At 69.9% G+C, this 56571-nt stretch carries 49 protein-coding genes (1 of these 49 running past the window's edge); 21 read left to right on the top strand and 28 right to left on the bottom strand.

Features of this window, described 5'->3' with window-relative positions:
* Positions 1-267: 267 nt before the first annotated feature.
* Entirely contained in the window at positions 268-2055 is a 1788-nt protein-coding gene (locus tag FB600_RS02900; protein ID WP_261383321.1) for a PAS domain-containing methyl-accepting chemotaxis protein, read from the top strand.
* A gap of 35 nt (positions 2056-2090) precedes the next feature.
* Here the strand turns inward: FB600_RS02900 and FB600_RS02895 are convergent, their stop codons facing one another.
* Both FB600_RS02895 and FB600_RS02890 read right to left on the bottom strand, forming a co-directional pair.
* A complete protein-coding gene (locus tag FB600_RS02895) occupies positions 2091-3467 on the bottom strand; it encodes a phospholipase D-like domain-containing protein (RefSeq protein ID WP_096751437.1) in 1377 nt (458 codons plus the stop codon).
* Positions 3468-3580: 113 nt separating this feature from the next.
* Positions 3581-5389, bottom strand: coding sequence for a sensor domain-containing diguanylate cyclase (locus FB600_RS02890; RefSeq protein WP_098152821.1), 1809 nt, complete (start codon positions 5387-5389; stop codon positions 3581-3583).
* A 282-nt stretch (positions 5390-5671) separates the two neighbouring features.
* On the opposite strand from FB600_RS02890, the gene FB600_RS02885 reads away from it, so the two are divergent.
* Entirely contained in the window at positions 5672-6076 is a 405-nt protein-coding gene (locus tag FB600_RS02885) for a cupin domain-containing protein (protein ID WP_098152819.1), read from the top strand.
* A gap of 103 nt (positions 6077-6179) precedes the next feature.
* Here FB600_RS02885 and FB600_RS02880 read toward each other — a convergent pair whose 3' ends face one another.
* The gene (locus FB600_RS02880) at positions 6180-7091 is read right to left on the bottom strand and encodes an alpha/beta fold hydrolase (protein WP_096751434.1); all 912 of its coding nucleotides are present in this window, start codon (positions 7089-7091) and stop codon (positions 6180-6182) included.
* A gap of 15 nt (positions 7092-7106) precedes the next feature.
* Entirely contained in the window at positions 7107-8033 is a 927-nt protein-coding gene (locus FB600_RS02875; protein ID WP_145756213.1) for an alpha/beta fold hydrolase, read from the bottom strand.
* Positions 8034-8120: 87 nt separating this feature from the next.
* Here FB600_RS02875 and FB600_RS02870 point away from each other — a divergent pair, with 87 nt between their 5' ends.
* Positions 8121-8507, top strand: a complete 387-nt coding sequence (locus tag FB600_RS02870; protein WP_096751432.1) for a MerR family transcriptional regulator — start codon at positions 8121-8123, stop codon at positions 8505-8507.
* 188 nt (positions 8508-8695) lie between these two features.
* Positions 8696-14587, top strand: coding sequence for an excinuclease ABC subunit UvrA (gene uvrA / locus FB600_RS02865; protein WP_145756212.1), 5892 nt, complete (start codon positions 8696-8698; stop codon positions 14585-14587).
* 87 nt (positions 14588-14674) lie between these two features.
* Here uvrA and FB600_RS02860 read toward each other — a convergent pair whose 3' ends face one another.
* The gene (locus FB600_RS02860) at positions 14675-15328 is read right to left on the bottom strand and encodes an energy transducer TonB (RefSeq protein WP_080959769.1); all 654 of its coding nucleotides are present in this window, start codon (positions 15326-15328) and stop codon (positions 14675-14677) included.
* 183 nt (positions 15329-15511) lie between these two features.
* Entirely contained in the window at positions 15512-16399 is an 888-nt protein-coding gene (locus FB600_RS02855) for a LysR family transcriptional regulator (RefSeq protein WP_046582186.1), read from the bottom strand.
* 166 nt (positions 16400-16565) lie between these two features.
* On the opposite strand from FB600_RS02855, the gene FB600_RS02850 reads away from it, so the two are divergent.
* The 4 genes from FB600_RS02850 to FB600_RS02835 all read left to right on the top strand — a co-directional run bounded on the left by FB600_RS02850 (position 16566) and on the right by FB600_RS02835 (position 19595).
* The gene (locus FB600_RS02850) at positions 16566-17180 is read left to right on the top strand and encodes a nitroreductase family protein (protein ID WP_145756210.1); all 615 of its coding nucleotides are present in this window, start codon (positions 16566-16568) and stop codon (positions 17178-17180) included.
* Positions 17181-17247: 67 nt separating this feature from the next.
* Positions 17248-18234: a zinc-binding dehydrogenase gene (locus FB600_RS02845; protein ID WP_145756209.1), complete on the top strand. Its 987-nt coding sequence runs from the start codon at positions 17248-17250 to the stop codon at positions 18232-18234.
* Between the two features lie 95 nt (positions 18235-18329).
* Entirely contained in the window at positions 18330-18590 is a 261-nt protein-coding gene (locus FB600_RS02840) for a hypothetical protein (RefSeq protein ID WP_145756208.1), read from the top strand.
* A gap of 234 nt (positions 18591-18824) precedes the next feature.
* A complete protein-coding gene (locus tag FB600_RS02835) occupies positions 18825-19595 on the top strand; it encodes an SDR family oxidoreductase (protein ID WP_013690694.1) in 771 nt (256 codons plus the stop codon).
* A 29-nt stretch (positions 19596-19624) separates the two neighbouring features.
* On the opposite strand, the gene FB600_RS02830 is transcribed toward FB600_RS02835, so the two are convergent.
* The 4 genes from FB600_RS02830 to FB600_RS02815 form a co-directional block, all read right to left on the bottom strand.
* Positions 19625-20434 carry an ABC transporter ATP-binding protein gene (locus FB600_RS02830; RefSeq protein WP_145756207.1) on the bottom strand — a complete coding sequence of 270 codons (810 nt, stop codon included), beginning with the start codon at positions 20432-20434 and terminating at the stop codon, positions 19625-19627.
* Complete coding sequence (locus FB600_RS02825) at positions 20431-21333, bottom strand: ABC transporter permease (protein ID WP_098152802.1); 903 nt, start codon at positions 21331-21333, stop codon at positions 20431-20433. Before FB600_RS02825 ends, FB600_RS02830 begins: the two co-directional genes overlap by 4 nt.
* Before the next feature lie 2 nt (positions 21334-21335).
* On the bottom strand, positions 21336-22343 hold the full coding sequence (locus FB600_RS02820) for an aliphatic sulfonate ABC transporter substrate-binding protein (protein WP_145756206.1): 1008 nt from the start codon (positions 22341-22343) through the stop codon (positions 21336-21338).
* Between the two features lie 154 nt (positions 22344-22497).
* Positions 22498-23442, bottom strand: a complete 945-nt coding sequence (locus FB600_RS02815; protein WP_098183133.1) for a LysR family transcriptional regulator — start codon at positions 23440-23442, stop codon at positions 22498-22500.
* Between the two features lie 135 nt (positions 23443-23577).
* On the opposite strand from FB600_RS02815, the gene FB600_RS02810 reads away from it, so the two are divergent.
* From FB600_RS02810 to FB600_RS02800, 3 genes are all read left to right on the top strand, one after another.
* Positions 23578-24441: an amidohydrolase family protein gene (locus FB600_RS02810; RefSeq protein ID WP_096751424.1), complete on the top strand. Its 864-nt coding sequence runs from the start codon at positions 23578-23580 to the stop codon at positions 24439-24441.
* Between the two features lie 210 nt (positions 24442-24651).
* Positions 24652-25953 carry a dicarboxylate/amino acid:cation symporter gene (locus tag FB600_RS02805; protein ID WP_098152795.1) on the top strand — a complete coding sequence of 434 codons (1302 nt, stop codon included), beginning with the start codon at positions 24652-24654 and terminating at the stop codon, positions 25951-25953.
* A gap of 140 nt (positions 25954-26093) precedes the next feature.
* On the top strand, positions 26094-27185 hold the full coding sequence (locus FB600_RS02800) for a porin (RefSeq protein ID WP_096751422.1): 1092 nt from the start codon (positions 26094-26096) through the stop codon (positions 27183-27185).
* 48 nt (positions 27186-27233) lie between these two features.
* Here FB600_RS02800 and FB600_RS02795 read toward each other — a convergent pair whose 3' ends face one another.
* Positions 27234-28544: an LLM class flavin-dependent oxidoreductase gene (locus FB600_RS02795; RefSeq protein WP_145756205.1), complete on the bottom strand. Its 1311-nt coding sequence runs from the start codon at positions 28542-28544 to the stop codon at positions 27234-27236.
* A 10-nt stretch (positions 28545-28554) separates the two neighbouring features.
* Positions 28555-28899 carry a DUF3088 domain-containing protein gene (locus FB600_RS02790; protein WP_013690686.1) on the bottom strand — a complete coding sequence of 115 codons (345 nt, stop codon included), beginning with the start codon at positions 28897-28899 and terminating at the stop codon, positions 28555-28557.
* A gap of 472 nt (positions 28900-29371) precedes the next feature.
* Between FB600_RS02790 and FB600_RS02785 the strand changes: the two genes are divergently transcribed.
* From FB600_RS02785 to FB600_RS02755, 7 genes are all read left to right on the top strand, one after another.
* Positions 29372-30532, top strand: a complete 1161-nt coding sequence (locus FB600_RS02785; protein WP_098183128.1) for a serine/threonine protein kinase — start codon at positions 29372-29374, stop codon at positions 30530-30532.
* A gap of 20 nt (positions 30533-30552) precedes the next feature.
* Complete coding sequence (locus tag FB600_RS02780) at positions 30553-31038, top strand: hypothetical protein (RefSeq protein WP_098183127.1); 486 nt, start codon at positions 30553-30555, stop codon at positions 31036-31038.
* Positions 31031-32209, top strand: a complete 1179-nt coding sequence (locus FB600_RS02775; protein WP_145756204.1) for an alpha-hydroxy acid oxidase — start codon at positions 31031-31033, stop codon at positions 32207-32209. Before FB600_RS02780 ends, FB600_RS02775 begins: the two co-directional genes overlap by 8 nt.
* A 101-nt stretch (positions 32210-32310) precedes the next feature.
* Positions 32311-33405, top strand: a complete 1095-nt coding sequence (locus FB600_RS02770) for a PLP-dependent aminotransferase family protein (protein ID WP_227744051.1) — start codon at positions 32311-32313, stop codon at positions 33403-33405.
* Between the two features lie 9 nt (positions 33406-33414).
* Positions 33415-35430, top strand: a complete 2016-nt coding sequence (locus FB600_RS02765; protein ID WP_098183124.1) for a glycosyltransferase family A protein — start codon at positions 33415-33417, stop codon at positions 35428-35430.
* Positions 35427-36257: an alpha/beta hydrolase gene (locus tag FB600_RS02760; RefSeq protein ID WP_227744050.1), complete on the top strand. Its 831-nt coding sequence runs from the start codon at positions 35427-35429 to the stop codon at positions 36255-36257. Before FB600_RS02765 ends, FB600_RS02760 begins: the two co-directional genes overlap by 4 nt.
* A 16-nt stretch (positions 36258-36273) precedes the next feature.
* Complete coding sequence (locus tag FB600_RS02755; RefSeq protein ID WP_145756203.1) at positions 36274-37587, top strand: nucleotide sugar dehydrogenase; 1314 nt, start codon at positions 36274-36276, stop codon at positions 37585-37587.
* A 93-nt stretch (positions 37588-37680) separates the two neighbouring features.
* Here the strand turns inward: FB600_RS02755 and FB600_RS02750 are convergent, their stop codons facing one another.
* The 16 genes from FB600_RS02750 to FB600_RS02675 all read right to left on the bottom strand — a co-directional run bounded on the left by FB600_RS02750 (position 37681) and on the right by FB600_RS02675 (position 54543).
* Positions 37681-38292 (bottom strand): LysE family translocator, encoded by a 612-nt coding sequence (locus tag FB600_RS02750; protein WP_098183122.1) that lies wholly within the window; start codon positions 38290-38292, stop codon positions 37681-37683.
* A 196-nt stretch (positions 38293-38488) separates the two neighbouring features.
* A complete protein-coding gene (locus tag FB600_RS02745; protein ID WP_098183121.1) occupies positions 38489-39517 on the bottom strand; it encodes a histone deacetylase family protein in 1029 nt (342 codons plus the stop codon).
* Complete coding sequence (locus FB600_RS02740) at positions 39514-41124, bottom strand: dipeptide ABC transporter ATP-binding protein (RefSeq protein WP_098183120.1); 1611 nt, start codon at positions 41122-41124, stop codon at positions 39514-39516. The genes FB600_RS02745 and FB600_RS02740 overlap by 4 nt, the downstream gene beginning before the upstream one ends.
* Positions 41121-41972, bottom strand: a complete 852-nt coding sequence (locus FB600_RS02735) for an ABC transporter permease (RefSeq protein ID WP_098183119.1) — start codon at positions 41970-41972, stop codon at positions 41121-41123. The genes FB600_RS02740 and FB600_RS02735 overlap by 4 nt, the downstream gene beginning before the upstream one ends.
* Before the next feature lie 10 nt (positions 41973-41982).
* Positions 41983-42957, bottom strand: a complete 975-nt coding sequence (locus FB600_RS02730) for an ABC transporter permease (protein WP_145756202.1) — start codon at positions 42955-42957, stop codon at positions 41983-41985.
* A 13-nt stretch (positions 42958-42970) separates the two neighbouring features.
* Positions 42971-44524, bottom strand: a complete 1554-nt coding sequence (locus tag FB600_RS02725) for an ABC transporter substrate-binding protein (protein WP_098183117.1) — start codon at positions 44522-44524, stop codon at positions 42971-42973.
* Positions 44525-44584: 60 nt separating this feature from the next.
* Positions 44585-45493 carry a DMT family transporter gene (locus FB600_RS02720; protein WP_227744049.1) on the bottom strand — a complete coding sequence of 303 codons (909 nt, stop codon included), beginning with the start codon at positions 45491-45493 and terminating at the stop codon, positions 44585-44587.
* 5 nt (positions 45494-45498) lie between these two features.
* Positions 45499-46254: a class II aldolase/adducin family protein gene (locus FB600_RS02715; protein WP_098183115.1), complete on the bottom strand. Its 756-nt coding sequence runs from the start codon at positions 46252-46254 to the stop codon at positions 45499-45501.
* Positions 46254-47198: an NAD(P)-dependent oxidoreductase gene (locus FB600_RS02710; protein ID WP_098183114.1), complete on the bottom strand. Its 945-nt coding sequence runs from the start codon at positions 47196-47198 to the stop codon at positions 46254-46256. The genes FB600_RS02715 and FB600_RS02710 overlap by 1 nt, the downstream gene beginning before the upstream one ends.
* Positions 47195-47737 (bottom strand): DinB family protein, encoded by a 543-nt coding sequence (locus tag FB600_RS02705; RefSeq protein WP_098183113.1) that lies wholly within the window; start codon positions 47735-47737, stop codon positions 47195-47197. The genes FB600_RS02710 and FB600_RS02705 overlap by 4 nt, the downstream gene beginning before the upstream one ends.
* Before the next feature lie 13 nt (positions 47738-47750).
* Positions 47751-48878, bottom strand: a complete 1128-nt coding sequence (locus FB600_RS02700) for a pyridoxal phosphate-dependent aminotransferase (protein ID WP_145756201.1) — start codon at positions 48876-48878, stop codon at positions 47751-47753.
* 15 nt (positions 48879-48893) lie between these two features.
* The gene (locus tag FB600_RS02695) at positions 48894-49436 is read right to left on the bottom strand and encodes a hypothetical protein (protein ID WP_098183111.1); all 543 of its coding nucleotides are present in this window, start codon (positions 49434-49436) and stop codon (positions 48894-48896) included.
* 47 nt (positions 49437-49483) lie between these two features.
* Entirely contained in the window at positions 49484-50461 is a 978-nt protein-coding gene (locus FB600_RS02690) for an iron-containing redox enzyme family protein (RefSeq protein WP_261383326.1), read from the bottom strand.
* 390 nt (positions 50462-50851) lie between these two features.
* Positions 50852-52096 (bottom strand): metal-dependent hydrolase family protein, encoded by a 1245-nt coding sequence (locus FB600_RS02685; protein ID WP_098183109.1) that lies wholly within the window; start codon positions 52094-52096, stop codon positions 50852-50854.
* Positions 52087-53430 (bottom strand): MFS transporter, encoded by a 1344-nt coding sequence (locus tag FB600_RS02680; protein WP_145756200.1) that lies wholly within the window; start codon positions 53428-53430, stop codon positions 52087-52089. The genes FB600_RS02685 and FB600_RS02680 overlap by 10 nt, the downstream gene beginning before the upstream one ends.
* Before the next feature lie 195 nt (positions 53431-53625).
* Positions 53626-54543: a LysR substrate-binding domain-containing protein gene (locus FB600_RS02675; protein ID WP_098183107.1), complete on the bottom strand. Its 918-nt coding sequence runs from the start codon at positions 54541-54543 to the stop codon at positions 53626-53628.
* A gap of 97 nt (positions 54544-54640) precedes the next feature.
* On the opposite strand from FB600_RS02675, the gene FB600_RS37065 reads away from it, so the two are divergent.
* The 3 genes in view from FB600_RS37065 to FB600_RS02665 are tightly spaced (each overlapping or abutting the next) and all read left to right on the top strand, a layout consistent with a single transcriptional unit that may run on beyond the window.
* Positions 54641-55291 carry a hypothetical protein gene (locus FB600_RS37065; RefSeq protein WP_127837770.1) on the top strand — a complete coding sequence of 217 codons (651 nt, stop codon included), beginning with the start codon at positions 54641-54643 and terminating at the stop codon, positions 55289-55291.
* Positions 55257-55799 carry a hypothetical protein gene (locus FB600_RS37060; RefSeq protein ID WP_186467840.1) on the top strand — a complete coding sequence of 181 codons (543 nt, stop codon included), beginning with the start codon at positions 55257-55259 and terminating at the stop codon, positions 55797-55799. The genes FB600_RS37065 and FB600_RS37060 overlap by 35 nt, the downstream gene beginning before the upstream one ends.
* On the top strand, positions 55796-56571 hold the 5' portion of the coding sequence (locus FB600_RS02665) for a succinylglutamate desuccinylase/aspartoacylase family protein (RefSeq protein ID WP_145756198.1). It continues 226 nt past the right edge of the window; only the first 776 of its 1002 coding nucleotides appear in the window; it begins with the start codon at positions 55796-55798; its stop codon lies off the right edge, out of view. The genes FB600_RS37060 and FB600_RS02665 overlap by 4 nt, the downstream gene beginning before the upstream one ends.

Raw genomic sequence — 56571 nt, 5'->3', positions numbered from 1 at the left:
ATAAATGAAAATTATTTTCATTTCGAGCGGCGATGAATAAATTCAAGTCATTGTTTTTATTGCATTTTTATATGTATGATTATTGCCTTGATGGATTGATATGGATATTGAGTTGGTATTTTCATGGATATATCGACTTCACGGTCGGGATGGTGGTTTTGAATGGGGAAAATGTAAAGCATCGTGGCATTTCGCTTCAGCAACGGCGAATCGAACCGTTATCGAGTTCATTCGGCCGTAGTCGTGCCGGATTGAAACAATCACACGATGGAGGTGATCGATGCAACGGGATATCGCAATGGGCGGCATGCGGGGCTTGGAGGGCCGCGCGAACGGCCGGTTCCGCGACGGACTTCGCGAACAAGGAGGCCGCCGCACGCAGCGGTTCTCCGGCGACGCCATCGCGCGCGGCGGGTATTCGGGCGAGGCCTGCCCGCCGCCCGCGTGTGCGATGGTCCGCACGGGAGCCCGATGATGCGTACGAACCTGCCCGTGACGGAGCTGGAATACCCGTTCCCGGAGGATGCGATGCTGGTGTCCGCCACCGACCTGTCGAGCATCATCCGCTACTGCAACCCCGCCTTCATCGACGTGTCGGGATTCGATCGCGAGGAATTGATCGGTCAGCCCCACAACATCATTCGACATCCGGACATGCCGGCCGAAGCGTTCGCCGATCTGTGGGCAACCCTGCGCGGCGGCCGCGCCTGGACGGCGCTGGTGAAGAACCGGCGCAAGGACGGCAGTTACTACTGGGTGCGGGCCAACGTCACGCCGATCGTCGAGAACGGCGCTGCGGTGGGGTATCTCAGCGTGCGAACCCGGCCGACCCGCGCCGAGATCGCCGAGGCGGAGGTCTTGTATGCGGGCATGCGGGCCGGCGGCACCGCTTCGTGGCGATTGGTCGGAGGGCGTGTGCTGAGGCGGGGCCCGCGCGGGCTGTTCGCCAGGCTGGGCCGGGTTCGCGCGGCGACACGCACCCTGCTGGCCGGCGGCGCCGGTGCACTCGCGGTGCTGGCGTGGCTACATGGCGCATCGGCGTCCTCGCAGCCGCTCTGGAGCGTCGCTCTCGCCGCGACGGTCACGGCCTTCGTGCTCTGGTTGCTCTGGGGCATCAGCCATCGCCTGGAAGCGGGCATCCACGAAATCGACGCGATGGCGACGCGGCTGGCAGCCGGTGATCTGACGGTGTCGATTCCACCGCGTTCGGACGTCGCGTTTTCCGGCGTGCAGGGCAGCCTCAGACAACTGAAGCTGAATCTGACGGCGATCGTCTCGGACGTGCGCAAGCAAACCGTGCAGTTGCAGTTCGCGACTCGGGAGATCGCCGCGGCGAACCTGGATCTGTCGAATCGGACCGAGATGCAGGCGGCCGCGCTTCAGGAGACGGCCGCCGCGCTCGAGCAGATGACCGCAACCGTCAAGAGCAATTCGCAGGCCGCGCGGCACGCCAACGAGATCGTCGAGCAGGCGCGCGCCACGACCCGGACCGGCTGCGATGCGGTGCAGGCCACCGAGCGGACCATGGAGGCGATTTCGCAATCCTCCAAGCAGATCGTGGCGATTGTCGCGACGATCGACACCATTGCCTTCCAGACCAACATCCTGGCCTTGAACGCGGCCGTGGAGGCCGCGCGCGCCGGCGAATCGGGCCGGGGCTTCGCGGTGGTGGCCGGCGAGGTCCGGGCCCTGGCACAGCGTTGCGCCGGCGCTTCCCGCGAAATTCGCTCGATCGTGGAATCGAACGTCGGTGTCGCGCTTGAGGGCGCGTCGAGCGTGTCGCACGCTGCCGCGCGCATGGCCGAGATCGATCAGGTGATGACGCGCGTGGGCTCGATCATGGCCGAAGTCGTCGGCGCGAGCCAGGAGCAGTCGCAGGGTATCGACAGCATCAACGATTCGGTGCTGCACCTGGACGACACCACGCAGCGCAATGCCGCCCTGGTCGAACAGAGCGCCGCGACCGCGCACAGCCTGTCGCGGCAGGCCGAGATACTCGACGACGCGGTGCGCCTGTTCACCCTGCAGGCCGTCGATTCGCGCGGCGCGGCTTGAAGCGTTCGCGGCCGGGCGCGATGCGCGATCCGCGCTCAGAGGTAAGCGCGGATCAGCCCCGTCACCCAGCCCCAGGCGCCGCCGCAGCCCGCTGCCCGGCAGCGCGCGTCGGGATCCTCCAGCAGTCGGCCGTCGGCGCCGGCCACCGGGCTCGAGTGGCTCAGGTAGAACGCCACGCTGTCGCGCAGCGGATCGGCGCCGTCCTCGGGGATATCCATCCACAGGCCGTTTTCCGTGTTGGCGTGCGCCGACAGCGGATCGAAGTTGTAGCTGCCGAGGTAGTAGCGATGGCCGTCGATGCGCACCAGCTTGGCGTGCATCATGCGGTTCTCGCGGTCGTGATACTCGCGCACCTCGATCCCGGCGTTCACCAGGCCCGGCAACTGGTCGGCATAAGCGCGGCCGACCGCCGGGAACTCCTGCGCGGTGCTGGCCAGCGAGGCGCTCACCAGGCTCACGCGCACGCCTTCGCGTTGCTTGCGTTCGAGTACCTCGCGCAGCGCCGGCACCAGGATCAGGTAGGGGTTGATGACGAGGATGTCGTGTTGCGCGCGGTCGAATTCGTGCAGCATGTCCTGCAGCGTGCCGGGCGAGCGCTTGTCGGGCTGGTCGTGCACGTAGCGCAGGCGCTCGCAGGCGATCGGGGTCCAGTTCGGGTCGAAGGCGGCACCGGCGGCACCGTTCGCGTCGGTTGCGCCCGCATCGATATCGAGCGGCGCCAGCAGGCGCTCGCGCCAGTAGCGGATGCGCGTCGGATCGAGCGTGGCGTAACCCTGCGAGGTGCGATAGGGCGAGTCGATGCCGAGGAATTTTTCCGGCTCGGGGCTGACCGCCGCCTCGCTGCCCCAGAACAGGTCGAAATGCTGGTGCATGGCATGCAGGGTCGAGGCATCCTGGCCGGCGTCGCCGGCCACCATCAGGTCGCGCTCGCTGAGCCAGTTGCGGAAGCTCGAATCCCAGATCGAGGTGCTGCCGATCACGGCGGTGTCGCCGACCAGGAACAGCTTGTCGTGCATGCGATGCGAGAGCTCGGCCAGTTGCGCGCGCGGGTGGAAGATGCGCAGCGCCAGCCCGGGCGCCACCTGGTGCAGGACGACGATCAGCTCGTCCTCGATCGGGTAGTGCGGCTCGGGGCCGATGCCGTCGATCAGCAGCTTGACCGGCACGCCGCGGCGCGCGGCCTGCACCAGGTGGCGCAGCACCAGGCTGCCGGTCTGGTCGAGCTCGAAGATGTAGGCGAGGATGCGGATCTGCTCGGCGGGCGCGGCGCGGTCGATCAGCGCGATGCGCGAGGGCAGCAGTTGGCTGTCGTCGAGCGGCGCGATCAGGTCGACGCATTGGGCATGGGCTTGCAGCGACCCGGCCAGCAGGCCGGCGGCGATGAGCGTCAGGCTTCTTCTTGTTGTCGTCATGATGCGGCGAGCGGGGGCGATTTGTTTTGCGGATCGGGATGGACGATGCGTCTCGTCAAGCGACTACCGCCGGATTGTAGCCGCCCGGTCCGGCGTGCATCAGGTCCCAGGTTTCAATCCGTATACAACTCGATCCGATTCCGCCCGCGCGCCTTGGCGACATACAGCGCCTTGTCGCAGCGCGTGAGCACCTGGTCGACACCGAGATCGGCGGCGCTCATGCGGTCGATGCCGATGCTCACGGTCAGCGCCACCAGCCGCTCGCCGACCGCCAGCGGCGCCTTGGTCATGCGCTGCTGCAGGCGCAGGCCGTAGTCGATCGCGGCGTCGATGCTCAGGCCCGGCAGCACCACCGCGAATTCCTCGCCGCCGATGCGCCCGATGATATCGGTGCTGCGTGCCTCCTGCCGCAGCAACTGGGCGAAGTGGCGCAGCGCGCGATCGCCGAGCGCATGGCCCCAGCGATCGTTGAGCGACTTGAAGTGGTCGAGATCGAGCATCAGCACCGCCGCCTCGCCGTTGCCGGTGTGGCGCAGCCGCATGAACACGGCCTCGCTGCGGGCCAGGAAATCGCGCCGGTTGGCCAGCTCGGTCAGGTGGTCGATGGTGGCGAGCTCGTGCAGCTCCGCCTCGATGCGCTTGCGCTCGGTGGTGTCGGTGATGAAGCCGTGCCACAGCGTGCCGCCGTCCGCCAGGCGCTGCGGCCGTGCCTCGCCGTGCCGCCAGCGCAGGCCCTGGCGCGGCAGCTGCACGCGGAATTCGAGCCGCCACGGCGTCAGCCGCGCGGCCGACTCGCGCAACGAGTGCCGGTAGGCGGCGAGGTCGCGCGGATCGATGCAGGCCTCGACCGGTGCCGCGCTGGCCGCCACCTGCGAGGGCTCGAGTTCGTAGATCTGCTGGATGCCGCGGCTCACGTAGCTGAAGAAACGATCGCCCGCCGCCGTCTCGCGATACTGGAACACCAGGCCGTCCACCTCGTCGGTCAGGTTGGTGATCAGGTCGATGGTCTGCTGCAGGCGCGCGGCGGCCTCGCGCAGCGCGGTGATGTCGGTGGTCGCGCCCACCATGCGCAGCGCCCGGCCGTCGCCATCGCGGGCGATCACCTTGCCGCGGCTGCAGATCCACTTGTAGCTGCCGTCCTTGCAGAGGATCCGGTGCTCGACCTCGTAGCGATCGGTCCTGCCCTCGAAGTGCGCGTGCATCTCCGCCTGGACATACGCGCGGTCGTCGGGGTGCAGGCGGTCCACCGCGTCCTCGATGCGGCTGCTCAGCTCGTGCGGCGCATAACCGAGGATCGCCTTCCATTCCGGCGAGTAGCGGATCTCGCCGCTGGCCACGTCGCGATCCCAGATGCCGGTGCCGCTGCCGTTCAGCGCCAGCGCGATCAATTCCTGGTCGATCGTGTCGGTGGTTTCGGCGGGTGGGTTCGCGGCCGCGAGCGCCGGGGCCGGGGCAGGCGAGGCCAGCGCGCGCGCCAGCGCCGGGCCGGCCAGCGCGGCGAGATCGAGCAGGAAGGCGTGTTCCGAGCCGTCGAGAGGGCGGCGCGCGGGGGCGAGCAGGAACAGGGTGCCGAGCCGGGTGCCGTGGCCGTCACGCAGCGCGCAGGCGGCGAACAGGCGCGGCCGGTGCGCATCGGCCGCGCCGACCAGCCGGCAGGCCGGCCCCGCCTCGGGCATCAGCACCATCGCTTCGGGTTCCGAATCCTGTTCCGGGCCGGACGCGAACGGATCGAGCGGCAGGGTCGCCGGCCAGGCGCCCTCGGCCGCCAGCGCCGCCGGGCCGTCGATGCCGGGGCCGACGACCAGCGCCGCGTCGACCCCGAAATGCGCGCAGGCGAGCCGCAGCAGGGCGCCGCATTCGGCCTGCGCCGGCAGGCCTTCCGCTGGCGCGGCCGGTGTCGCGCCGGTGTCGGTTATGAGCATACGAAACGAAAGGGAGTCCTCGGCGGCCGGGGTGGGCAGCGCCTCGCTCGCCCGTTGCGAGCCGGTTCTGGCGAGCAATGATAAATCGGTTTGGTGACGCCGAGGAATCGGCGGGCAGGCTCGGTTCGAGCCGTCTTGTATGTAAAACGTAAGCCGGGAGCCCGACCCGATCGATGTGTACGCAACGGCAATCCGGCGGCAGCGGAAATCGCGAGCGCGGCGCGGCCCGGCGCAATGCCATGTGCGGCTGCCCGAGCGGGCCTACCCACACGCGGGCCCCACATGAAAACATCGATACGCATCGCCCTGGCAGCATCGCTTTTCCTGGCCTCGGCTGCCTCGTTCGCGCAGGCGCCCGGCATCAGCCGCACCGAGGTCCTGACGCAGGACGTCTCGGTGCCGGGGCGCCACGCGGTGGTCTCGCGCGTGACGGTCGCGCCGCGCGGCGTGCTCGGCTGGCATACCCACGACGGCGACGAGATCAGCTACGTCGAGTCGGGCGACCTGACGCTGCTGGTGGCCGGCAAGCCGCAACAGGTGGTGCATGCCGGCGGCGCCTTCGTGGTGCCGGCGGGCGTGGCGCACAGCGTGCGCAACGACGGCGAGGCGGCGGTCGCGCTGATCACGGTGCACGTGGTCGCCAAGGACAAGCCGCTCGCCACGCCGGCGGCCGCGCCGGCGCAGTAAGTCGCGCGCGGGCCGACGAGGGCGGCCCGCCGTAGCGATGCGCCGCCGTATCCCGGCTGCCGCGCGCCGGAGCCGTTCGGCCGGCACGACACCCACCTCGTGCTCAGGCGCTTTCGCCCAGCAAGGCCGCCAAGGCCGCGAGCACCGGCTGCGGCGCATCCTCGGGCAGCAGATGCCCGGCCGGCAGCCCATGGCCGCTCACCGTCGCGGCCCAGCGCGACCAAATCTCGACGGGCGAGGGCGCGCCGGTCTTGCGCTCCTTCTCCCCCCACAGCACCAGCACCGGGCAGTCGAGCCGTCGCCCGGCCGCCCGGTCGGCCGCGTCGTGCTCCAGGTCCTCCTCCACCGCCGCGCGATAGTCCTCGCAGATCGCGTGACGCACCTCGGGATCGCGGAACGCGGCGCGATAGGCCGCGAGCGCGCGCGGCTCGATCCGCTCCAGGCCGCCGGCCATCCTGGCCAGCGCGGCATCGATGAAGGCATCGGGGTCGGCCGCCAGCATCCGCTCCGGCAGCCCGGCCGGCTGCGCCAGGAAGAACCAGTGCCAGGCGTGCAACGCGAAGGTCCGGTCGACGCCGGCGAAGGCATCGAGCGTGGGCACCACGCTCAGCGAGGCATAGGCGCTCACGCGCCGCGGGTGGTCGAGCGCGAGCCGGTAGCCGGCGCGCGCGCCGCGATCGTGGCCGACCACCGCGAAGCGCGGATGGCCGAGCGCGTCCATCAGCGCGAGCAGCGCCCCGGCCACGCGCCGCTTGCTCCAGCGCGGCGACGGCTGGCGGATGCGGCTGGCGCCGTAGCCGGGCAGGTCCGGCACGATCACCGTGTGCGAGCGCGCCAGCGTCGGCGCGATCCGGCGCCAGGCCAGATGCGTCTGCGGATAACCGTGCAGCAGCAGGACCGGCGGCCCGCCGCCGCCGATCCGGCCGCGAAACGCCACCTCGCCGGCCTCGATCTCGAGCGGCGCGAAGCCGGGGAAAAAATCGTCGTCGCCGGGCGGCGGCGTGTCGATGCTCATGCTTGCCTCGTTGGTTCAGGGTTGTGCGGCGGGCAGCGATTCGACGAAATCGGCCAGATCGCGGTTGAAGCGCTCGGGTTCCTCGATGAAGGGCGCGTGGCCCGATTCCTCGTACAGCTTGCTCGCGATGCGCGGGTTCAGCGCGCGGGCGCGGGCCAGGGCGGCCGGCGTATCGACCAGCGCGTCGCGGCCGCCTTGGATGAACAGCAGCGGCACGCGTGCGCGGCTCAGGCCCGCGGCGGCCGACACGGTCATGCCCGGCACCGCGCGCTGCATGTCCCACGAGGCCATCGCGGCATTGGCGAGCAGCCGCTCGAACAGCGCGGCATCGGGCTGGCGGTGGAAGCACAGCGCCAGGAAGCGGCGCTCGCCGTCGAGATGCGTCCGCAGCTCGGGCGATGTCATGTCCCGGTAAACCTCGGGATGGCTCACCAACTGCTCCGGCTTCAGCTCGACCACGCCATCCACGTACACGGCGCCGCCGATATTGCCATCGCCATAGGCGGCCAGGTAGTTGGAGATCACCACGCCGCCCAGCGACCAGCCCACCAGCACCGGCCGTTTGGCATGCGCGCCGCGGATCACCGCGTCGAGGTCGTCGGCCCAGCGGCGCCCGTCATGATACGGCTCGGCGCCGGCGGGTTTGTCGGACAAGCCGTGGCCGCGCAGGTCATAGCTGATCAGCCGGAACCGGCGCAAGTCCGGGCTTTGCAGTTGGGCATCCCAGTCCAGGCGGCTGCCGAGCAGGCCATGGATCAGGATCACGGCGGGGCCGTCGGGATTGCCGCTTTCCTCGACGGCGATTTTCACGCCGTCCTTCGAGGTGACGGAGTCGTGGTCGGGGGCGGCCTGCGCGGCGGGCGCGACGGCGAACAGCGTGGCCGACGACAGCACGGCCAGCAGCAGGCGGGACAGGGAGGGAAACAACGAACGAGCGGACACGAGGGGATTCCTCTGAAGTGAAGGTCCACCCAGTCTCGACCCTCACACCAGTGTGAGGGTCAAGCGAAACATGCTAGCCTGCCGCCCATGAACGCCTCGACCTCCCCGGAATGGCTGACGATCGGCGCGCTGGCCGAGCGCACCGGCGCCAGCGTGCGCTCGATCCGCCACTACGACGGGCATGGCCTGCTGGCCTCGTCGCGCGCCGGCAACGGCTATCGCCGCTTCCCGGCGCAGGCGGTCGCGCAGGTCAGGCAGATCCAGCGCATGATCGCGACCGGCTTCACGCTCGACGAGATCCGCGGTTTCCCCGACTGCATGCTGCTGATCGAGGGCGCGCGCTCCTGCGACCAGATCAGCGAGGTGCAGCGCCAGCGCCTGGCGGCCATCGAGCGCCAGATCGCCGAGCTCGAGCGGCGCCGCGCGCGCCTGCTCAAGACCCTCTCGGAAGGCGCGGTGCCGCCGCTCGACTGAAGCGGGAACCGGCCTCGGCCGGCCCTGTCTTCCTGCCGGGCGTATCCGCCCGGATGCCGCCGTCATCCCCAGCCCGCGGGGTGCCGTGAAGGCTGTATGAATATACAGTATAGTGTCGCAGTCATTCGGGCATGACGCAGCCTCGCGGCCCGCCAGACCCGTTCAACCCCTTCATACGGACAGGCCAATTGTCATCCAGCCATCTGATCCGCATTCGCGGAGCACGCCAGCACAATCTCAAGAATGTCGATCTCGACCTGCGCACCGGCGAGATGACGGTCGTGACCGGTCCGTCGGGGTCGGGCAAGTCGAGCCTGGTGTTCGACACGCTCTATGCCGAGGGCCAGCGCCGCTACGTCGAGACCTTCAGCGCCTATGCGCGGCAGTTCCTGGACCGCATGGACCGCCCCCAGGTGGACCGCGTGGACGGCGTGCCGCCCGCGATCGCGATCGACCAGACCAACCCGGTGCGCAGCTCGCGCTCCACGGTCGGCACCATGACCGAGCTGAACGATCACCTGAAGCTGCTCTACGCGCGCGCGGCCGAGCTGTTCGACCGCAAGACCGCGCAGCCGGTGCGGCATGACACGCCCGAGACGATCTACGCCGAGCTGGCCGCGCGCACGGCCGGCGAGGACCCGCGTCTGGTGGTGACCTTCCCGGTCGAGCTGCCCGAGGCGGTGACGGCCGAGGAGGTCGAGCAGTGGCTGTCGGCGAGCGGCTACACGCGCGTGCAGGCGCAGCGCGAGGTGGTGTCCGAGGCGGGCACGCGCAAGGTGCTCGACGTGGTGGCCGACCGCTTCCGCCTGCAGCACACGGAGAAGGCGCGCGTGGTCGAGGCGATCGAGGCATCGCTCAGGCGCGGCGCCGGCCGCGTCAACGTCTACGTGCTGGCGCCGGCGCCGGAGAACGCCGACCAAGCCGCGCCCGAGCCGCAGGTCTGGCGCTTCTCCACCGGCCTGCACCATCCCGACAGCGACCTGCGCTATGCCGAGCCGCAGGCGGCGCTGTTCTCGTTCAACTCGGCCTATGGCGCCTGCGAGACCTGCCGCGGTTTCGGCCGCGTGATCGGCGTCGACCTGGGCCTGGTGATTCCCGACGCGCGCAAGACGCTGCGCGAGGGCGCGATCAAGCCGATGCAGACGCCGGCCTGGAAGGAGTGCCAGGACGACCTGATGCGCTATGCCGAGCGCGCCAGGATCCGTCGCGGCACGCCCTGGGGCGAGCTCACGGACGCCGAGCGCGACTGGGTGATCAACGGCTCGCCCGACTGGGACGGCAAGTGGCAGACCCAGTGGTACGGCGTGAAGCGCTTCTTCGGCTATCTGGAGTCGAAGGCCTACAAGATGCACATCCGCGTGCTGCTCTCGAAGTACCGCAGCTACACGCCCTGCGAAGTCTGCGGCGGCGCGCGCCTGAAGACCGAATCGCTGCTGTGGCGGCTCGGCTCGAAGGCCGACGCCGACGCGGTGCTGGCGCCGGCCGCGCGCTTCATGCCGCGCGGCGTCGACTGGAGCCGCGCCCAGCTGGAGGCGCTGCCGGGCCTGACCGTGCACGACCTGATGCTGCTGCCGATCGAGCGGATCCGCCGTTTCTTCGACGGCATCAGCCTGCCCAGCGCGCTGCTCGACGATGCGCTCAAGCTGCTGCTGGCCGAGGTGCGCACGCGCCTGAAATACCTCTGCGACGTCGGCCTCGGCTACCTGACGCTGGACCGCCAGAGCCGCACCCTGTCGGGCGGCGAGGTGCAGCGCATCAACCTGACCACCGCGCTGGGCACCTCGCTGACCAAGACCCTGTTCGTGCTCGACGAGCCCAGCATCGGCCTGCATCCGCGCGACCTGAACCGCATCGTCGAGGCCATGCAGCGGCTGCGCGACGCCGGCAACACGCTGGTGGTGGTCGAGCACGATCCCTCGGTGATGCTGGCCGCCGACCGCCTGATCGACATGGGCCCCGGCCCCGGCGAGCGCGGCGGCAGCATCGTCTACGACGGCACGCCCGGCGAGATCCGCTCGGCCGACACGCTGACCGGCGCCTACCTGGGCGGCCGCCGCGAGGTGGCGCATGCCTCGCAATGGTCGCGCCGCGCGGTGGACGCGAGCACGCCGCGGCTGGTGCTGGAAGGCGCCAGCGAGCACAACCTGCGCGACGTCACGGTCGAGATCCCGCTGCAGCGGCTGGTCTGCCTGACCGGCGTGTCGGGCTCGGGCAAGTCGACCCTGCTGCAGGACGTGCTCTATCCGGCCATGGCGCGCCACATGGGCAAGGCCACCGAGGCGCCGGGCGCGTTCCGGCGCCTGGCCGGCGCCGACCAGGTCAGCGACGTGGTGTTCGTCGACCAGTCGCCGATCGGCAAGACCACCCGCTCGAACCCGGCCAGCTACGTGGGCGCCTTCGACGAGATCCGCAAGCTGTTCGCGAAGGCGCCGCTGGCGCTGCAGCGCGGCTACGGCGCCGGCATGTTCAGCTTCAACACCGGCGAGGGGCGCTGCCCGACCTGCGGCGGCTCCGGCTTCGAGCACGTCGAGATGCAGTTCCTCAGCGACGTCTACCTGCGCTGCCCCGATTGCGACGGCCGGCGTTATCGCCCCGAGATCCTGGAGGTGCGCATCGAGCGCGGCGGCCGTTTGCTCAACGTGGCCGAGGTGCTGGACCTGACCGTCAGCGAGGCGGCGGCCTTCTTCGCCGGCGACGCCGAGGTGCTGCGCGTGCTGCAGCCGATCGTCGACGTCGGGCTCGAATACGTGAAGCTCGGCCAGCCGGTGCCGACCCTGTCGGGCGGCGAGGCCCAGCGCCTGAAGCTGGCCGGCTTCCTGGCCGAATCGGCGGCGGCGGGCAGCGCGCGCGCTACCGGTGCCAAGGCGGCCAAGGCGGCGAGCGCCGAGCGCCTGTTCATGTTCGACGAGCCCACCACCGGGCTGCACTTCGACGACATCGCCAAGCTCATGCAGGCCTTCGGCAAGCTGCTGGCGAGCGGCCATTCGCTGATCGTGATCGAGCACAACCTGGACGTGATCCGCGCCGCCGACTGGCTGATCGACCTGGGCCCGGAAGGCGGCGACGGCGGCGGCCTGGTGCTGTGCGCCGGCACGCCCGAGGACGTCAAGGCCTGCGCCGGCTCGCATACCGGCGCGGCGCTGGCGCAGTACGAGCGCGCCATGGCCGCCGAGGCGGAGCTTGCCGAGCACGGCGTGCCGCTGCAGGCCAAGCTCAACGCGGTGCGCGAGCGGCGCGCCATCGAGGGCGAGGACGTGGTGCGCATCGTCAATGCGCGCGAGCACAACCTGAAGTCGCTCGATGTCGACATCCCGCACGGCAAGTTCAACGTGATCACCGGCGTGTCCGGCTCGGGCAAGTCGACGCTGGCCTTCGACATCCTGTTCCACGAGGGGCAGCGCCGCTACCTCGAATCGCTGAACGCCTACGCGCGCTCGATCGTGCAGCCGGCCGGGCGCCCCGAGGTGGATGCCGTGTACGGCATCCCGCCCACTGTGGCGATCGAGCAGCGCCTGTCGCGCGGCGGCCGCAAGAGCACGGTGGCCACCACCTCCGAGGTCTGGCACTTCCTGCGCCTGCTGTACGTGAAGCTGGGCCTGCAGCACTGCATCCACGACGGCACGCCGGTCACCTCGCAGACGGTGGAGTCGATCGCCGCGCAACTGCTGCGCGACCATCGCGGCCAGCACGTCGGGCTGCTCGCGCCGCTGGTGGTCAACCGCAAGGGCGTCTATACCGACCTGGCCAAGTGGGCCAAGGCGCGCGGCAACTCGCACCTGCGCGTGGACGGCGAATTCGTGCCGGTCGACCCCTGGCCCAAGCTCGACCGCTTCCGCGAACACACCATCGAGCTGCCGGTGGCCGATCTGGTGGTGTCGCCCGACAACGAGTCCGAGCTGCGCCGCCGCCTGGACGAGACACTCGAGATCGGCAAGGGCGTGCTGCACCTGCTCGCGCCGCTCGACGGCCTGGGCGAGGCGCTGGCCGGGCGCGGGGCGGCCGCGCGGATCGGCCAGACCAAGGTGCTGTCGGTCAAGCGCGCCTGCCCGGTGTGCGGCACCAGCTATCCCGAGCTGGACCCGCGCATGTTTTCGTACAACAGCAAGCATGGCTGGTGCACCACCTGCGTGGGCACGGGCCTGGCGCTCACGCGCGAGCAGCGCGCCGCCTACGACGACACGGTGCTGGGCGCCGAGGACGGCCGCGGCCGCGAGCAGACCCTGCCGTCCGAGGAGCAGGAGCCGGAAGGCCTGGGCGACCAGCCCTGCCCGGATTGCCATGGCACGCGCCTGAATCCCTCGGCGCGCGCGGTCACCTTCGACGCGCACTCGATCGTCGAGGTCGCGCAATGGACCGTCTCGCAGACGCGCGAGTGGATCGACGCGCTGCGGCTCGAGGGGCGCGACGCGCAGATCGCGCGCGACATCGTCAGCGAGATCGGCAGCCGCCTGGCCTTCCTGGAGGAGGTCGGGCTCGGCTACCTGAGCCTGGACCGCGCCGCGCCCAGCCTGTCGGGCGGCGAGGCGCAGCGCATCCGGCTGGCCGCGCAGCTCGGCAGCAACCTGCAGGGCGTCTGCTACGTGCTCGACGAGCCGACCATCGGCCTGCACCCGCGCGACAACCAGATCCTGCTGAACGCGCTGCGCAAGCTTGGCGACAAGGGCAATACGCTGGTGGTGGTCGAGCACGACGAGGACACCATCCGCCGCGCCGATCACGTGATCGATGTCGGCCCCGGCGCCGGCAAGCGCGGCGGCACGGTGGTCGCGCAGGGCGGCGTGGCCGACCTGTCCGCGCAATCTGCCTCGCTGACCGGCCGCTACCTGGCCGAGCCGATCGTGCATCCGCTGCAGTCGCGCCGCAGCGTGGTGCCGCCGGGCCGCAAGGGCGCGCAGGCGGTGCCGGAGCAATGGCTGACCGTGCATGGCGGCAAGCTGCACAATCTGCGCGAGGTCACGGTGGGGATTCCGCTGGCGCGGCTGGTGGCGGTGACGGGCGTTAGCGGCTCGGGCAAGTCCACCTTGGCGCGCGACGTGCTGATGGCCAACCTGCTCGACGCGGTGGGGCGCTCGGTGCTGTCCTCGCCGGCCACGCGCCGCGCGCGCAAGGCCGCCGGCCAGGACGCGGCGCCGGCCGGCCAGCGTGGCAGCGTGCTGGCGCGCCGCGCGCCGCGGCCCTCGCTGAACGTCACGCATGCCTGGCAGGGCTGCGAGTCGATCACCGGCTGGGAGTCGATCGACCGCGTGCTGGAGGTCGACCAGACGCCGATCGGCAAGACGCCGCGTTCCTGCCCGGCCACCTACATCGGCGTGTGGGACACCATCCGCAAGCTGTTCGCCGACACGCTGGAGGCCCGCGCGCGCGGCTACACCGCCTCACGCTTCTCCTTCAACACCGGCGACGGGCGTTGCCCGGCCTGCGAGGGGCAGGGCGTGCGCACCATCGGCATGAGCTTCCTGCCCGACGTGAAGGTGCCCTGCGACGTGTGCCACGGGCAGCGCTTCAATCCCGAGACGCTGGCCGTCAGCTGGCGCGGACGCAACATCGGCGAGGTGCTGACCATGGAGATCGACGAGGCGGTGGAGTTCTTCGCGCCGATCTCGAACATCGCCCATCCGCTGCAGCTGATGAAGGACGTCGGGCTCGGCTACCTGACGCTGGGCCAGCCCTCGCCGACGCTGTCGGGCGGCGAGGCGCAGCGCATCAAGCTGGTCACCGAGCTGAGCAAGGTGCGCGACGACATCACCCGGCGCGGGCAGAAGGCGCCGCACACGCTCTACGTGCTCGACGAGCCCACCGTCGGCCTGCACATGGCCGACGTGGCCAAGCTGATCCGCGTGCTGCACCGGCTGGTGGACGGCGGGCACAGCGTGGTGGTGATCGAGCACGACCTCGACGTGATCGCCGAGGCCGACTGGATCATCGACCTCGGGCCGGAAGGCGGCACGGGCGGCGGCGCGATCGTGGCGGCGGCGCCGCCGGAAGCGCTGGCGCGCGTGGCGGCCAGCCATACCGGGCAGGCGCTGGTGCCGGTGCTGGCGCGCGGCGAGACGCCGATACGCGCGGCCGTGGAGGGCTGAGGTGGCGGCTCGCCTGGGCCGTGCCGGGTGTCGCGATGGTGATGCCCGGCTCGGCGCGCTTTGCAGCTGCGCGACGAGCGGCACCGCTCACGGTTGAAGCAGTGAAAAGACGATCCACTCCGGCGGCTGGCCATCCGGCGAAATCCGCGCGAATTCATGTTGCCGCTGGAATACGGTAAGCGTCGTCCCCTGAGGGTAGGTTTTCAGTGCAGGTGCGTTCTGATTAGGCGTCCGCCGGACATCGCACAGGGGAATGGCGACCCGATAGGAGCGGCCGATACTCTCTTGCTCGGCCGGCTGGTTTCGAAGAAGTTCGATCGCCGCCTTGGATGCCTCGCTATATGTGCCGGGTGGGTATTGCGTCAATGAAAAGTTGTACGGTTGGGTGACGGAAACCCGTATCGGTTTTCCATTTTCAATATACGGTTCGCAATGACTGGCGCGTAATGCGACTGTCGCGGAGTGATCGAGCTCGGTGGAACCGCTCGACTTCCTCACTGTGATGTTTTCAATCGATCCGGTCGGACTGACTTCGAAGTAAAGATAGGCAATTCCATGGCCGCCCGCTTTCGCCAGCGCCTCGGGATAGGCAGGTTTGACCATGCGGCAGGAAAGGCCCGCCCTGGAGGAGGCGATGGTGTCAGGCGGGTTGTCCTTGCTCGGCGGCGTGGTGCAGGATGTCAGGAAAAGAGCGCCGATGAGGAGCGCCGCGATGGCAGGCAGATTGCGAATATTTATCATGGCCAGGTTCGATCGATGATGCAGCAAGGTATTGCCCCGTTGGCGTGATATTGCCGTCGAGAAGGACGTTAGTCCATTCGGCATGGCGGATCCGCGCGCTAGCCAAGTGAATCCGGCAGAACGGAACGGGGCTGGGTCCGCGCGGTGCAGGCCCGTTCCGCTTTCATGGCCTGGTTTCGCGCCTCACCACGCCGCCGCGTCCGGCTTCGCGATCCAGTATTCCCGGCAGAAGTCCAGGTAGGCCTTGACGATCGAGGACGGATGCCGGTGCGAGGGGTAGAGCAGGTTCAGCTCCTGGTACGGCAGCGGATGGTCCTCGAGCACTGCGCTCAGGCGCCCCTCGCGCAGGTCCCCGGCAACCAGGAAGGGCGGCAGCTCGGTCAGCACCTGGCCGTCGAGCGCGCGCTTGCGAAGCTGCGCGTAGTCGTTGGTCGACAGCACCGGGCGCGGCAGGAACTCCACCCCGCCCAGGCGCCATACCGGCTGGGCATAGGCGCCGAGCCCCCAGGTCGCACAGGGCAGCGCGTGCAGGTCCTCGGGCGTCGAGGGCGTGCCCAGGCGCGCCAGTAGCGCGGGGCTGGCCACCAGGCGATGCCGGTAGGCCACCACCTTGCGCGCCACCATCGACTCGTGCTCGATGGCGCCCACCCGCAGCGCCACGTCGATGCCGTCGACGATCAGGTCGACGCGCCGCTCGGTGGTGTACACGAACAGGCGGATCCCCGGATAACGCGCCTGGAACGCGCCGAGCAGGTCCCACCAGATATCGAAGGAAGGCGGCAGCGACAGGCGCAGGAAGCCCTTCAGCTCGTGCTGGGCGCCGACCACCGCCTCGCGCGCCTCGACCAGCGCCTCGATGCCGCGGCTGGCGTGCTCGTAGAGGCGCAGACCGGCATCGGTCAGCCGCGTGCCGCGCACCGAGCGCTCCAGCAACTGCACCGCGAGCTCTCCCTCCAACTGCTTGATGCGGCGGCTCAGGGTGGGCAGCGGCACGCCGGTGCGGGCCGAGGCGGCGGACAGGCTGCCGGCCTGCACCACGGTGACGAACATCTCGACGGCATTCAGGTCCATGGCGGCAACTCGTTTCGGGTTGAGGGGCGGGCATGGCGCGATCGTCGTGCCCAGGTCCGTCATCCTCTCATTTTCGAGAGGCCGGGTGTCAGCTTTAGGGCTATGTCTCGCGCCGGGCGGCTTGCATAGTAGAGCCGTGTTCCCCCTCACCCCGACGGAGAAAAGCATGTCAAGCCTTGAAAACCTCTTGAAAACGCGTATTTCCACCAACCGCTACGACCCGGCTCGCACGCTGAGCGATGCGCAGATCGACGAGCTGGTCGCCCTGGCGACTACGGCACCTTCCGCCTTCAACCTCCAGAACTGGAAGTTCGTGGCCGTGCGCAGCGAGGCGGCCAAGGCCCGGCTGCTGCCGCTGGCCTACGGGCAGCAGAAGGTGGCCGACGCGGCCGTGACCTTCATCGTGTGCGGCACGCTGGAGCCGCATCGCACGCTGCCGGCGGCGCTTTCGCCCTCGCTCGAGCAAGGCATCATCGACCAGGCCGTGTTCGACGGCTGGACCGGCGCGGCCACCAACATGTACGCCAACAACCCGGCGTTCCAGCGCGACGAGGCGATTCGCTCGGCTTCGCTGGCAGCCATGACGCTGATGATCGCGGCGCAGGATCGCGGGTTGGCCTCGGGACCGATGATCGGTTTCGACCCGGCCGGCGTCGCCTCGGTCTTCGGCCTGGCGCCGACCGAGGTGCCGGTGATGCTGCTGACGGTGGGTTACGCCGCGAGCGGCAACTGGCCGCAAAAACCGCGCAAACCGACCGCCGAGGTGCTGCGCTTCGCCTGAGGACGGCTGCCATTCCGATGCCCGCCGGGCGGAGGAATCGATCAGAACTCCTACCAAAGGAATCATCATGAAAGCCTATGTGATCGAACGCGCGGGTGGACCCGAAGTCCTGCAACTACGCGACATTCCCTCGGTGGCGCCGCGCGCCGACGAAGTACGCATCCGCGTGCGCGCCTTCGGGCTCAACCGCGCCGAAACCTACTTGCGCGCCGGCAAGATGGGCCCGATCGAGGGGCCGCGGGTGCCCGGCATCGAGGCGGTGGGCGAGGTGCTGGAGGATCCCTCGGGAACCTTCCGGGCCGGCCAGCGCGTGGCCACGGTGATGGGCGGCCTGCAGTTCGCGCGGCACGGCAGCTACGCCGAGGAAGTGACGGTGCTGCGCTCGAACGTGATCGACCTGGACGGCACCAGCCTGTCCTGGGAGGAGCTGGCGGCGCTGCCGCAGGCCTACCTGACGATCTGGGGCGCGCTCAACCACACGCTCGGGATCCAGGCGGGGCAGGTGCTGCTGGTGCGCGGCGCGACCTCCAGCGTCGGGCTGGCGGCCGTGACCTACGCCCGCGCCTCGGGCCTGCGGGTGGTGGCCAGCACGCGCTCGCCCGAGCACGTCGCGCTGCTGCACGGCATGGGCGCCGACCAGGTGGTGGTCGACCGCGGCTCGGTGGCCGACGAGGTGCGCAAGCGCCATCCCGAGGGCATCGATGCCGCGCTCGAGGTGGTCGGCGCCTCGACGCTGCGCGATACGGCCAGCACGCTGCGCCCGTTCGGCGCGGTGGCGGTGATCGGCCTGCTGGGCGGCGCGCCGGTGCTCGACCAGTTCAACCTGATGACGGACCTGCCGCCGGCCGCGCGGCTGGCGTTCTTCCCCAGTCAGTTGCTCGGCACCCCGGCGCTGCCGCTGGACGCCGCGCCGCTGCGGACCATCGCCGACGACGTGGCGGCCCGGCGCCTGCCTTCATTGCTGAAGCAGACGCTCGAATTTGACGAGGTGCGCCATGCCCATGAACTGCTGGAAGGCAATCGGGTGCAGGGCAAGCTGGTGATCCGGGTTTGAGCGCGGGCCTGGAAAGCTAAGCGGAAATGCTTGTTTGGCGCCGGCGCCGGGCGTGGCTAGATTGAAGTCTCGATCCATGCTTGAAGGAGCCGATGATGTCGAATTCGATCGGACTGGCGCCGCGCGCCCTGGTGGGGCGGCTGGCCTCGCTGCTCGCGCCCGGTGCCGCGCGGGCCCGTCGCCTCGCTGTTTCCGCCGGCCCCACCGCAACCGAGGAAACCGGCGCCGACGGCCGCCACCTGGGCGCCGAATCGGAGCGCCTCGAACAGGTCACCGCCTATGCGCGCGGCGGTTATTTCCATGTGGTCTGCACCATGAGCCCGTTTCCCTTCGTCGACGAGATGAAGGTGCATTGAGGGCGCGTTTGCCTGATTCCCCGCTCGCCTGCCTCGCGCGGGCGACTTCCCCGGCGCCTGCCCAGGCCGCGCCATCGCGCCGCGCTAGCCGCTGAAACCTCGCCTAGCGCGGCGTCCCTCGCGTTTTCCGGTTTTCCGCTACGATCCTCGTATTCATTCGCATGAAAGGCCCGGGCATCGATCTGTCCGCCGGCCGTCGCGACCTCCCGTTCCTCTCATCCCCACGGAGTCCACATGGATCTCGGTATCAAGGGCCGCCTGGCGCTCGTCACGGGTGCCTCGAAGGGCATCGGCATGGCCAGCGCCATGGCCTTGGCCAGGGAAGGCTGCCGCCTGCACCTGGTGTCGTCGAATCCCGAGCCGCTGGAGCGCGCCAGGCGCGACCTGGAAGCCGCCTGCGGGACGCCGGTCAAGGCCAGCGCGCTCGACCTGTCCGACGCGGATGCGCGCCGCGAACTGCTGGCCGAGGTCGGCCCGGTCGACATCCTGGTCAACAACGCCGGTGCGATTCCCGGCGGCGGCCTGGAGGCGATCGACGAGGCCGCCTGGCGCGCCAGCTGGGAGCTCAAGCTGTTCGGCTACATGGATTTCGCCAAGCTGGTGCTGCCGGAGATGATGGCGCGCGGCAGCGGCGTGATCGTCAACGTGATCGGCGCGGCCGGCGTCACGCCGCGCTACGACTACATCCTCGGCTCGACCGCCAATGCGGCCCTGGTGGCCTTCACCCAGGCGGTAGGCGCGCATTCGACGCGGCGTGGGGTGCGGGTGGTCGGCATCAACCCCGGGCCCTGCGCCACCGAGCGGCTCGAGAAGCTCTATCGCAGCCGCGCCGAAACGGCCTTCGGCGATGCCTCGCGCTGGCGCGAGCTGCTCGAGGCGCTGCCGTTCGGGCGGCCCTCGGAGCCCGAGGAGATGGCGGATCTGGTCAGCTTCCTCGCCTCCGAGCGCGCGTCCTACCTGAGCGGCGTGGTGATCGACGCGGACGGCGGGGCGAAGTACCGCTGAGGGCCATCGAGGCAGGCGCCACGCCCTCCTTAATCCCCGGCGTCGTGCAGCCGGTGGAACGCATCGAGCAGGCGCCCGCGCAGCGCCGCCAGACGCGCGTCGCGCCGGTCTCTCGGCCGCTCGATATCGACTTGCACCGCTTCGTCGATGCGACCCGGATCGGCGCCCAGCATCAGCACGCGATCGCCGAGGTAGAGCGCCTCGTCGAGATCGTGCGTGACCACGATCGCCGCCGTGCCATGGCGCTGTACCACGCCGAGCAGCAGGGTCTGCAGGCGCATGCGGGTGAGCGCGTCGACGGCGCTGAACGGCTCGTCGAGCAGCAGCAGTTCCGGCTCGCCGAACAGGCCGCGCGCGATCGCGGCGCGCTGCGCCATGCCGCCCGACAGCGCCGAGGGCAGCAGGGCGCCTTGCCCCGCCAGCCCGACCTCGGCCAGCAAGCGCTCGACCTCGGCCGCGCGGCCGTGGCGAGAGCCGCGAGTAGCACGAGAGCCGGCCGCGAAGCCGACGTTGTCGGCCACCGACAGCCAGGGCAGCAGCCGCGGCTCCTGGAAGATCACGCCGATGCGCGCCGAGGGGCCGTCGAGCGGCTGGCCATCCAGGCGCACGCCGCCGCGATAGTCGCCGTCGAGCCCGGCGACGATGCGCAACAGGGTGCTCTTGCCGCATCCGCTCGGCCCCACCAGGCAGACGATCTCGCCGCGCGCCACCTGCAGCGCGATATCGGCCAGCACGATGCGGCCGTCGTAGCACTTGCGTTCGACGCGCAGGTCGAGCAGCGGGGTGTCGTCGCGAGCAGTTGCGGCGACGCGCTCGGGCAGCAGGCGGGTGTCGCTCATGCCGCCTCCTTGCGCCGGGTGCCGTCGAAGGCATCGCGCCAGCCCAGCCAGCGCCGCTCGATGCGGCGCATCGCGCCGTCGCTGAGCTTGCCGAGCAGGGCCAGCAGCAGGATCGCGCCGAACACCAGGTCGGGCCGCCCGGTCTCGCGCCCGTCGCTGAGCAGGAAGCCGAGCCCGCGCGTGGCCGCGATCAGCTCGGCGGCCACCATGAACATCCAGGCCAGGCTCAGGCCGGTGCGCAAGCCCGTGAAGATCTGCGGCAGCGCGGCCGGCAGCAGGATCCGGCGGAACAGCGCGAAGGCGCCGAGCCGATAGACCGCGCCCAGCTCGACCAGCTTGCGGTCCACGCCGCGAATCCCGGCCACCACCGCCAGATGCACGGGGAAGAAGGCGCCGATCGCGATCAGCGTGATCTTGGGCGCCTCGTCGATGCCGAGCCACAGCAGCAGCACCGGCACCCAGGCCAGCGAGGGGATCGCCCGCAGCGCCTGGAAGCTCGGTTCCAGCAGCGCGTCGATGCGCCGGCTCAGGCCCATCGCCGCGCCCACCGCCAGCGCCAGCCCCGCGCCGGCCGCGAAACCGGCCGCCACACGCAGCGTGCTCGCGCCGACATGGCGCATCAGGCGCGCCAGGCCCATTCGTTCGAGCGTGGCGAAGATCTCGCTCGGCGCCGGCACCAGGTGATCGGGCAGCCAGCCGGCGCGCACGGCCAGCTCGACCAGGCCGAGCAGCAGCACCGGCAGCGCCAGCCCGGCGAGACGCCAGGCGCGCAGCGCATCGCGGCGCGCGGGCGGCGGCGCGGCGTCCTCGCGCGAGTGCAGGTGCCTCGGCTTCGGCTTGGGCGTCGACGAAGCGTCTGGCGCGGCCAGCGCGTCGTCGCGGGTGGCGAAGCGGGCCATGTTCAGCGCGAGGCGGCCAGCGGCCGCGCGAAGCTCGGGTCGATCAGCGCGTCCACCACCTTGGCGGGATCGACGCCGGGCTTGACCAACTGCTCCTCGGTCAGCACCGGCGCGGCGGCCTTCAGCGCGGCGCGCTGGGTTTCTCCGGGCACCGGATCGCTGAAGTCGTTGCGCTGCAGCTGCAGCTTCGCCACCGGCAGCGAGACCTTCGATTCGTCGGCGACGATCCGCGCGGTCTCGTCAGGATGCGCGACGATCCATAGCCGCGCCTTCTCGTACACCTTCAGCACGCGCGTGACGGCCTGCGGATACTGGCTGGCGAAGGCCTCGCGCACGTTCAGGAAGCCGTAGGTATTGAAGCCGACGTTGCGGTACAGCAGCCTGGCGCCGTCGTCCACCTGGGCCGCGGCCATGTGCGGATCGAGGCCGGCCCAGGCGTCCACCTGGCCGTTGGCGAGCGCGGTGCGGCCGTCGGGATGCTGGAGGTTGACCCGCTCCACGTCGTCGCGCGTGAGCCCGATCGTGTGCAGCGCGCGCAGCGTGAACAGGAACGGGTCGGTGCCGCGCGTGGCCGCGATCTTCCTGCCCTTCAGGTCCGCCAGCGTGTGGATCGGCGAATCCTTGCGCACCACCAGGGCGGTCCATTCCGGCCGCGAGAACACGTAGACGGCGCGGATCGGGTTGCCGTTGGCGCGGCCCAGCACGGCGGCCAGGCCGGCGGTCGAGCCGAAGTCGGTCGCGCCGCTGTTCAGGTATTCGAGCGCGCGATTGCTGCCCAGGCTCAGCAGCCAGCGGATCGCCACGTGGTCGGGCTTGAATTCGTCCTCGAGCCAGCCGAAATGGCGGATCACCAGGCTTTCGGGCGAGTAGTAGGCGTAGTCGATGCGGATCTCGGCGGGCGCGGCAGGGGCGGCCGTCGCGTTCTGCGAGGCGAGGGCGGCGACGCCGGCGGCGAGCGCGGCGATCGACAGGGCGGCGTGGCGCAGCACGCGCAGCCAGGACGGCTTCATCGGGTGGTCTCCGGGAGGGGCGGCGGGGCGCCGTGTCATCTGGGAAACCTGGCAATTTACGCAGGACGCGGCGGCGCGCGAACCAAGAAATCGTCGCTAGGAAAGCAGGTGCGGCGATAAGGGCGAGGCGGGAGGTGGGCGAGCCGCGCTCGTCCTAGATCGCGTCGTAGCCCGCCCCCGGCGCTGTGGCGCCATACAGCGGCAGCACGTCGGCCTCGAGCATGGCGATCGCCTGCCGCGCCAGTTGCGGCAGCGGATGCCGCCGGCTGGTGGCGATCGCCAGCCGGCTGTACAGGGTCGGCTCGGTGATGCGGGTGAGCCGCAAGCGGCCGGTGCGCAGCTCGGCGGGAATCGCGTTGAGGGCCAGCACCGCGTGACCGATCCCCTCGCTGACCAAATCGAGAATCGAGGCCACGCCGTCCACCTCGAGCTCGATGTTCAGGCGGATCCCCTGTTCGGCGGCGGCCGCCTCCACCATATGACGGATCGCGTGCATGCGGCCCGGGATCACCAGTGGGTAGCGCACGATCTCGCGCAGCGCGATGGTCTCGATGCGCTCCGGCCCGGCCTCGCCGCCGTCGCCGCCGCCGGGCCCGACCAGGAACAGCTCCTCGGTATGGATGGTGCGCTTGTCGATCGAGGGGGTGTCGAAGGTGTCGTAGAGCACGGCCACGTCGATGCGGCCCATCATCAGCCACTCGGTCAGGTAGGTCGACAGGCCCTGCGCGACCGACAGCGTGGCGCCCGGGAACGAGGCCCGGAAGCGCCGCACCAGCGCCAGCGTGCCGACCCGCGCGAAGCTGGGCGTGATGCCGATGCCGAAATGGCCGCCCGGCGTGCCGCGCAGCTCGTCGAGATCCTGCGAGGCACGCTGCACCTGCTGCTGCAGGCCCTTGGCGTGCGCCAGCATGCGCTGGCCGGCCGGCGTCAGCGTCACGCCGCGGCCGTTGCGCTCCAGCAGGGTATGGCGCAGTTCCACCTCCAGTTGCCGCACCAGCCGGCTCAGCGCCGGCTGGTTGGTATTGAGCGTGTTGGCCGCGCGCGTGAAGCTGCCGAGTTCGGCGACGTGGACGAAGGCATCGAGTTGCTTGAGATCCATGGCTTTGGTATGTGAATTTCACATATCAGCTAGTTCGGTATGGCGATTGTAGTGGTCACGCGGAAGCTCGACAATGCATCCCATTCCCGAATATTGCGAAACAGGCCGCCGCGAGCGGCCCCCTTGAGACACTCCATGAAATCCTGCCTGCCTCCCGATCCGAACCCGACTCGTCCCTCGCAGGGCCTGCCCGCCGGCGCCTGGGACGCCCACTGCCACGTGTTCGGCCCCGGCGACGTGTTCCCGTATGCGCCCGATCGCAGCTACACCCCGCCCGACGCGCCCTACGCGCGCCTGGTCGACCTGCATGACTTCCTGGGTCTCGAACGCGGCGTGATCGTGCAGGCGAGCTGCCACGGCACCGACAACACGGCGATGCTCGATGCGATCGCACGCAGCGAGGGGCGCTACAAGGGCGTGGCGATCGTCGACGGCGACATCACGGACCAGCAGTTGGCCGAGCTGGACGCGCGCGGCGTGCGCGGCGTGCGCTTCAATTTCGTGGCCCACCTGGGCGGCGCGCCCGACCTGGACGTGTTCGACCGCGTGCTGGAGCGCATCCAGCACCTGGGCTGGCACGTGGTGCTGCACCTCGACGCGCAGGACATCCTGACCTACGCCGACCGGATCGAGCGCATCGAGGTGCCCTTCGTGATCGACCACATGGGCCGCGTGCGCGCCGAGGCGGGGCTCGAGCAGCAGCCCTTCGCGGAGCTGCTGGAACTGATGCGCAACCCGCTGGCCTGGGTCAAGGTCTGCGGCGCCGAGCGCGTCTCGGTGGGCCGCAAGCCCTTCGACGATGCGATTCCCTTCGCGCGCGCGCTGATCGAGGCGGCACCCGATCGCGTGCTGTGGGGTACCGACTGGCCGCATCCGAACATCAGCAAGGACATGCCGAACGACGGCGGCCTGATCGACCTGCTGTTCCGCTTCTGCCCGGACGCGCAGTTGCGGCAGAAGCTGCTGGTCGATAATCCGAACCGCTTGTATGGCCGCTGAGTCCATGCCCCCAACACGGCCGCTGCATCGAGGCCATTGAATCGGGCCCGCCTCGGCCGGCCCGTTCGACGATTCGACCTGATGCACCCACCGCCGCGCCAGACGGCGGAGCCGTTCAGGAAGCCGGTGCCGAGGCACCGGCGACACCCACCAGGAGACATGCATGATCCGCTTCGATAGCGCCGCCGCCCGCGGCACCGGGGAGGCCTCGTGAACGAGAGCGCCACCCTGACCCAGACCGCGCGCAGCCCGCGCAAGCCGTTCTACCGCGCGCTGTATTTCCAGGTGTTCGCCGCCATCGTGCTGGGCGTGCTGCTGGGCCATTTCGCGCCCTCGCTGGCGGTCAAGATGAAGCCGCTCGGCGATGCCTTCATCAAGCTGATCAAGATGGTGATCGGCCCGATCATCTTCTGTACCGTGGTGGCCGGCATCGCCGGCATGGGCGACATGAAGAAGGTGGGGCGCGTGGGCGGCAAGGCGCTGCTCTACTTCGAGGTGGTCTCGACGCTGTCGCTGGTGGTCGGCCTGATCGGCGGGCACCTGCTCAAGCCCGGCGCCGGCTTCAACCTCGATCCGGCCAGGCTCGACACCAAGGCGCTGGCCGACTACACCACGGCCGCGCATCACCAGAACACCGTCGACTTCCTGATGCACATCATTCCGGAGACGCTGGTGAGCGCCTTCACCACCGGCAACGTGCTGCAGATCCTGCTGATCTCGGTGCTGTTCGGCGCCGCGCTGGCCGCGCTCGGCGAACGCGGCCGGGCGCTGACCCAGTTGATCGACCAGGTCGCGCATACCTTCTTCGGGATCGTGCACATCATCATGAAGGTGGCCGCGATCGGCGCCTTCGGCTCGATGGCCTTCACCATCGGCACCTACGGGATCGGCGCGGTGCTGCCGCTGCTGAAGCTGATCGGCGCGTTCTACCTGACCCTGCTGGTGTTCATCGTGGTGGTGCTCGGCGCGATCTCGCGCGCGCTCGGCTTCAGCATCCTGCGCTTCATGGGCTATATCCGCGAGGAGATCCTGATCGTGCTCGGCACCAGTTCCTCCGAGGCGGCGCTGCCGCAGATGCTGGAGAAGCTGGAGGCGCTGGGCTGCTCGAAATCGGTGGTCGGGCTGGTGGTGCCGGCCGGGTATTCGTTCAACCTCGACGGCACCAACATCTACCTGACCATGGCGGTGCTGTTCATCGCCCAGGCCTTCAACGTCGAGCTCAGCCTGGTCCAGCAGCTGACCCTGGTCGGGGTGGCGATGCTGACCTCGAAGGGCGCCAGCGGCGTGGCCGGCGCGGCCTTCGTGATGCTCACCTCCACCTTGCTGGTGTTCCCGCTGATCCCCGTCTCGGGCATGGTGCTGATCCTCGGCATCCATCGCTTCATGGGCACGGGCCTGGCGATCGTCAACACCATCGGCAACGGCGTCGCCACCCTGGCGGTGGCCGCCTGGGAGCGCGAACTCGATCGCGACAAGCTCGACGCGGTGATGTCGCGCCGCCGGGCGGGCTGATCCGCGGGCTTCGCTGCAGGGGCAGCGAAGCCTCGCCTGGCCGGCCGAACCCATCACAACCGAAGCGCCTGCTTCCGCCCGCGCTCCGCGCGGCGCGGCAGGGGCCGCTCGCACTCAAAAAAACATCTGGAGATACCGTCATGCATCGCACATCGCTCGCGCCCTGTCTGCCCAACGTGCCTCATCGCGCCATACTGTTCGGCATCCTGATCGCCGTGCTGTCGGGCCAGGCCCGCGCCGACGACCTCAACGCCTCCTCGGCCGCCGCGCTGGCCACCGCCTCGGGCTCGGTGCAGCTGTACGGCCTGATCGGCATGTACGTCGACACCTCCAAGCTCAGCACCTCGAAGGCCAGCACTGCGCAGGTGGGCGGCGGCGGCATGACCACCTCGTTCTGGGGCGTGCGCGGGCGCGAGGAGATCGGCGGCGGCAATGCCGTGGTGTTCTCGCTGGAGAGCTTCTTCCGGCCCAATACCGGGCAGATGGGGCGCAACACCACCGACGGTTTCTTCTCGCGCAATGCCTATGTGGGCCTGGCTTCGGCGCATTACGGCACGTTCCGGATCGGCGAGCAGACCAACCCGACCTACATCAACCAGCAGCTGGTGAACCCGTTCGGCTCCTCGGTGGTGTTCTCGCCGCTGATCGTGCAGTCCTATACCAGCACCTACGACAACACCGAGATCGGCGATACCGTGTGGGACAACGCGCTCGAGTACGTCTCGCCGAACTACGGCGGGTTGACCGGCACGGTGATCTACGGCGTGAGCGGCACCGTCGGCCACCAGGGCAAGGACAACCTCGGCCTGCACCTGACCTATGCGAGCGGGCCGCTGACGGCGGTGTTCTCGGCGCAGCACGTGCGCACCGCGGCGGTGGCGCCGAGCGCGGGGCAGTACCTGTACCTGGCCGGCGCGGCCTACGACACGAAGTACGTGAAGCTCTACGCGGCCGCCCAGACCACCAGCAACCACGGCGCGGAATCGGGCTCGCATACCTACGAGCTGGGTACCACGGTGCGCATCACGCCCACCAACCTGATCCTGGCCGAGTGGGCGCGCACGCATCACAGCAAGCCGGCCAACGCGAGCGACATCCGCAACACGGCGAGCCTGGCCTATGAATACGTGCTGTCGCGGCGCACCTTCGTCTACGCGGTCTATTCCTACGACAAGCTCAGCGGCAACCCGACCGGCAACACGCTCGGGGTGGGCATGCAGCATACGTTCTGAGCACGCTTGCGCGCCGGGGCGGGTCCGGGCCGCGCCTTGCGTCGCGGCTCAGGCCGCCGGTCGCGCCAGCCCCAGGTGCTCGCGCAGCGTGCCGCCCTCGTACTCGGTGCGGAACAGCCCGCGCCTCTGCAGGATCGGCACCACTTCATCGACGAAGTCCTGCAAGCCGCCCGGCAGCACGTCGGGCATGAGATTGAAGCCATCGGCCGCGCCGGCGCGGAACCAGCGCTCGATATCGTCGGCGATCTGCTCGGGCGTGCCGACGATCTCGCGATGCCCGCCGCCGCCGGCCAGCTCGCGCAGCAGTTCGCGCAGCGTGTAGCCGTGCTGCCGCGAGCGCGCCAGGATGGTGCGAAAGAAGGTGTGGTTGCCGTTGGCCGGCAGCGGCAGGTCTTCCGGCAGCGGCTGGTCGAGCGCGAGCCGCTCCGGCGCGACGCCGAGCCGGCCGGCCAGCCGCCGCAGGCTGTGCTCGGGCGGGATCAGGTCGATCAGCTCGCGATGCCGGCGTTTCGCCTCGGCCTCGGTGCCGCCGATGAAGGTGCCCAGGCCGGGGAAGATCCGGATCGCGTCCGCGCCGCGGCCCTGCGCCTCGGCGGCGTGCCTGAGGCCTTGCGCGTAGTCGAGCGCTTCCTCGAACGAAGCCGAGGCCGAGAATACCGCCTCGGCATGCCGCGCGGCCAGCGCGCGGCCGTCGTTCGAGCCGCCGGCCTGCACCAGCACCGGATGGCCTTGCGGCGAGCGCGGCTGGTTCAGCACGCCGTGCACCGCGAAGAACTCGCCCCGATGCTCGACCGCGCGCAGCTTGTCGAGATCGACGAAGCGCCCGCTGGCGGCATCGGCCAGCAAGGCGTCATCGCCCCAGCTATTCCACAGCGCCTTGACGATCTCGGTGAACTCGGCCGCACGGCGGTAGCGCGTGGCGTGGTCGGGCACCGCGTCGAGGCCGTAGTTGCGCGCCGATTGCAGGTCGGCGGTGGTGACGATGTTCCAGCCCGCGCGCCCGCCGCTCACCAGGTCCAGCGAGGCGAAGCGGCGCGCCAGGTTGTAGGGTTCGTTGTAGCTGGTGGAGGCGGTGGCGATCAGGCCCAGGTGGGTAGTGGCGCCGGCCACCGCGGTGAGTACCACGGTGGGTTCGAGCGCGGTGATCGGGCCGGTGGCCAGGCCGTCGAGGCTGACCGAATCGGCCAGGAAGATCGCGTCGAACTTGCCGGCCTCGGCGATGCGCGCGATGCGCAGGTAATGCTCGATCTCGACGAAGCCGCGCGGCGAATTCCCGGGTACGCGCCAGGAAGAGGGCGCGAAGCCCTGCAGCCAGGCGTTGACGTTCAGGTGCAGGCGGCGTGGTGGCGTGGCACTCATCGCGGGCGCGTCAATGGAGCTTGGGGAAGCCGTGCCGCTCGGCCAGCAAGGTCAGGATGCGCTTGGTATCCGTGACGTAATGCTTGTCGCCGAGTGCGACGGCGTCCTCGGGCAGCGGATGTTCGTCGCCGAGCACCAGCACCGGCAGGCCCTGGTGGGCCTCGTCCAGGGCCGCGATCACCTCGGGGCGCGGGCGCGGGAAGGGCAGGCGCTTCACGTCGAGCCGCGCCGCGCGATCGGGCGCGGCCGCCAGCAGTCCCTCGATCGGGATGCCGTAGGGGCAGACGAAACGTTCGCCGGGATGGGCGGGATCGGTGAAACCCGGTTCGAGCAGAAGCAGAAGGTCGCGGCTCACGATGCAAGGTCCTCGTCGGTCGGAAATGATCCGTCGATTCTGCCGGGCCGCCGCCGAGCCGGCCACCAAGAAATCGAGCCAAGCATATGCGCGATCGCGCTAACCGGATGCGCTCGCGAGGCGATCGACGCGGCGGCGCCGAACCGCGAACCGGCGCGTCTCCACCACCTCCCGTCTTCGTCGGAGGCGGCGCTTTCCCATTTCAGCGAATCCGAAAATCGTCCGGCGGGTCGGGCCGTCGTTCGCCGGGCGGCCGCCTGAGAAAAGTGCGCGACCGCGGGCCGTGCCTCGGCGCGGCGAGCGCTGCCGATCCCATGCATCGAACGCATGCGCGCATTCGGAATTAACGATTCGCGGCGGGTCGGCGCGGCACTAGTATGGCCGAGGCGTCTCGATGCGAAGCATGTCGTGCCGAGGACACGGGGTGGATGCGCGCCGTCGGCGGAACCTGATCCTGATCGGAGATAGATGGATGCAAACGGAAATCGGCAATGCCGGCCGCACGCCGCCGGCGCGCGTCAATAGTTGGGACGAATGGGCGCCGCTGCGGCGGATCATGGTGGGGCGGGCGCGCGGGACGATGGTGCAGGCACCCGAGCCGGCCGTCTCGCGAGATTGGCCCGAGCACGGTTTCCCGCACGGCAGCTTCGGGCCGATGCCCGACGATTTCGTGTCCGCGGCGGACGCCCAGCTCGATCACCTCGCGAAGCTGCTGACCGATCGCGGCGTGGTGGTGGACCGCCCGCCGGCATTCGATTTTTCGCAGGCCGTGGCCACGCCCGACTGGACGCAGCAGTCGATGTTCGGCTGCATGCCGCCGCGCGACGTGCTGATCGTGGTGGGCAACGAGATTCTCGAGGCGACCATGTCGCAACGCAGCCGCTGGTTCGAGTATCTGTGCTATCGGCCGTTGCTGCTCGACTACTACCGCGACGACGCGGCGATGCGCTGGGAGGCGGCGCCCAAGCCGCGCTTGACCGACGCGTCCTATCACGCCGATTTCCACACGGCTTATCCGGCGCTGTCCGACGAGGAGAAGATCGAGCGCGTGCGCGCCAACCGGCTGCTGCTGACCGAGGCCGAGCCGCTGTTCGACGCCGCCGATATGGTGCGCTTCGGCAAGGACCTGTTCGTGCAGTTGTCGATGGTGACGAACCAGCTCGGCTATCGCTGGCTGCGCGACCATTTCCCGGATCATCGCGTGCACGCGGTGACGTTCGACAATTTCTACCCGCAGCATATCGACGCGACGCTCGTGCCGTTGCGGCCCGGGCTCGCGCTCCATTGCGGAGAACGCGCGGCCGACCCGGAGATGGTGGAGTATTTCCGGCTCAACGACTGGCAGATCGTCCCGGCCGCGAAGCCGGCACGCACGCGCGAATCGCTGCCGCAGCTCTGCTTCTGCTCGCAGTGGCTGTCGATGAACCTGCTGAGCCTGGACGAGCGCACCGTGTTCGTCGAGGCGAGCGAGTTCGCCCAGCAGGAGCAGCTCGATCGACTCGGGTTCGAGGTGATCCCGGTGCCGTTCTGGGACGTCGCCCCGTTCGGCGGCGGGCTCCATTGCGCGACCGTCGACATCGAACGTGCCGGCACCATGCACGACTACTTCCCGCGTCGCCATCGCCGCTTCTAATCCGGCTCCAGGTCCGAACCATGAATGCATTCGACGACGCGCGTCGGGTCGACGCGCGCTGGCGTCCCGACGCGCTCGATGCGCTGGTCGATTCCGTGCTGGCGAAGTCGAGCCGTGATTTCCATGGCTTCGGCCTCATCGTGGCCGACGACGCGGCCCGGCTGCCGGTCTTTCAGTTGCCGGCCGCTCGCCACTGCCCGCCCGACCACGAGGCGCTCGACGAGAGGCTCGCGCGTTACGCCTGCGCGTCCACCTCGTTGCACGACGGTTTCCACGTGCTGTCGCCCGAGCTGCGCCTGCGCATCGCCTCGTGCTACGTGGCCGCGCCGGTGCCGGCTCGCGGCTGGCAGCCGCCCTGCATGCGCGGCATGGAGGATCGCATCGGCAGCCGCTGGATCACCGGCTTGTTCGCTTCCTTGCTGCCCGGCGTGGTCTGCGTGCTGGTGGTGAACAGCCAGCGCGTCGGCAGCCGTTTCGTCGACGGCGAATGGGCCGGCCATGCATAGCGGGCGGCTCCACAGCGTCGAGCAGTATCGGCGCGCGGCCCGGCGTCGTCTGCCGCGCTTCATCTTCGACTACCTCGAGGGTGGGGCCGGTGACGAGGCGGGCCTGCGATACAACCTGCAGCGCCCGGGCGAGATCCGCCTGCATCCGCGCCGGCTCGTCGACGTGTCGAGCGTGACGACACACGCGGCGCTGTTCGGCCGCGCCTATGCGGCGCCGATCGGCATCGCTCCGGTGGGCATGAGCGGCTGCTTCCGGCGCCACGGCGACCTGCACCTGGCGACGGCCGCGGCGCGCGCGAACCTGCCGTTCGTGATGTCGATGGCGTCGAACAGCGCGGTGGAAGAAGCCGTCGCGATCGCGGGGCCCGCTCGCATGTGGTTCCAGCTCTATGTGATGGAGGCGGCGCTGTCGGACGCGCTGCTCGCGGACCTGCGCACGGCGGGATGCGAGACGCTGGTGGTGACCGTCGACGTGCCGGTGAGCGGCAAGCGCGAGCGCGATCTGCGCAACGGTTTCGCGCTGCCGTTCCGGCTGCGGGCCGCGCACTGTATCGACGTGCTGTGCACCCCGCGCTACTGGCGGCATGGCAGCCGGCTCGCGGACCTGCGCCTGCGGAACATCGAGCGCGTGCTCGACGTGCGCGATCCGCTCGCGCAGGCAAGCCTGCTGCGCCGCCAGATGGATATGACGTTCGACCAGGCGGCGCTGCGCCGGATTCGCGCGGCATGGCCGGGCCGGCTGATCGTGAAAGGCATCCTGCGCGCCTCCGATGCGCGGGCCTGCGTATCGGCGGGCGCCGATGCCGTCGTGGTGTCGAACCACGGCGCGCGGCAGATCGACGGCTGCGTCTCGCCGTTCGACGTGCTGCGCGAGGTGGTCGAGGCGGTACGCGTGCCGGTGCTGGTCGACGGCGGCATCCGGCGCGGCGAGGACGTGCTCAAGGCGCTGGCGATGGGGGCGAGCATGGTGCTGGTCGGCCGTCCCGCGATCTACGGGCTCGCGGTGGACGGCGCCGCCGGCAGCGAGGCGGTGCTGAGGCTGCTGGCCGACGAGTTGCGGCTGGCCATGACGCTGTGCGGATGTCGCTCGGTCGCGGCGATCGATGGTGATCTGCTGTATCCGGAGCGGCCCGTCGCGCGGCGCGCGGAGCGGTCCCGCGAGTGGGGGTGAGCCGCGCCGCGCGGCACGCATGCGAGGCGCCCGGGCCGATGCCGCGGGGCGCGACGGAACGGGAGGACAGGGTGGATACGATGGATCGGGAAGTCGATCGGATGGTCGATCTGAGAATCGGGCAGATGGAGGACCGCTGGTTCCCGTCGCGACGCTGGGGCGAGGCGTGCCGGCGGCTGTTCGTGCAGGACGGCGACGCCTCGTTCCAGTACGCGCCGGAAGCCGGCTCGCAGGCGCTGCGCGAGGCGCTCTCGTCGTTCCTGACGTCGCGCAACGGCCGTGCCGTGCCGGTGGACGAACTGCTCGTGATCGGCGGCGCCTCGCACGCGATCGACCTGATGCTGAAGCTTGTCCTGCCTGCCCGCGCGACCATCGCGGTCGAGGATCCGAGCTATTTTCTCGCGCTGCGCATGTTCGCGGACTGGGATGTCGAGCTGCTGCCGATCCCGATGCAGGCGGACGGCCTCGACGTCGAGCAGCTCGAGCAATGGCTGGGCCAGCGTCGGGTGGATATGCTCTACAGCATCCCCGTCAATCACAATCCGACCGGCATTTCCCTGTCGGCCTCCAAGCGCGAGGCGCTGCGCGCATTGTCGGCGCGCCATGGTCTCTGGATGCTGTTCGACGAGGTGTATCAGTTCGTCGGCGAGCCCATGCCCGAGTGCATGTATCGCCATGGCGACGAGCGGATCGTCTCGGTCGGTTCGTTCTCCAAGATCCTCGCGCCCGGCGTGCGCCTCGGATGGCTCCATGGGTCGGCCGCGCTGCTCGATCGCCTGGCCGGATCGGGCGAGTTGCTCAGCGCCGGCGGCGTCTCGCCGATCACCGCGCGGGTGGTGGCCGACTTGCTGGCGCGCGGCGAGCAGCAAGCGATTCTCGACGAGCTGAACGACATCGGCGCGGCGCGCCGTCTCGCGCTGTCGCGGGCGCTGCGCGAGAGGCTGCCGGCAGGCGTGCGCTTTCACGAGCCGAGCGGCGGCTACTTCGCCTGGCTCGACTGCCCGGCCTCGCTCGACATGGCTGAGCTGCGGCGCCGAGCGCTGGCCGCCGGGGTCGCGTTCCACACAGGCGACGCGTTTTCCTGCATCGGCGCGCACGGCAACGGCATCCGGCTGGCCTTCACCTATTACCCCGAAGCCGTCCTGCGCGAGGCAGGCCGGCGGCTCGGCGAACTGATCGGACACACCCTTGGCTGAGAGGAATCGATGCGAGAACCCCGAACGCTGTTCCTGAACGCCTGCTCGTCGCTTGGCAACCGGGCGAAGCCGGCCGCCGACGTGCTGCAGAGCCGCTTGCTGGCACTGATCGGCACGTCCAACGTCAATGCGATACCGCAGGCGCACATCGCGTTGGCGCAGCGGATCCTGCGCGCGCGCGAGGCGCTCGTCGGCGGCAAGCCGGGTACGCCCGGCGAGGCCGATGCCGATACCGTGCGCGGCTGGCAGCGCCAGCTCGTGAGCGACCATCTGGGCATGCGCGCCGCGCATTTCGGCACCGCGCAGGTCGCGCCGCTGGCCGACGTGGCCGCGCTGGCCGCCGAAGGCCGCGATGTGTTCGTGATCGTGAAGTTCATGGACGAGCAGCCGCATATCGAGGCCACGCTGCTGTCGCTGCTGAACCAGGATTTCGACCTGGCGCGCGTGGTGATCCTGATGGTCGACAACAATTCATCGGACAGCTCGCCGATGCTGGTGAAGCGGCTGATCGAGCGCAACGCCACCGCCGCGCGCGTCTATTACCTCAACCAGCCGACGCCCGGCGGCGGCAGTGCCGCGCGCTACGGCACCGACCGCGCGATGGCCACGCTGCTGGCGATGAGCGAATCGGACGGCGACTGGTCGCGCCTGCAGCGCGCCACGATCGGCGTGTCGGACGGCGATACCGTCTATCACGGCGGCGTGCTGCGCGAGATCGACACGATCCTGGCCACCCACGCGAACGTCGATGGCGTGATGCCGTTCCTGATCTACAAGCTGACGGCCGCGCTGCGCTTCTTCCGGCGCTACGCCGCGCTCGATGCCGACTTCACGATTCCGCCCGACGCCGCCGTGCACGAGGTGGGCTTCTCGCTGGCCGCGCTCGACGCCTACGGACATCTGTCGCGCGCCGAACGCCGGCGGCTCGTCGCCGGCGCGGGCGGGCGCCCCGTCTGGCTGCGCGATCCGCGGGGCCATCTCGCGAAATGTTTCCCCGACGGGCAACTGCTGCTGCAGCAGTTGCCGGTGTCGGGCGAGGATCGCGCCGTCGTGTATCTCGAGAACGACGCCATCGAGCGCGACGAGAAGTGGAAATGGCATGCCCTGATCGGCCATGACCTGTTCCTGCGGCGCCTGTTTACCGATTTCGGCTTTCTCGAGGAGGCCGTGCTGCCGGACACCAGCGACGCGCTGAAGACGTTCCGCTGCTGGAGCTTCGCGATCGGCGGCCAGCATCAGCTGTCGAGCCCGTCGCTGAAGATCGTGACCGGCACCGACTATCAGTCGGGCCGCGTGCTGCAGGCGGTGGGCTGCCGGGTGGCGCTCGGCGATGCGCGGTACTACGCCGAGACCGAGACCGATCGCCTGGCCAAGATGGTCCGCAACTTCCGCCTGACGCGTCACATCTTCTACGGCGACGTGCGGGCCGACTCCATCGCGCGCGCCAGTGGGCTCTACCTGCACATGACGCGGATCCAGGATCAGGTCGAGCGCGAGATCCGCGGCTATCCCGACAGCTTCTACGAGCAGGTGGCGTTCCCCGAGCGCATCGCGTTCCCGCTGCGCTGGCTGCTGAAGAATGCGCTGATCATGCTGGCGCTCGCGGAGGCGCCGGCACGCAGGCTGCTCGAATCGCGCGTGCTCGACCGGCTGCTCGGCGAGCCGGACGCACTGGCCGCGGTGGGCGCCGAGCTCGGTCTCGACCTGACCGGGCCGCTGGCGGCCCTGGACCACGAGGCGCGCGAGGCGGCCGCCGAGCGGCTGGCCGAGCGGATCATCGTGGCGCGCCACGCGCCGATCATGCGCTGCTACCGGCAGGTGCTCAGCGACTGGTTCGCCGCCGTCGGCCTCGATCCGGCGCGCCATGCCTGGCTGCTCGACGGCCTCGAGGCTTGCCGCTGCGCGCTGGCGCGGAGCAATGAGCCGATCGATCCCGCCCAGGCCTGGGCCGGTTCCGAATTCGTGATCGACGAGGCGCGCGGCCAGGTCACCGACCTGCTGTCGGGTACGGGAGGCGAACGATGAGCAGCGTACGACGGATCACGCTCTACGACGGCGAGGCGCCATTCGCCAGGCCCGACGATCGGGCCCGCGAGGTGGCACTCGACATCTACCTGCCCGACGGCGGCGTCGAGCGCGACAGCCATGCGCTGATCGCGCTGCCGGGCGGCGCCTACAGCTTCCTCTCGCCGAAGTCGGGGCGCGACTACGGGCGCTGGTTCTCCGAGCGCGGGCTGACCGTGTTCGCGCCGGCCTTCCGGCTCGGCTCCGAGGGCTACGATTTCCGCGCCATGTGCACCGACGCGCTGCGTACGTTGGCGCTCGCGCGCGAGCTGGCGCCAGAGCTCGGCTACCGGCCGGACCGGGTTGGCTATATCGGCACCTCGGCCGGAGCGCATCTCGCCGCCGTGCTGGCGACGGGCGCGGGCCGGGCGCAACTGGCCGAGCATGGCGTGGATCGCCATGTCGAGCTCGACATGGCGCCCGAATTCTGCGTGCTCTGCTACGGCGTGCTGAGCCTGATGGCGCCGCTCGGCCACGACGAGACACGCCGCAACTTCCTCGGCGCGCACCACGACGATGCCGCCTGGCGGCGTGCCTTCAGCCCGATCGAGGCGGTCGGCGCGAGCACCCCGCGCAGCTTCGTCTGGCATACCGCCGAGGACACCGAGGTGCCGCCCGAGAACTCGATGCGTTATGTCGAGCGGCTCGTCGGGGCAGGCCGTCCGGTGGAGTTCCATCTCTATCAGAAAGGCGCGCACGCGCTGGGGCTCGCGCGCGAGCAAGGGCTGCACTGGGCCGAGGATTGCGCCCGGTGGATCAAGAACCGCGAGGACGGCGCCGCCGCGTGACCGGCCAGGAGTGACCATGGATCTCAAGAATCAGCTACTCGACAAACTGCGCGACCGCACGGCGGTGATCGGCGTGTTCGGGCTCGGTTACGTGGGCGTGCCGCTGTCGTTCTGCTTCGCCGGCGAGGATTTCCCGGTACTCGGTTTCGACGTGGACGCCGCGCGCGTGGCGATGCTCAACGACGGCGAGAGCTACCTCTCGTCGATCGACGACGCGCGCTTCGCCGAGGCGCGGCGCCAGGGCCTGCGCGCCACCGCGGATTTTCGCGCGGCCGCCGAGGTCGACGTCATGGTGATTTGCGTGCCCACGCCGGTGGATCGGCACAAGAATCCCGATTTCCGCCATCTGGAGGCCGTGATCGAGGCGATCCTTCCGCATCTGCGGCGCGGTCAGGTGATCTCGCTCGAAAGCACCAGCTATCCGGGCACCACCGACGACATGCTGTGCCGACGCATCGAGCAGCGCGGCCTGGTGGTGGGCGAGGATGTGTTCGTCTGCTTCTCGCCCGAGCGGGAGGACCCCGGCAACGCGCAGTTCTCGACGCGCACCATTCCCAAGATCTGCAGCGGCGCCACCACCGCTTGCCTCGAGGTCGGGCTGGCACTCTACGGCGCGGTGATCGACACCGTGATCCCGGTGCGGACGATGGCCACCGCCGAGCTCGCCAAGCTGTTCGAGAACGTCTACCGGCTCGTCAATATCGCGCTGGTCAACGAGCTGAAGATGCTCTGCCACCGCATGGGCGGAGTGGATGTGCACGAGGTGATCGCGGCGGCGGCAACCAAGCCGTTTGGCTTCTCGGCGTTCCGGCCAGGCCCCGGGCTCGGCGGGCACTGCATTCCCGTCGATCCCTACTATCTGGTCTGGAAGGGGCGCGAGCTCGGCTGCACGCTGCGCCTGGTCGATGCCGCCAACGAGCTCAACGGCGCCATGCCGTCGTGGGTCGCGCAGAAGCTGGGCGAGGCGCTCAACGACGCCGGCATCGCGCTGCGCGGCGCGCGCGTGATGGTGGTGGGCGTGGCCTACAAGAAGAACATCGGCGACGTGCGCGAGTCGCCGTCGATCGCGATCATCGAGCTGCTGCAGGCCAAGGGCGTGCACGTCGAGTTCGTCGACCCGCATGTCGAGACGATTCGCCCCGGCCACGGCGCCGGCCGGCCGCTCACGCGGGTGGCGACGCATGCCGGCGATGCCGCGCATTACGACGCGGTGCTGATCGCCTGCGACCACGACGCGATCGATTACGGGCGCTTGGGCCAGGAGGCGCGCATCATCGTCGATGCCTGCGGACGCTATACGGAAGCGGCCAACGTGCTGGTGAAGGCGTAGCGGCCGCGTGACGAGGGGGCGGGATGAGGGGGCAAGACGGGGCGGCCGCGGCATGGGCCGCCCCGTCCCGCGTTCGGGCGGCAGGCCGGGGGATCAGCGCGCCGCGATCGATACCGCGGCACCGGCCATCATGACGGCGGCCGAGCGGTTGGCCGCGCGCACCGCGCGCCGGCTCCGGAGCAGGCCGCGCGCGCGCGAGGCGAGCATCGACCAGCCGAAATCGACCGAGATCAGCACCAGGAACATGGTGACGGTGAGCTGGGCCCATTCGATCGGGCCGACGCGTGAGAGGTCGATGATGGCCGGCAGTAGCGACAGATAGAACACCATGATCTTCGGATTGCCGAGCGTGACGGTCAGGCCCGCCAGGAACATGCGCAGCGGCGACTGTCCCCTGGGCAGCTCGCCGCCGCCCAGTTCGGCGGGAGCGAACCACATCTTCCAGGCCAGGTAGAGCAGATAGAGCACGCCGGCGTACTTGATCACCAGGAACACCTTCTCGAAGGCATGGACCAGCACCGCGAGCCCCGCGACCGCGCAGCCGAGCCACAGCGCCTCTCCCAGCCACATCGCGGCGAGAAACGGCAGCACGTCGCGGATGCCGTTGGTCAGCACGCGCGAGACGAGCGCCGCGATGCTGGGTCCGGGCGAGCCGGCGGTGATCAGCAGCGCCGTGGCGAAGATCAAGAGTCCTGATAAGGTCATGGCCGGTTCCCGAAGGTCGGTGTTGCGGGTTGGAGAGAGCGGAGCCGAGGCGGCCCATCGAGCGCATTATGCTTGTCCTTCGCGCCAAAGCAAACCGGCCGAGGGCGGGGCGAGGCACGCGGAATCCGGCCCCGGATCGGTGCCGCCCGCGCCCGTCGGCGGCCGGCAAGCTGTCCGGTCCGCGCTCAGGGCACGCTCAGGCCACGCTCAGGAAGCCGCGCAGCGCGCTCGACAGGTTCTCGCCGAGACTCGCCGACAGATAGCCGCCTTCCTGCACCAGCACGGTCGGCAGCCCGAGCCGCGCGATTTCGGCCGTGATCTGGAAGAACCCGGCGGTGGTGATGGCCAGCGCCTGATAGGGATCATGCTCGTGGGCGTCGAGCCCGAGCGCCACCACGAGCGCGCCCGGCGCGAAGGCGCGGATCCGGGCGCAGGCCTCGCCGAGCGCGTTCAGGTAGGCCGCGTCGCCGGTGCCGCGCGGCAGCGGCAGGTTGAGGTTGTAGCCCTCGCCGTCGGCCTCGCCTCGCTCGTGGGCGTAGCCGGTGAAAAACGGCGTGAAATCGCGCGTGTCGCGGTGCAGCGACACGGTCAGCACGTCGCGGCGCCGGTAGAAGATGCCCTGCGTGCCGTTGCCGTGATGGACATCGATGTCGAGGATCGCCACGCGCGGATGCACGCGGCGCAGCGCCTGGGCGGCGATCGCCGTGTTGTTGAGGTAGCAGAAGCCGTTGGCGCGCTCGGCATAGGCGTGATGGCCGGGCGGGCGGCATATCGCGTAGGCGGCGGGTTCGCCGTCGGCCACCAGTTGCGCGGCATGCGCCGCCACCTGCGCCGAGGCGTAGGCCGCCTCCCAGGTGTGCGGGCCGATCGGGCAGGCGCCGTCGCCGAGATGGTAGCCGGCCTGGCCGAGCACGCTGTCCGGGTAAGTGGCCGGCTGCCCCGGGAATGGATGGATATTGGGCCTGACCTCGTCGGACGGATCGTCGAGCCCTTGCCAACGCGCATGCGCGGTCTGGAGGAAGCGCAGGTAGGCCGGGGTATGGACGGCCGCGATCGGCGCGAGGCCATGGTCGGGTGGCGCCAGCAGCACGTGGCCGTCGGTGCGGGCGGCGGCCGCCAGCCGCTCGGCGCGCTCCGGTCGCTCATGGGTGCGCCGCAGCTTGCCGCGCACCAGGAAGTGTTGCGGATCGTGCCGCGCGTGCGCGTCGCTGTAAACGGCCTTCATGCCTGGTCCTCCCGCCGTGCCGCGAACCAGGCGGGCATGACCGGCACGGCGTCGATCAGCGCGCGCGTGTAGGGATGCGCGGGGTGGGCCAGCACGCGAGCGGTCTCGCCGGTCTCGACGATTTCCCCGTGGCGCATCACCGCGAGCGTGTCGCAGATCATCGCGGCCACGCGCAGGTCGTGCGTGATGAACAGCATGGCGAGCCCGAAGCGCGCCTGCAGATCGGCCAGCAGGGCCAGCACCTGGGCCTGCACCGGCATGTCGAGCGCCGACAGCGGTTCGTCGGCGATCAGCAGCTCGGGTTCGGTGGCGAGCGCGCGGGCGATCGCGATGCGCTGGCGCTGGCCGCCCGAGAACGCGTGCGGATAGCGCGCGGCCGCGTCGGCGCCGAGTCCGACCAGTTCGAGCAGCTCGGCCGCGCGGCGCATCGCGTCGACACGCGGCATGCCCTGCGCGAGCGGGCCGGCGGCGATCGCGGCGCCGACGCTGCGGCGCGGGTTCAGCGAAGCCTGCGGGTCCTGGAACACCATCTGGATCCGGCCCTTCACCGGCACCGGCCGCCCGGCGGCGAACGCGATGCGGCCGGCGTCGGCGCGCACCAGGCCGGCCACACAGCGCCCCAGCGTCGATTTCCCCGATCCCGATTCGCCCACCAGGCCGAGCGTTTCGCCGCGATGCAGCACGAATCCGGCGGCGCGCACGGCGTCGACGCCCGCGCCGCGACGCCACGGCCAGCCGCGGGCGGAATAGGTCTTGCTCAGCCCGCTCACTTCGAGCACGCGCGGCGCGTTGCGCGGCACCGCGCGCGGGCCGCGCCTGCCGTCGGGCATCGCCGCGACGAGGCGGCGCGTATAGGGATGGGCGGGCGAGGACAGCACCCGTTCGAGCGGCCCGGTCTCGACCACCTCGCCGTCGAGCATCACGGCCAGGTCGTCGCCGATCTGCGCGGCCACGCCGAGATCGTGCGTGATGAACAGCAAGGCGGTGCCGCGTCGGCGCTGCATCGCGCGCAGGTTGCGCAGGATCTGCGCCTGGGTCGTGACGTCGAGCGCGGTGGTCGGCTCGTCGGCGATCAGTAGGACCGGCTCCAGCAGCATCGCGCAGGCGATCAGCACGCGCTGGCGCTGGCCGCCCGAAAGCTGGAACGGGTAGCAGTCGAGCCAAGGCTCGGGCGGCTCCAGGCCCGCCTCGCGCAGCGCGGCGAGGATCCGCGCGCGGCGCTGCGCGGCCGGCAGGGACCGGTGCGCGTCGAGTCCCTCGCCGAGCTGCGCGCCGATCCGCATCAGCGGATCGAGCGCCGACATCGGCTCCTGGAACACCATGCCGATGCGCCGGCCGCGCAGCGCGCGCATGCGTTCGGCGCCGAGCGCGAGCAGGTCCTCGCCGCCGAGCACGATGCGCCCGGCTGTGGCGCGGATGCCGGGCGCGGGCAGCAGGCCGATCACGGCGCTCGCCAGCATCGACTTGCCCGAGCCTGATTCGCCGACCACGCAGAGCGTGCGGCCCGCGCGCAGGCGCAGCGACACGTCGTGCACGGCATGGCGACGCGCCGCGCCGGGCGGCAGGGCGATACTGAGCCGATCGATCTCGAGCACCGTGTCGCTCATCGCGTGCGCTCCGCCAGACGCGTGTCGAGCGCGTCGTTGAGGCCGTCGCCGACGAGATTCAAGGCCAGCACCGACAGCACGATCGCGAGGCCCGGGAACACCGCCATCCACCAGGCTTCGCGCAGCGCCGTGCGGGCCGCGCCCACCATGTAGCCCCAGCTCATCAGGTTCGGATCGCCGAGCCCGAGAAAACTGAGGCTCGATTCCAGCAGGATCGCGCTGGAAATCATCATCGAGGCCATCACCACGATCGGCGCGCTCGCGTTGGGCAGGATCTCGCCGAAGGCGATGCGCCAGGCCGGGCGGCCGGCCAGCCGCGCGGCCAGCACGAAATCGCGCTGGCGCAGCGACTGGCATTCGGCGCGCATCAGCCGCGCCACCGGCGGCCACGAGACGGCGGCGATCGCCGCCACGATCGAGCCCAGCGACGGTTCGAAGATCGATACCAGCACGATCGCCAGCGCGAAGCCCGGAATCGACTGGAACAGCTCGGTGAAGCGCATCAGCACGAGATCGGCCCAGCCGCCCGCATAGCCGGCGACGGCGCCCACCAGCATGCCGGTGAGCAGCGCGGCCGCGGTCGAGACGAGCGCGATCAGCAGCGAGACGCGGGCGCCGTGCAGCATGCCCGCCAGCAGGTCGCGGCCGAGCAGGTCGGTGCCCAGCGGCAGGCCGGGCGCGGCCAGCGGCTGCAGGAACGGCTGCTGCACCATGGCCCAGGGGTCGTTGGTGTCGAGCCAGGGGCCGAGCAGCGCGGCGGCCGCGACGCAGGCCAGCACGACCAGGCCGGCGAGCGCGCCGCGGTGGCGCAGGAAGCGGTGCAGGAAGGCAGGCGCGGTGGCGTGCATGGGATCTCCGTCAGGCCGGTGCGATGCGCGGATCGACGAGCAGCATCAGGCAGTCGGTCAGCAGGTTCATGCAGACCGCGAGCGCCGCGGTCACCAGCAGGCAGCCGAGCAGCAGCGTGTAGTCGCGCTGCATCAGCGCATCGAACATCAGGCGGCCGATGCCGGGCCAGGCGAACACCGTTTCGGTCAGGATCGCGCCGCCGATCTGCGCGCCGGCCTGCATGCCCGCGAGCGTCACCACCGGGCGCAGCGCGTTGCGCAGCACGTGCGCGCGCCAGATGCGGGCCGCCCGCACGCCGCGCGCGCGGGCGGTGCGGACGAACTCGAGGCGCGCCACGTCGAGCATCGCCGCGCGTGTCATGCGCACGTAGATCGCCATGTAGAACAGCGCCAGCGTGCCGGCCGGCAGCACCAGATGGGCGCCGACGTCGAGCACGGCGCCCAGCCTGGGCGGCGCGCCGCCGACGCTGGCGTAGCCGAACGCCGGCAGCCAGTCGAGCCGCACCGAGAACACCAGCACCGCCATCAGCGCGAGCCAGTAGAGCGGGGTGGCATAGCACAGCGTCGCGCCCGCGGAGATCAGCGTGTCCAGCCAGCCGCCGGGGCGCCGGCTCGCGAGCGCGCCGAGCGTGATGCCGAGCGAGAGCGAGAGCACGAAGGCCGAGCCGGTCAGCAGCAGCGTGGCGGGCAGGCGTTCGGCGATCAGGTGCGCCACGCCTTGCTGCTGCCGATACGAATAGCCGAGGTCGAGCCGCGCGAGGTGCGACAGGTAGTTCGCGAGCTGCACCGGCAGCGGGCGGTCGAGCTCGAATCGACTGCGCAGCTGCGCGACATACTGCGGGTCGGTGGCACCGGCCTCGCCGGCCATCACGGCGGCCGGGTCGCCGGGCGCCGCATGCACGAGGCAGAAATTGACGATCGCGATCAGCACGATCGCGGTGAGTCCCTGCAGCAGGCGCGCGGCGAGGTGTCGGGCGAGATCCATGGCGGCGGCGCGGTCAGGCGAGCCAGGCGCGGCCCAGGCTGTCGTTCAGGCCGATTCCGGAGCTGACGACATTGTTGACGCGGCTGCGGTAGAGCGTCGGGAAGTTGAGCTCGTGCAGCCAGATGTTGGGCACTTCGTCGGCGAGCAGCTTCTGCACCTGCACGTAGATCGCGCGCCGCCGGCCGTCGTCGGTCTCGCGCGCGCCGGCCGCGAACAGCGCATCGACCTTCGGGTTGCGGTAGCCCTCGACGTTGTTGAACGGCGAGCCCTGCGCGATGGTGTCCGAGGTGTAGTGGTGGGCGATGCCGATCGCCGGATCGCCGAACTGGTGCACGTAGGTGAAGGCGAGGTCGTAGTCCCACTGGCCGAGCCGCGCGCTCCAGCCGGCCACGTCGGTGGGGGTGACGGCCACCTTCACGCCCGCCTGCAGCAGGTTCTGGCGCACCATCTCGGCCATGCGCGTCCAGGACTCGCCGTAAGGCAGGGGCAGCAGCCGCAGCGTCTCGCCGCGATAGCCGGAGGCGGCCACCAACGCGCGGGCGCGCGCGGGATCGTGGGGATACTGGGCGACGTCGCGGGTGAAATAACGAACGTGACTGTTGAACGGGCCGGTGGCCGGCTGCGCGAAACCCTGCCAGGCGATCCTCGCGATGGCCTCGCGGTCGATTGCGTAGCTGAGCGCCTGGCGGAACGCGATCCGGTCGAGCGGCGCGCGGCGATGGTTGACCCACAACCACGACAGCGGCGAGAAGAATTCCCAGCCGCGCGTGGTGACCTGCGCGCCCGGCAGCCGGCCGAGCCGGGCCACGTCGAAATACTCGACGGCGCCGCCCGGCACCACGTCGATCCGCCCGGTCTCGAACGCCACGGCGCGCGCAGCGGCATCGGGGATCACGTGGAAGTAGAGGGTGTCGATATGCGGCTGGTCGGGCCGGTAGTAGCGCGGGTTGCGCACCAGCTGGATGTAGGCGCCGCGTTCCCAGCGCGCGAAGCGGTACGGGCCGGTACCGATCGGCGCCATGTTGGCCGGGTTGGTGCGGAAATCGCTGCCTTCGTAGAGATGGCGCGGCACCATCGGCATGGTGCCCACCTCGAACAGGTTCAGGAACGCCCCGAACGGGTGTATCAGCCGGAATTCCACGGTCATCGGATCGAGCGCGCGGATGCTTTCCACCACCGCAAGATTGGCGCGCAGGCGCGCGTGCGTGCTGCGCAGGAACACGTCGACGGAGAACACGGCGTCGGCGGCCGTGAACGGCTTGCCGTCGTGCCAGCTCACGCCCGGCTGCAGGTGGAACGTGTAGCGCCGCCCGTCGGTGCTCACCTCCCAGGCGCGCGCGAGCGAGGGCAGCGGCGTGAGCCGTTCGTCGAAGCGCAGCAGGCTCTCGTAGACGTTGCCGGCGATCAGCTGGGTGGGGCTGTTCAGGTACAGGCCGATCATCAGGCCCGACGGCTCCGGCTGCACGAGCGCGTGCAGCGTGCTGCCGGACAGGGCGCGCGCGGCCGGCGCGGCCAGCGCGAGGCCGGTGGCGGCCATGCTGATTCCTATCATCTGGCGACGCAGCATCGGGCAACTCCTGTTGACGACGGGACGACGGGCGGGGGACGCGCGACCGGCCGGGCCGGCTCAGGCGAGCGTCTCCGGCTTAGGGGCCGGCACGGGTCGCGCGGCCTTGCTCGAGACGATCACCCAGCAGCTCGCGCAGACCAGCACCATGCCGGCCCAGACGGCCGGCCGCGGCCACTCGTGCCAGACCAGCGCGCCGAGCCCGACGGTCCAGATCAGCAGCGTGTAGTCGAGCGGGGCGAGCCGCGAGGCCGGCACGCGCTTGAGCGCGTAAGCGCCCAGCATCTGCAGCGCGGTGCTGGCGATCGCCATCACGAACACCACCAGCGTGTCGCGCCAGGTGAACAGCAGCCAGTCGTTGGCGAGCGCGCCGAGCGCGGTCACCACCAGCAGTACCGTGTTCGAGTGAAAGGTGCAGCAGAGCGAGCTGTCGGTGCGCACCAGGATGCGCGTGCTGATGTTGGTGCCGGCGTAGGCCGCGGCCGAGGCGACCGCGATCAGCGCGGCCCCGCGCAGGGTCGCGTCGGTGGGCGCCATCACGAGCCAGACCCCGGCCAGGCCGATCGCGAGCGCGAGCCAGTAGCGCCGTGGGATCGCCTCGGCCAGGAACCAGGCCGCGAAAAGCGTGGTGAAGATCGGCGAGGTGAGGTTGAGCGCGGTGGCATCGGCCAGCGGCAGGTAGCGCAGGCTCCAGAAGAAGAAACCGAGCGTGAACAGCACGGTCAGGCCGCGTATCGCGTGCAGCGCCGGGCGGCGCGTGCGCAGCGTGCGCCAGCCGGCGCGGCTCGCCGTGATGCCGAGCGGCACGGTGGCGAGCAGCGAGCGGAAGAAGATGATCTCGGCGAGCGGATAGGCCCGCGACAGGTGCTTGCCGCTCGCATCGACGAGGGCCATGCAGAAGATCCCGAGCGCATAGGCCAGTACGCCGCTCAGGATGGGGTTGCGTTCGCTATCGCGCAGGGGCTGCATGACGGTCACTCCCGGTAGTCTGGTGAAGTGCGGTCCAGCAGGCGGAGCAGGGCAGGCCATTCGCGTCGCCCCAGCGGCTGCGGAAACGCCTCGAACTGCCGGGCGACCCGTTCCGCGACCCCCGGCGCAGGGCTCAGCATATCCGAGGAATCGCGACAGGCGGCAAGTATCTGAAGCTGGACGCGACAGGCGAACTCGAGGTGGTAGATCACATGGAAGGCCTCGGCCACCGTGCGGCCGACGGCGAGCAGCCCGTGATTGCGCAGCACGGCGGCCTGCCCGTCGCCGAGCGCGGCGGCCAGCCGGGCGCCCTCGTCGCTGCCGAGCACGATGCCTTCGTAGTCGTGATAGGCCAGGCGCGCGTGGAATTTCATCGCGTGCTGGCTCAGCGGCAGCAGCCCCGCGCGGCAGGCCGACAACGCGATGCCGGCGACGCTGTGGGTGTGGATCACGCAGAACGCGTCGCGTCGCGCGCGATGGATCGCGGCGTGGATCGCGAAGCCGGACGGATTGACCGGCCCCTCGCCCGCGAGCACCGCGCCGGCCGCGTCGATCTCCACCAGGTCGCTCGCGCGGATCTCGTCGAACAGCTGGCCGTAGCGATTGATCAGGAACGCCTCGTCGTGATCGGGGCTGCGCGCCGTGATGTGCGTGAAGATCAGGTCGCTCATGCCGAAGCGATCGACCAGGCGATAGCAGGCGGCCAGGTCGATGCGCACCTGGCGGGAGTGCGGGGCGTCGTCGTTCGCGCGCGCCGGCATCAGTAGCCGCGTCCCAGGTCGATCCGGTGCAGCGGAACCTGCCCCGCGAGCACGCCGTGGTGGTTGCCGACGATCTGCCCGGCCACGCGCTCGGGCGCCGCGAATGCACCGATATGCGGTGTCGTGCGGATGCGCGGATGGCGCCAGAACGGATGATCGGCGGCAAGCGGCTCGCTGGCATGGACATCGAGCGCCGCCGCCGAGTCGGGCGCCTGCGCGAGCCAGGCCAGCAGGTCGGCCTCGATCAGGTGGCCGCCGCGCCCGAGGTTGACGACGCAGGCGCGCGGCGCCAGTCGCGAGAACAGGGCGGCGTCGAGGATGCCCTGCGTGTCGGGCGTGAGCGGCAGCGCGCAGACCAGCACGCCGCACTGATCGGCGAACGGGGCCAGCTCGGCCCGGCCGGCATAGGTCTCGATGCCGTCGAGGATCGCGCGGTGCGCAGCCCAGCCGGCCACCGGGAAGCCGCAGGCCTGGAACGCCCGGGCGATCGTGCGGCCCATCACGCCGAGGCCGAGGATGCCGACCCGGCAGCGTGCGCTGGCCGGGTGCGGGAACAGCCGCTGCCACCGGCCTTGCCGGGCCAGCTCATGATAGGCGTCGAGCCGCCGGTACCAGCCGAGCGCGACGGCCAGCGCATAGGTCGCGAGATCCTGCGCCTGGCCGGGATCGACGAGCCGCGCCACCTGCACGCCGCGCGCCAGGCAGTCGGGCAGTTCGGGATGGTCGAGCAGTTGGTCCACGCCGGCGCCGCTGCACTGCAGGAGCCGCAGCGCGGGCAGTTGCGGCAGCAGGCCGAGCGGCGGCTTCCAGCTCAGCAGTGAGGTGATCTCGGCCGGATCGCCGAGCTCCGGATAGAGGCGGACGTCGAGGGCGGGGTCGCGCGCCTGCAGCACCTGCCGCCACTGGCGCGCCGCGTCCGCGCCGGCTTCGATCAGCAGCGTCATGCCGCGCTCCAGGCGGCCGCGGTTTCCGCGGTGCCGAGCCGCGGGTCGGGCGGCACGAACAGGCCGTCGATCTTGAGCCGGCCCACTGGCGTGGCCTCCATCAGCAGCACGACCTGTCCGCGGTGATGGGCCTGGTGCCGGAAGATATGGTCGATCTCGCTGGCGAACGGCCATTCGCGCAGCTCGGAGTGAATCTCCTCGTCGCAGTAGAGCGTGCCGGTGAGCTCGGCGTCGCTGAAGCCCGAGACGAGCTCGAGCATGCGCGCGTCGGTGCGCCGGCGGTCGGCCAGATAGCCGTCCCAGTCGGGGTGCAGCAGGGTGCGGGTTGTGGGCGTGTCGAACTCGCTGCCGTCCACCTCCGCCACCCAGATCCGGTCGACCACGAGTACGTGGTTCAGCACCGCGTAGATCGAATCGAGCCCGGGCACGAGGGGTTCGTCGCGCTGCGCCGGCGGCAGCGTGGCGGCGGCCTCGAGGATCTTCTCGTTGGCCCAGCGGTTGTAGAGCGCCTTGCCGATCACATATTCCGAAAAATTCATCGCAACCTCCGTTTCAGCCCAGGGTCCGGGACGTGCCGGCCGCGCGTGGCGCGGCCAGGCACGCATGCAGAGCGGCCAGCAGCGCGTGGTTCTGCTCGGGCCTGCCCACCGAGATACGCACGTACTGCGCGTAGTCGGGATGCGCGATCTTCGCGATCAGGATGCCGCGCTCGCGCAGCGCCTCGACGAGCCCATCGCGGCCGGGGCCCACGCGCACCGCGAGGAAATTGGCCTGGCTCGGCAGTACCTCGAGGCCCGCCTCCAGGCAGGCCGAGCGCAGCCGCTCGCGCTCGGCCACGATGGCCTCGACCACGCCGCGCATATGTTCGGGATCGTCGAGCGCGGCCAGCGCGGCCGCGATGGCCGGCGCACCGACATTGAAGACCGAGCGGATCTTCAGCACCATCGATTGCAACTCGGCATCGGCGCAGAGCGCGTAGCCGAGGCGCAGCCCGGCGAGGCAGTACGCCTTCGACAGGGTGCGCAGGCAGATCCAGCGCCGCCCGCAGCCGGCGAGCAGGCGCGGCACGTCGGGCCCGCCCGAGCGCAGCGCGAATTCGTGATAAGCGAGATCGAAGACGGCGACGACATGCGGCGGCAGGGCGGCCGCGAACGCGACGATCTCGTCGGTGGCCACGCCCGCGCCGGTCGGATTGTTCGGCGTGGGCACGAACACCAGCCGGGTCTCCGGTCCGATCCGCGCGGCCAGCGCGCGCAGGTCGACGGCACCGTGCGCGTCGAGCGGCACGCTCACGGCGCGGCCGCCGGCCACCGCGGTCGCGCTGTGGTACTTGCCGAAGCTCGGTGCCGGCATCAGCGCGACGTCGCCGGGTTCGAGGAAGGTCAGCGCCAGGGTCAGCAACAGGTCGTCGCTGCCGGGGCCGATCAGCACCGTGTCGGTGGTCGCGCCGCAGCGCTCGGCCAGCGCGGCGACCAGTTCGGCCGGATGCGGCGCCGGATAGCGGTTGAGATCGGTGAACGCGCGCTGCAACGCGGCGGCCACGCGCGGCGAGGGCGGGTAGGGGCTCTCGTTCAGGTGCAGCGGCAGGCTGCCGGCGGCCAGCGTGGCGTGCACCGTGGGGAAACGTTCCGCGGCGCCGGGCAGCGAGGCCAGCAGCGGGCGACCGACAGTCGAGGACACGATCGGCCTCCGTCGTCAGGCGTGCAGCGGACGAGCGTCGACGAGTTCGTCCGCCAGGTAGCGCAGCGTCTCGCCGAGCAGGTGATGCTGTACCTCGAGGCGCGCGGCCTCGCCGGCGTCGAGCACGAGGTGCACGGCGCAGGCTTCGACATCGGCGATGTCGGCCACGGCCTCGAAATAGCGCGTGTCGGCGTCGTCGAAATGCAGCGCGTCCTTGGTGCCCGCGTCATGCAGGTAGGTCGCCATGGGAAGCTCGCTTCGGTAGAAGTTCAGCAGCAGCTGGACGAACACGCGCGCGTCGTTCAGCGACAGCACGAAGAACTGATTGGCGATCGCCTCGGTGGCGGGCAGCGGCACGATCTCGAGATGCTCGCGCTTGCGCAGCAGCAAGGCGCGAGCATGACGCACCATGGCGTTGCCGAGCGCATAACGTGCCTCGAACGGGCGGATCTTGTCGACCGCGTTGGCGATCGCCTCGGTGAGGCGGCCGTGCAGGTAGCCGATCTGCTCGCGATGATCCGCGAGCGAGGTCAGCAGGGAGGCGGAATCGGACGTCATGGCGGGTTCCTCGGGTCGGGGGCGGGGCGAAGGGCTGCGGCGAGCGCTCAGCGCGGCAGCATGCGCGGAATGCCGATCGTCGGGGCGCGGTAGTAGTCGAGCACGTTGCGGTGCTTGCGGCGCTGCGCGTCATAGAGCATCCGCAGGTTGCGGATCACGCGGGCCTGGTCGTCGACGCCGATCGACGGGAAGCGGCTGTAGAGCAGGCGCGAGACGGCGCCGTGATCGCCGGCGTTGTTCACGTCGTTGTGCACCGACTGGCCGCGCAGGAATTCGGGCGGCAGGTCGTATTGCTCGAGCTGGCGGATATAGGCATCGCCGATGTCCCGGGTGCCCTCGAACACGAACAGGCAGCCCATGAAGCTGAGCAGGTCGGTATTCGACCAGCGCGCGAGCAGGTTCATCACCGCGTGGGTATAGGGCAGCGGCAGCGAGCCCTCGATGGCCTCGCGGGTGTGGCCGAGCGCGAGCAGCGATTTCATCAGCAGCTTGTCGTGCCGGTATTCGTCGAGCACGTAGTCGATCGCGAGCGGCTTGAGCCCGTCGTGCATGCGCGCGATGATCGGCGCCAGGCAATCGTGGGCGCGGGTGGTGACGTGGTAGCACTCGAAGCCCCAGCCGATCAGCACGTCGCGCGAGGCCTGGCCGTCGAACACGGCGCGCACCAGCTCGGTCTCGCCGTCCCGTCCCATCCAGCGGTTGTAGTAGAGGTCTTCCAGGTGCAGCGCGAAGGCGAGGCCCGAGATCGGCGCGCCGGCGTGGCCGCCCTCGGCCAGCAGGAAGTTGCCGTCGAGTATCGACAGCGTGCTCGCGACCTGCTCGGGACGCAGGCCGGCGGTATCCTGCGAGAGCTCGTCGACCGTGCGCGTGCCGTCGAGGCGGCCGAGCAGGATCTCGGTGGCCGGCAGCGACGCGGGATCGTCGAATTCGATTTCGTAGTCTTCGTCGAGATAGGTGATGACGAGGCAGTCGTCCAGGCGGCGGATCGCGCTGTCGCTGCGCAGCATGGGGCGTGTGATGTGCATCACGATGATTCTCCATTCGGACGGCGCCGCCACTGGGCACGGGCCGGGACCGGAGCGGGAGCCGCCTCGCCGGGTGGCGAGGCGGCTCGGGCGGAAGATGAAGACGCCGGAATTACAGACCGTCGTTCATCAGACACACGCGCTTCGTACGCTTGATACGCATGATTTTCTCCTTGAAGGATGATGCTGAAATATGGATCGCCCAATCTTCCCGGAGGAAGCCCGGCAACCCGCCCGCCCCGGCGGCGGCAGGCTCGCGCGAAGGCTTGCCCGCCACTGCCGGAACCCGTTCGGCGCAATCGGTGCCGGTTCGCGCTGCCGCGCCCCGGCGGGCCGTTCCGCCATGTCCACGCGCGCGGCTGCTGCCGGGCGCGCCGTGATTCCCATCCGTCAATCGACCCCGACCAGCTCGCCGCGCCGCAGCACGTGTCCGCCGTGCAGCACGTAGTCGATGCGTTCGCCGTTGCCGGCCAGCACGCCGATATCGGCGAGCGGGTCCCCGTCCACTACCAGCAGGTCCGCCATCGCGCCCGGCGCGATGGTGCCCAGCGTGTCGGGCCGCCCGAGAATCCGCGCGGCGACCGTGGTGGCGGAGCGCAGCGCCTCGAGGTTGCCGAGCTGCTCGGCGCGCAAGCGGAATTCCTCGCCCTGCAAGTGGTGCATGTCGCCGAGCAAATCCGTGCCGAAGCCCATCGGCACGCCCGCGCGCGCGAAGATCTCCAGCGACGCGCGGCCCGCCTCGCGCACGGCCGCGAGCTTGGCGAGCGCCGAGGCCGGCATGCCCGACGCGCCGCAACGCGCGATCGCCTCGTAGGTGACGAGCGTGGGCACCGCATAGGCGCCGTGTTCCCGCATCAGCTCGGCCGCCGGCTGATCGACGAGATTGCCGTGCTCGATGGTGCGCACGCCGCAGCGGATCGCGCGCGCGATGGCCGCGCCCGTGTAGGCGTGCGCCATCACATAGGTGCCGGCCGCGCGCGCCTCGTCCACTGCCGCGCGGATCTCGGCTTCCGAATACTGGTTATGGCCGATTTTGTCCACGGGCGAGGCCACTCCGCCCGAGGCCATGATCTTGATCTGGGTGGCGCCGTCGCGGATCTGCTGGCGCACCGCCAGGCGCACGGCGTCGACGCCGTCCACCACGCGAGCGATCGCGCCCGCCCGCGCATGACAGTCGCAGGGGTCGATGCTGTCGCCGGTCGCACGAAAATCGCCGTGGCCGCCCGTCTGCGACAGCGCCTTGCCCGACGGGAACAGCCGGGGCCCCGTCACGAGCCCCAGCGCGATCGCCTGCGCGAGCCCGCCGTCGGCGCCGCCCGCGTCGCGCACGCTGGTGAAGCCGCGGGTCAGCATCGCACGCAGGATCGGCAGCGCGCGCATGGCCGCGAGCAGGTTGGGCTGGGCCGCGTTGGAGCCGAGATTGGCGTGCGAGGCCAGCACATGGACATGGCAGTCGATCAGGCCCGGCATCACCGTCTTGCCGCGCGCGTCGATCACGTGCGCGTCGGGCAGCGCGAGCGCTCGCGCCGACACCTCGACGATGCGTTCGTGCTCGATCACGACATGATGGTGCGGCAGCCATTCGCCGCGCGCCAGGTCGAGCAGCTTGCCGTCGCGGATCACGATCAGTGCCATGGCTGCTCCCCGCTGCGTGCCGTCCTCGCGATGGGTGCCGGGTCCGGCCTCGGCGAACGCAGCAGCAGCGTGCCGGCCAGGCTGACCAGGGCGGCGGCCATCACGTAGAACGCGGGGGCCAGCGCGTCGCCGAGCGCGTGCGTGAGCCAGGTGATGAAAAGCGGCGCGAAACCGCCGAACAGCATGACCGCGAGATTGTAGGCGAGCGACAGGCCGGTGGAGAGCACCGCGGTCGGGAACAGCCGGGCGAATTCCGCGAGGATCGGGCCCGTGTAGCCGGCGATCAGCAGGCCGAATATGAGCTGGAAACCGATCAGCGCCGCGACGGTCGGTACCCGGTTGATGAACGCGAACATCGGATAGGCGAGCAGGAGGATCGCGAACGCCGCGCCGGCCATCAGCCACTTGCCGCCGTGGCGGTCGGCCAGCCTGCCGGCCAGCGGCGCCGTCACCATCAGCGTGGCTCCGCCGGCGATGCAGGCGATGAAGCCCGCCCGCGGCGCGAGCCCCAGCACCTGGGTGGTATAGGTCGGCATGTAGAACAGCAGCACATAGGTGCAGACCGTCCAGAGGAACACCAGGGAAATACCGACCAGCGTCTCGCGGCGGTAGCCGCGGGCGACCTCGGCGAGCGGCGAGCGGCGGGGGCCGCGCGCGGCGATCGCCGCGAACGCGGGCGTCTCGTCGAGCCGGCTGCGAATCGCGTAGCCGATCGGACCGATCAGCATGCCGGCCAGGAACGGCACGCGCCAGCCCCAGGCGTGCAGCGCCTCGGTATCGAGCACGGTGGTCATCAGCGTGCCGATGAGGGCGCCGCAGAGGATCGCGAAACCCACGCCGGACTGGATCCAGCTCCCGTAGTAGGTGCGTTGGCCGGGCGGCGCGATCTCGGTCAGGTAGGCGGCGGCACTGCCCATCTCGCCGCCGGCCGAGAAGCCTTGCAGCAGGCGTGCCAGTACCACGATCGCCGGTGCCCAGGCGCCGATCTGCGCATAGGTCGGCACGCAGGCGATCAGGCTCGTGCCGAGCGCCATCAGCAGCGCGGTCAGCGCCAGCGCCGGGCGGCGGCCACGGCGATCGGCGAGGATGCCGAGCACGATGCCGCCCACCGGGCGCATCACGAAGCCGACCCCGAAGGTGGCCACCGCCAGCAGCAGCGCGGTCAAGCGATCGGCGCCGGGAAACAGCAGCACGGCGATCACGGGCGCGAAGAACCCGTAGAGCGTGAAGTCGAACCACTCGAATGCGTTGCCCAGCGACGCCGCCCAGACGGCACGCCAGCCGCGCGCGGCTGGCGCACGCCGGGGCAGGTCGGACAAGATGGCTCCACTCATGATAAGGATTCCTATCATAGGATGCGGGAGGCTGGCTGGTTGCCGCGCCGGTCGTGCTGCGGATTCTGGGCGGTCCGGGGCGCGCGGCGTGCCAGGAGGAATTCAGGTTCGATGCTAGAGGAGGCGTGCCGGCCGGCGAAACGAAATATTTGCATCCGCGCATGCGTGCCGTGCATGCGTGCGGGATGCGTGGGCTCAGGCGCTGATCAGCAGCTCGTTCGGCGCCGATTGCTGGGTCAGCCAGCGCTTGAACAGCGCCGCGGCGCGGTTCATCGAGCGCTCGTTGGGCGTGACGATGTAATAACCGCCGCCGTTGGTGGCACTCTCGCGGGTGGCTCGAACGAGTTGTCGCTCCTTCAGGTAGCTGTCGATCATCTGGTTCCAGCCGAGCACGAGGCCCTGCCCGTAGACGGCCATCTGGACCAACTGCGGATAGTGGTTCGCGACGATGATGCGCCGCTTCTTCGGTATCGCCACGCCATTCAGTTCGAACCATTCGTCCCACGACATCCACGGCCGCTGGCGGTCCTCGTGGGTCAGGAGCGTTTCCTCCACGAGTTCCGCCGGCGACAGCAACCGGCCGCCGAGATAGTCCGGCGAGCAGACCGGGAACACCTCCTCGTCGATCAGCAGTTGCGAATCGAGGTGCAATTCGCAGCGGTCGCGCAGGTAGTAGAGGCCGACGTCGAATTCCGACGGCGCGAGCGAGGCGAGGCTGTCGCGCACGATCAGGCGCAGGTTGATGTTCGGGTGAGCCGAGCAGAACGAGCGGAGCCGCGGCGTGAGCCATAGCGTACCGACGCCGGCCGAACAGGCGACGGCGAGATCGAGGTCGCCGTAGCGCTTCATGATCTCGAAGGTCGCCTCGGAGCATTCCTCGAGCAGCGCGCGGATGCGTCCGGCGTAACGTTCGCCGGCCACCGTCAGCCGCAACGCGCGCGGCTCGCGCAGGAACAGGGCGCGGCCCAGGAATTCCTCGAGCTGGCCGATCTGCCGGCTGATCGCGCTCTGGGTGAGATTGAGTTCGCTGGCGGCCCGGGTGAAGCTGGCGTGTCTGACCGACGCCTCGAACGCTATCAGACATTGCAGGGGTGGAAGGGGGGAGATTCGCATTGTCTCAGGCTCCGATGACGACTATGGCGATGACGTCTTTTAATTTGAGGAGGCGGCCAAGCGGCGGTGTCACGACCCGATGCACGAATGATGCCGGATGGCCGGTACGGCAAATCAGATCTCGACAGGCATCCGTATCTGCTTGAAACAAGTCATGCGCGATGAATTACCAACTCTCGAAGTCCGTTACGGTAATGTAAATAAAAAAAATCTCGTACGTGATTTTCGAAATGACTTCGACGATTTTCATAACCAAAAAAGGAGGGCATCGTCCGTGCCATGTCGAGGTGATTCGTTCGTCATCGTTTCAATCGATTCGATTGATTCTGAAAATTTTATTCTTAAGAAAGAATGTTGCCGTTTTTGTAAGATACGGAAACACCTGCCTGCGGCGTCGCCGCATGAACGGCGTGGAACCGGCCGTCCAGTCGGTAAGAACCGGATGAGGCCGAATCCGAAAGGTCAGGTGCGACATGGGATGGATTGCGCGATGACAAATAATCGCGGCCAGGACCGTGGGACCCGATCGTCATGCGAAGCAAAACCGAAGCCGCGTTTCTCGATATTGCCGATTTCTTGGCGGATGCCCGCGGCTAATCAAGGCGCACGGAATGGTCGGCGGGTCGGCCCGGTAATGAAGACGGTGTTGGATGCCAAAATATTTTTTCTGCGCCGTGAGCGGTCGTCCGACAAGCGCGCGATTGGCGATCGGCATGGCATCCATGGCATCCATGGGATCGCGGGATAAAGCGCCGCTGACGCGAGTGATCGAAAAATCTCGAACGAATAACAGGGGCTGCCGAAAAGAGCCAGACGACCTGAATATCGAGGCATGGCGCGAAGCGAATTCGAAGCGCGGCAACCCGGCATGCGCCGGCGCGCCGGCCCGGCGATGCCGTCCGCGTCGCGCTTCACCGATCGGCGGTTGCGGCGGCGCCCACGGCGCCCTGCCTGGACGCCCGCCGTTTGCCGAACTGCTCGATCCGCGGCCCGGTTTGTGTCGCATCCGGGCGCGGCGTATCGGCGGCGTATGTGAATATGTGTCACCGTTCCCGCCGATGGGTTCGTTTCACGACTCGCGCTTCGGCACCTCCGATGCTGTCGAGCGTGGGAACTCGTCCCATGCCCGGCGTTCGTCGCTGCCTTTTTCCTCACTCGAGAACCGTCTCATGAGCATACCGAACCACGACCCGATCCAGCAGCGCGAAGCCTGGCCGACCCGGCGCGAACCCGCGCGCGACGAGTCGGCATCATGAGCACGGTCAGCAGCGAGATCGACCTCGATGCCGAGGGCCGGCACGCCGGCTACCTGCGCCTGCCGCATTCGGTGCATCGCTCGGCCTATGGCTGGATTCCGGTGCCGATCGCCTCGCTGCGCCGCGGCGAGGGGCCGGTGGTGGTGCTGATGGCCGGCAATCACGGCGACGAATACGAGGGGCAGGTGCTGGTATCGAGCCTGATCCGCGAGCTCGATCCGGCCTGGTTGCGCGGACAACTGATCCTGCTGCCGATGGCGAACTTCCCGGCTGCCGAGGCGGGGCTGCGCACCTCGCCGCTGGACGGCGGCAACCTGAACCGCAGCTTTCCCGGTGACGCGCGCGGCGGCCCGACCGCGGCGATCGCCGAGTACCTGGAGCGCGAGCTGTTCGCGCGCGCCGATTACCTGGTCGACCTGCATTCGGGCGGCAGCTCGCTGCGCTACGACGGCGGCAACATGCTGGCGATCGAGCCGCGCGACGCCGGGGAGCACACGCGCCTGCGCGGGCTGCTGAATGCCATCGGCCTGCCGCGCGCCTTCCTGCATCGCGAGAACCCGGTGCTCAGCTCGGGCGCGGCGCGCCGGCAGGGCGCGATCGCGATCACCACCGAGCTGGGCGGCGGCGGCGAGCTGCGCCCGGCGCTGCTGCGCGAGGGCCGGCTCGGGCTGCTGCGGCTGCTGGCCCATGTCGGGCTGCTGCACGGCCCGCTGGTGCCCGCCGAGGCGCCGCGCGCGCCGACCCGCTTCTATCGCGTGACGGGCGGCGAGCA

The sequence above is a fragment of the Burkholderia sp. SJZ089 genome, assembly GCF_007828315.1.
GTDB lineage: Bacteria > Pseudomonadota > Gammaproteobacteria > Burkholderiales > Burkholderiaceae > Burkholderia > Burkholderia gladioli.
Note: the sequence above shows the minus strand (reverse complement) of the source record. Positions and strands in the feature narration are given on the sequence as shown.

What these genes read in the sequence shown, in the direction of transcription:
- FB600_RS02890 (WP_098152821.1), bottom strand. Translation starts at nt 5,389, where the DNA reads ATGCTCATAACCGACACCGGCGCGACACCGGCCGCGCCAGCGGAAGGC.
- FB600_RS02725 (WP_098183117.1), bottom strand. Translation starts at nt 44,524, where the DNA reads ATGCTGCGTCGCCAGATGATAGGAATCAGCATGGCCGCCACCGGCCTC.
- FB600_RS02800 (WP_096751422.1), top strand. Translation starts at nt 26,094, where the DNA reads ATGCATCGCACATCGCTCGCGCCCTGTCTGCCCAACGTGCCTCATCGC.
- FB600_RS02815 (WP_098183133.1), bottom strand. Translation starts at nt 23,442, where the DNA reads ATGGATCTCAAGCAACTCGATGCCTTCGTCCACGTCGCCGAACTCGGC.
- FB600_RS37060 (WP_186467840.1), top strand. Translation starts at nt 55,257, where the DNA reads ATGGCATCCATGGCATCCATGGGATCGCGGGATAAAGCGCCGCTGACG.
- FB600_RS02810 (WP_096751424.1), top strand. Translation starts at nt 23,578, where the DNA reads ATGAAATCCTGCCTGCCTCCCGATCCGAACCCGACTCGTCCCTCGCAG.
- FB600_RS02685 (WP_098183109.1), bottom strand. Translation starts at nt 52,096, where the DNA reads ATGGCACTGATCGTGATCCGCGACGGCAAGCTGCTCGACCTGGCGCGC.
- FB600_RS02880 (WP_096751434.1), bottom strand. Translation starts at nt 7,091, where the DNA reads ATGAGCATCGACACGCCGCCGCCCGGCGACGACGATTTTTTCCCCGGC.
- FB600_RS02720 (WP_227744049.1), bottom strand. Translation starts at nt 45,493, where the DNA reads ATGCAGCCCCTGCGCGATAGCGAACGCAACCCCATCCTGAGCGGCGTA.
- FB600_RS02835 (WP_013690694.1), top strand. Translation starts at nt 18,825, where the DNA reads ATGGATCTCGGTATCAAGGGCCGCCTGGCGCTCGTCACGGGTGCCTCG.
- FB600_RS02765 (WP_098183124.1), top strand. Translation starts at nt 33,415, where the DNA reads ATGCGAGAACCCCGAACGCTGTTCCTGAACGCCTGCTCGTCGCTTGGC.
- FB600_RS02735 (WP_098183119.1), bottom strand. Translation starts at nt 41,972, where the DNA reads ATGCACGCCACCGCGCCTGCCTTCCTGCACCGCTTCCTGCGCCACCGC.
- FB600_RS02850 (WP_145756210.1), top strand. Translation starts at nt 16,566, where the DNA reads ATGTCAAGCCTTGAAAACCTCTTGAAAACGCGTATTTCCACCAACCGC.
- FB600_RS02900 (WP_261383321.1), top strand. Translation starts at nt 268, where the DNA reads ATGGAGGTGATCGATGCAACGGGATATCGCAATGGGCGGCATGCGGGG.
- FB600_RS02795 (WP_145756205.1), bottom strand. Translation starts at nt 28,544, where the DNA reads ATGAGTGCCACGCCACCACGCCGCCTGCACCTGAACGTCAACGCCTGG.
- FB600_RS02705 (WP_098183113.1), bottom strand. Translation starts at nt 47,737, where the DNA reads ATGAATTTTTCGGAATATGTGATCGGCAAGGCGCTCTACAACCGCTGG.
- FB600_RS02750 (WP_098183122.1), bottom strand. Translation starts at nt 38,292, where the DNA reads ATGACCTTATCAGGACTCTTGATCTTCGCCACGGCGCTGCTGATCACC.
- FB600_RS02885 (WP_098152819.1), top strand. Translation starts at nt 5,672, where the DNA reads ATGAAAACATCGATACGCATCGCCCTGGCAGCATCGCTTTTCCTGGCC.
- FB600_RS02860 (WP_080959769.1), bottom strand. Translation starts at nt 15,328, where the DNA reads ATGATAAATATTCGCAATCTGCCTGCCATCGCGGCGCTCCTCATCGGC.
- FB600_RS02740 (WP_098183120.1), bottom strand. Translation starts at nt 41,124, where the DNA reads ATGAGCGACACGGTGCTCGAGATCGATCGGCTCAGTATCGCCCTGCCG.
- FB600_RS02870 (WP_096751432.1), top strand. Translation starts at nt 8,121, where the DNA reads ATGAACGCCTCGACCTCCCCGGAATGGCTGACGATCGGCGCGCTGGCC.
- FB600_RS02675 (WP_098183107.1), bottom strand. Translation starts at nt 54,543, where the DNA reads ATGCGAATCTCCCCCCTTCCACCCCTGCAATGTCTGATAGCGTTCGAG.
- FB600_RS02780 (WP_098183127.1), top strand. Translation starts at nt 30,553, where the DNA reads ATGAATGCATTCGACGACGCGCGTCGGGTCGACGCGCGCTGGCGTCCC.
- FB600_RS02695 (WP_098183111.1), bottom strand. Translation starts at nt 49,436, where the DNA reads ATGACGTCCGATTCCGCCTCCCTGCTGACCTCGCTCGCGGATCATCGC.
- FB600_RS02760 (WP_227744050.1), top strand. Translation starts at nt 35,427, where the DNA reads ATGAGCAGCGTACGACGGATCACGCTCTACGACGGCGAGGCGCCATTC.
- FB600_RS02785 (WP_098183128.1), top strand. Translation starts at nt 29,372, where the DNA reads ATGCAAACGGAAATCGGCAATGCCGGCCGCACGCCGCCGGCGCGCGTC.
- FB600_RS02680 (WP_145756200.1), bottom strand. Translation starts at nt 53,430, where the DNA reads ATGAGTGGAGCCATCTTGTCCGACCTGCCCCGGCGTGCGCCAGCCGCG.
- FB600_RS02840 (WP_145756208.1), top strand. Translation starts at nt 18,330, where the DNA reads ATGTCGAATTCGATCGGACTGGCGCCGCGCGCCCTGGTGGGGCGGCTG.
- FB600_RS02895 (WP_096751437.1), bottom strand. Translation starts at nt 3,467, where the DNA reads ATGACGACAACAAGAAGAAGCCTGACGCTCATCGCCGCCGGCCTGCTG.
- FB600_RS02770 (WP_227744051.1), top strand. Translation starts at nt 32,311, where the DNA reads ATGGTCGATCTGAGAATCGGGCAGATGGAGGACCGCTGGTTCCCGTCG.
- FB600_RS37065 (WP_127837770.1), top strand. Translation starts at nt 54,641, where the DNA reads ATGGCCGGTACGGCAAATCAGATCTCGACAGGCATCCGTATCTGCTTG.
- FB600_RS02730 (WP_145756202.1), bottom strand. Translation starts at nt 42,957, where the DNA reads ATGGATCTCGCCCGACACCTCGCCGCGCGCCTGCTGCAGGGACTCACC.
- FB600_RS02820 (WP_145756206.1), bottom strand. Translation starts at nt 22,343, where the DNA reads ATGAAGCCGTCCTGGCTGCGCGTGCTGCGCCACGCCGCCCTGTCGATC.
- FB600_RS02715 (WP_098183115.1), bottom strand. Translation starts at nt 46,254, where the DNA reads ATGCCGGCGCGCGCGAACGACGACGCCCCGCACTCCCGCCAGGTGCGC.
- FB600_RS02745 (WP_098183121.1), bottom strand. Translation starts at nt 39,517, where the DNA reads ATGAAGGCCGTTTACAGCGACGCGCACGCGCGGCACGATCCGCAACAC.
- FB600_RS02710 (WP_098183114.1), bottom strand. Translation starts at nt 47,198, where the DNA reads ATGACGCTGCTGATCGAAGCCGGCGCGGACGCGGCGCGCCAGTGGCGG.
- FB600_RS02825 (WP_098152802.1), bottom strand. Translation starts at nt 21,333, where the DNA reads ATGGCCCGCTTCGCCACCCGCGACGACGCGCTGGCCGCGCCAGACGCT.
- FB600_RS02775 (WP_145756204.1), top strand. Translation starts at nt 31,031, where the DNA reads ATGCATAGCGGGCGGCTCCACAGCGTCGAGCAGTATCGGCGCGCGGCC.
- FB600_RS02855 (WP_046582186.1), bottom strand. Translation starts at nt 16,399, where the DNA reads ATGGACCTGAATGCCGTCGAGATGTTCGTCACCGTGGTGCAGGCCGGC.
- FB600_RS02830 (WP_145756207.1), bottom strand. Translation starts at nt 20,434, where the DNA reads ATGAGCGACACCCGCCTGCTGCCCGAGCGCGTCGCCGCAACTGCTCGC.
- FB600_RS02755 (WP_145756203.1), top strand. Translation starts at nt 36,274, where the DNA reads ATGGATCTCAAGAATCAGCTACTCGACAAACTGCGCGACCGCACGGCG.
- FB600_RS02845 (WP_145756209.1), top strand. Translation starts at nt 17,248, where the DNA reads ATGAAAGCCTATGTGATCGAACGCGCGGGTGGACCCGAAGTCCTGCAA.
- FB600_RS02690 (WP_261383326.1), bottom strand. Translation starts at nt 50,461, where the DNA reads ATGCACATCACACGCCCCATGCTGCGCAGCGACAGCGCGATCCGCCGC.